This window comes from Klebsiella sp. K47 (genome assembly GCF_051858335.1).
GTDB lineage: Bacteria > Pseudomonadota > Gammaproteobacteria > Enterobacterales > Enterobacteriaceae > Klebsiella > Klebsiella pneumoniae.
This window is the reverse complement of sequence record NZ_JBPYUI010000006.1, coordinates 100675-156740: the sequence shown is the minus strand read 5'-3', so window position 1 is coordinate 156740 and position 56066 is coordinate 100675. Positions and strand designations below refer to the sequence as shown.

Below are 56066 nucleotides of genomic sequence, written 5' to 3'. Positions count from 1 at the left end.
GCATTGACTATAAAAGGAAACTGGAACGGGGCCAGGAACAGGTTCAGCATGCGGCCTCCCTGGCGCGGCGGCGGCTGGCCAGCAGGCCGTGCTTCGGCGCGAAGATAAAGGTGATGAGGAACAGCAGCGTTTGCGCGACCACGATAATGCCGCCGGTGGCGCCGTCGAGATAGTAGCTGAGCCAGGCGCCGAAGAAACTGGTCAGGCTGCCGATAGCCACGGCGATGGCCAGCAGGCGCGGGAAGCGATCGGTTAACAGCCACGCGGTGGCCCCGGGAGTCACAACCAGGCAGATGACCAGAAAGGCGCCGACGGTCTGCAGCGCCGCCACGGTGCAGGCGGCCAGCAGGGTAAAGAACAGCAGCTTCAGGCCGCGGGTGTTCAGGCCAATCGAGCGGGCGTGGTGTTCATCAAAGAAGGTCACCATCAGGTCTTTCCACTTCAGCAGCAGAATCGCCATTGAGATAAAGCCGATCGCTGCCAGCTGGATAATATCCTCCGGGGCGATGGCCAGAATATTGCCGAGGATGATGGTCTGGATATTCACCGACGTCGGATTCAGCGACACCATAAACAGCCCGATCCCGAAGAAGGAGGAGAAGATCAGCCCGATAATGGCATCCTCTTTTAGCCGCGAGCGCTGTTGCAAAAACAGCATGCTGCCCGCCGCCAGGCCGCCGGAGAGAAACGCGCCGAGCGCGAAGGGCAGGCCGAGCATATAGGCCCCGGCGACGCCGGGTACAATCGAGTGGGAGAGGGCGTCGCCAATCAGCGACCAGCCTTTGAGCATCAGGTAGCAGGAGAGAAACGCACAGACGCCGCCCACCAGCGCCGACACCCACATCGCATTGAGCATATAGTAATAGCCAAACGGCTCCAGCAGCCCGCTCATCGTGGGCCTCCCGCCGCGCGCCGGCTGATAAACGGCCGCTCGTCATCGGTGATAACCTGCGCTTCCCCGCCGGTGAGCGCGACGTGGCGCAGCACGCCACTGAAAGCCCGCTCCAGATTCTCGGCGGTGAAGGTGGTTTCTGTCGGGCCGCTGGCCAGCACGGTGCCTTTCACCATCACCGTATAATCACAAAATTCACTCACTGACCCGAGGTTGTGGGTGGAGACCAGCATGGTACAGCCCTCATCGCGGAGCTCGCGCAGCAGGCTGATGATCCGCGCTTCGGTCTGCACATCGACGCCGGTGAAAGGCTCATCCAGCAGGATCACCTGACCCTGCTGAGCGATGGCGCGGGCAAGAAAGACGCGCTTTTTCTGCCCGCCGGAGAGCTCGCCAATCTGCCGATGGCGGTACTCGCTCATGCCCACGCGGGCCAGCGCGGCATCGACAATTTCGCGATCGCGCGGCTTTGCCCGCCGCAGCCAGCCCATATGGCCGTAGCGGCCCATCATCACCACATCCTCCACCAGCACCGGGAAGGACCAGTCCACCTCTTCCGACTGCGGGACATAGGCGACCAGGTTCTGGCGCAGCGCGCGGTTGACCGGCTGGCCGAGTATGGCGATCTCGCCGTGACCAACGCGGACAAAGCCCATCAGCGCTTTAAACAGCGTGGATTTACCCGAGCCGTTAACCCCCACCAGCGCGGCAATGGAGCCGCGCGGCACGCTGAACGAGGCGTTGCGCAGGGCAGTGTGGCCGTTGCGCCAGGTGACGGTGAGCTGGTCGACATACAGTCCCGATTGCGCTGTATTCATGGCTGCTTCCTCATCCCGTCCTGGATACCGTTGACGATGGTTTCGGTGGTGACGCGCAGCAGGTCGAGCCAGGTCGGCACCGGGCCGTCGGCGGCGCTCAGCGAATCGACATACAGCACGCCGCCGTAGTGGGCCCCGGCTTCCCGCGCCACCTGACGCGCCGGTTTATCGGAGATGGTGCTTTCGCTGAAGATGGTCGGGATGCGTTCTTTCTTCATGGTGTCGATAACCTTGCGCACCTGTTGCGGGGTGCCCTGCTGATCGGCATTGATCGGCCACAGATACAGTTCGCGCAGGCCATAGTCGCGGGCCAGATAGGAGAAGGCTCCCTCGCTGGTGACCAGCCAGCGCTTATCCGCCGGCAGCTGCGCCAGTCTGGCCTGCAGCGGCGCCATCGTCTGACGGATCTTCTCTTTGTAGGCCTCGGCGTTACGGCGATAGGTGTCGGCGTGAGGCGGATCGTACTTCACCAGCGCATCGCGAATGTTATCGACATAGATCAGGGCGTTATCTGCCGACATCCAGGCATGGGGATTGGGCTTCCCGCTATAGGGGCCCGCGCTGATGCCCATCGGCTGGATCCCCTCGCTGACCACCACCTCCGGAACGCCTTTTAAGTGCTGATAAAAACGGGCAAACCACCGTTCGAGATTAAGCCCATTGCTGAGGATCAGCTGCGCCCCCTGCGCGCGTTTGATATCGCCGGGCGTGGGCTGGTAATCATGGATCTCCGCGCCCGGTTTAGTAATGGAGCTCACGTCGGCGGCGTCGCCGGCCACGTTCTGCGCCATATCGGCGATAACCGTGAAGGTGGTGATAACCCTGAATTTCTCCTGCGCCGAGGCCGGCGTCGCGGCCAGCAGAGCCAGCGCGCTGGCCAGCAGCAATGATTTCAGCGGTGTCAGGTGTAGCATAGGATCCCTCGCAATGGTGTGGTTAATTTCCCAGCGTTTATAGCCATTGCTATGTTATATAGCACAAGCTATTTATAAATGAAAATAATTCTTATTTGCATGCGTGGGTAATAATGAGCCCGGAAACGAAAGCGCGAAAAGGGGAGGTAAGTCTGGCCCGGCGCCAACCGGGCGAAGATCAAGAGATATCGGCGACCGACTGGCGCGGGATCAGGCGGCCAGCCAGCGAGCGGCCCTCGGCGGTGAAGGTTGGCCGGTCGTCAATCAGGCTGCGAATACGCTGAATACAGTTATCCAGCAGCGCCTCCAGTGGCCAGGAGATGCAGGTCAGCGGCGGGTAGAGCAGCGAGGCGAGCGGGGAATCCTCAAGGCTCAGCAGGGAGACCTCCTGCGGGACGGCGATGGTGAATTCGCGCAGCAGACGCATCGCCTCAGCCGCGTAGCGGTCGCGTTTAACGATAATGACTGAGTATTTACTGAAGCTGTTAATTAAGGTCAGCAGCGCCTGCTCGACGTCATCGTTGGCCGTCAGCACCAGCTGGCGGTTAAAAGGAATGGAGTAGTTCTGCAGGACGTTGCGGTAGCCTTCCAGCATCTGACGGCTGGCATCGTCGCTATCGCTGTCCACCAGCAGGGCGATGTTGCGGTGTCCCTTGCCAATCACATAGCGGCAGGCGCTTTCGGTGGCAAAGGCGAAGTCATAGCCCTGGCTGTTGCTCCCGGCGACGCCGAAGCGGTCAAAGGCGATAACGTTGCGCGGCGCGTCGGCGGCAACGGCGCCCAGCACCACCACCGCCACGCACTGGCGCTGCAGATCGTCGATTACCGCCGCCTGCTCTACCGGGTCGCTGACGTACTGGACCAGCAGGCTTTTATTCAGCCCTTTCAGCGCCTGAGAGAGCAGCGGCAGCAGACGTGCGCCGTGGCTTTCGTCCTGCGCGGAAATCACCAGACCAACGTGGCTGGATGTCTGACTGGCGAGGTTTTGCGCGGCAAAGCTCGGGCGATAGTTGAGTTCTTCAACGGCCCGCAGCACAGCTTCCCGGCTCTCTTCGCGCACGCCCCGGGTGCCGGTCAGCACGCGGGATACCGTCGCTCTTGAGACATTCGCTAATCTTGAAACATCATCAATCGTTGGCATGGCTTTTTCTGTCTGAACATTTTCGCCTAGCTTAACATACCTGCTGAAAAAAGTGTCTACCGCGGCCCTTGCGCGGCGCCGGGAAGCCGGGGCAGCCAGGCCGCGCCGCGCACGCCGCTGGCGTCGCCGAAACGGGCCGGTTTGATCTGCGTGCGGCAGGTGTCGGAGAAGATCCACGGCACGATGGCGGCAGGCAGATCGCGATAGATCTGGCTGACGTTGGACAGACCGCCGCCCAGCACAATCACCTGCGGGTCGAGAATATTGATCACCGACGCCAGGCTACGGGAAAAGGCATCGATAAAGTGTCGCCAGTGGGCCAGCGCGCGCGGATCGCCGTTTTGCGCCGCGGCGACAATGGCTTCCGCACGGGCTTGTTCCCCATAGCGGCGGGCGAAGCCGGTACCGGAGAGAAAGCTTTCGATGCAGTTCGTTTTGCCGCAGTAGCAGGGCTGCGGCGGGCCATCGCGCTCAGGAGTATAGCCCGGCAGCGGATTATGCCCCCACTCCCCGGCGATAGCGTTGGGGCCGCTGAGCAGCTGTTGATGAACGGCGATCCCGCCGCCGCAGCCGGTACCGATAATCACCCCGAAGACGGTGGTAGCTCCGGCGCCGGCGCCATCCACCGCCTCCGAAAGAGTGAAGCAGTCGGCATCGTTTGCCATCCACACCGGCTGGCCAAGCTGCTGCATGATATCCCGGCGCAGATCGTGACCGTTGAGCACCAGGCAGTTGCAGTTTTTAATGCGTCCGCTTTGCGGATCGATAGCCCCGGGCAGGCCGATCCCCAGGGTGAACGGCTGCGGGCTGACCGCGCGAATATCGGCAATCAGGGTCAGCAGCTGACGCATAAAGGCGTCATAGCTCTCTTTGTGGGTCGGCCGGCGCAGGCGCTGGACGCATTCGCCCGCCGGGTCCAGCAGTACGGCTTCCATTTTGGTGCCGCCAATATCTATTCCAAGATGTAACATAGTGACCTCGGGGAATCAGGCCCGGCCAGCGCGTCTGGCCGGGCAAGGCGCTAGGCGTGAAGCGGCTGCGCGCGGTAAATCGCAATCAGTTCGGCAATCAGCTCTTTCGCCAGAATGGATGTCATCAGGTGATCCTGAGCATGGACCATTACCAGCGTCATTTTGGTTTTTCCCTCGCCTTCGTCAGCTTCGATAAGCTGGGTCTGTACAAGGTGAGCTTCGCGGGAATAGTGCGCCGCTTCCTGCATTTTGGCGTCGGCGGTGGCGAAATCACCCGCTTTAGCGGCGTGCAGCGCTTCGTAGCACAGGCTACGTGACTGGCCGGCATTGATGATGATCCCCATCACCTGTTCTTCTAATTCCATGATTATCCTCTGAATCGTTAGCGTTAAGCGGTTTGCGCCGCGTTGTCAGCCTGGCCGACGGCGTTTTCACGTTCCTGGGCCAGCAGCTGTTTTTCGTAAGCTTTGAGAAATGGCAGGTACATCACCATGGCGGTGGCCATACAAATGAGGCACAGGATCACCGGGCTAAAGCTCCAGTTCGCCGCCCACGAGGCGCCGATAGGCGCCGGCGTTGTCCACGGCGTCATCGACACTACGCGGCTGACCAGGTCCAGCTTCAGCGCGAAGTACGCCAGGGTCGCGTTGACCATCGGCACCAGCACGAACGGCAGGAAAAACAGCGGGTTCATGATGATCGGCGCGCCAAACAGAATCGGTTCGTTGATGTTAAATACGCCCGGCACGACCCCCATCCGGCCGATCGTCCGCAGATGCACGGCCTTGCTGCGCAGCAGCATCAGCGCCAGCGGCAGGGTGGAGCCGACGCCGCCGATCAGCAGATAGTGATCCCAGAAGCCCTGGACATAGATGTGCGGGATAGCGGTGCCAGCGGCCATGGCCGCCTGATTGACCGACAGGTTGGCCATCCAGAACGGGTTCATGATCCCGGTGACGATCAGCGCGCCGTGGATCCCGGCGAACCACAGCACCTGACAGACCAGCACCGACAGCAGGATCGCCGGCAGCGTATCGGAAGCCGCGACCAGCGGCTTCACCAGCGACATGATCGCTTCCGGAATGATCATCCCCAGCTGGGCTTCGATAAACAGGTTCAGCGGATGCAGCGTCAGAATGATCGCCAGCACCGGGATCAGGATTTCAAACGAGCGCGCCACCCCGGCAGGCACTTCCGGCGGCAGGCGAATGGTGATGTTATGCCGTTTGAGGAAGGCGTACAGCTCGGTGGAATAGATGGCCACCAGAATGGCGGTAAAGATCCCCTGACCGGAGAAGTAGGCAGTAGAGATCTGGCCATCTTTCAGCGGCGCGGCTACCAGCAGAAACGACATCAGCGACAACATCCCGGCGGTCAGCGAGTCCAGATGATGGTGTTTGGCGAGGCTGGCGGCGATCCCGACGGCGATAAACAGGGTCATCACCCCCATGCTGAAGTTGAACGGCAGCATCAGCGCATCGCGATGATCGAGCGAAAATTGCAGCCAGGCGCGGGCAAACCCCCACGTCGTATCCGGAGAAAACGGCGGGAAGATAAACACCAGCAGGAACGAGCCGACGATCATAAAGGGCAGGGCAGTGATAAAGCCATCGCGGATCGAGGTGACATATTTTTGCTGGCCGATCGCGCCGGCCAGCGGCGTGATCTGCCGTTCGATCACGTCGATCAGTTTAGCGTACAGAGAGCTCATGATCTTTCCTTAGTTCTTGTTTTCGATAAGGGAAAGGGCGAAATCAAGGACCGCGGCGCCTTTTTGCATGCCGTAGTCCATCATATTGATGGGTTCGACGCGGATACCGTATTTATCCGCCTGTTTTTGCAGGTCCTGCTGCATGTATTTCACCTGCGGCCCCAGCAGCACCACCTGATAATGGCCAACCTGTTCGGCGAACTCCGCTACGCCATAGGCGTTGATCTCTACCGGCAGGCCCCGCTGTTCGGCTTCCGCAATCATTTTTTTCATCAGCAGGCTGGTGGACATGCCTGCCGAACAACACAACATAATTTTTTTCATAATTACCGCTCCTGATGAGGTTGGATGAGCGGACTATAGTCAAAATGGATGCATTACGGAAAGCGCTTTCCGTTTGTGGATTTATTAATTGTGACCATGATCACCTATGGCAGGCTTTCACTTTCCGGTGTTGTGGGCGATCATCCCGGCGAGACAACCATTCGCAAAGGTAGGAGTATGAACATTCAGTTAATGAATGTGGCCGTGGACATCATCGAGCAGCGGCTGGCGCCGCTGGCGAACGTTCTGACGCGCAACAACCACATTACGGCGATGCGCGATAGCTTTGCGCTGGCTATGCCCTTTGTGATCGTTGGCAGCCTGTTAGTTCCCATTTTGTTTCCGCCCGTTTCCATCGACGGCGCCTCGCGTTTCGGCCAGGTCTATTTGCTGCTGCGGCCTATCCTGCTGCCGACCTTTCAGCTAACTATTGGCCTGGTGGCGCTGATTGTCGCCTTCGGCGCCAGCGCCAGTCTCGCCAAGCAGTACCGTCTGCCGGAACGGCTCTGCGGTTTAACCGGGTGTCTGGCTTTTCTGCTGTTTATCGGCTTTCGCGAGACTGCGGTGAGCAATGTTTATCTCGGCGGTATGGGGATATTTACCGCCCTGATATCCAGCACCTATTCCATTGAGATAATTCGTTTTTTCTACAAAAAAGGCTGGTGCATTCGCTTGCCTGATGAAGTGCCGCTGATGACCCGCAATGGCTTTCAACTGCTGATCCCGCTGCTGGTGGTGATGCTGTCGATAAGCGTGATGAATGCCATACTGCTGCAGACCACCGGACGCATCGTACCGGAGTTGATCAGCGAAGCGGTGCGGCCGCTGGTGCTGGCGTCCGACACGCTGATGGCGGTACTTATCTCTTTATTTATCTGTAACTTACTCTGGTTTATCGGTATCCACGGCGCGCTGATCATCACCGGGATCATGAACCCCTTCTGGATGACCTATCTGTTTGAAAATCAGCAGGCGCTGGCGGCGGGTTCGCCAACGCTGCCGCATATTTATCTGCAGGGGTTCTGGGATTTTTACCTGCTGATCGGCGGTATTGGCTCCACTTTGCCGCTGGTGCTGATGGCGATGCGCAGCCGCTCGCGGCAGCTGAAAAGCGTGGCCAAGATTGGCCTGCTGCCGTCGCTGTTTAAAATCAACGAGCCAATACTGTTTGGTTTTCCGGTGATCATGAACCCGGTTTTTTTACTGCCGTTTCTCTTTGTTCCGCTGATAAATGCCTGTATCGCATGGTATTTAACTCAGCTGGGTATCCTCGACCGCGCGGTGGCGATGCTGCCATGGTCGATGCCTTCCCCGCTGGGGGCGGCATGGTCGGCGAACGGCAGCTGGAAAAATTTGTGCATGAGCCTGTTCGCGATGTTTAACGCCTGGATGCTCTATCGCCCCTTCTTCAAAGTGTACGAACGTCAGCTCGCGGAAACCGAACGCTGATCCTCTCGCCGTCGGCGGCTTATCCCCCGGCGGCACCTGCTCATCTGCTCCTCCTTCCGCTCCACTGCCGGCGCCCGGCGGCATTCTTGTCATTTTATGTGATCAGTCTCACGAATATATTCGCCGCAGAGCTAATTTTGTGAACCAGATAGGCAATTATGGAAAGCGCTTTCCGTAAGTGGATGTACATTTCCGTTTTTGATCCGTAAATTTCCCCTCCGTTATCGGTTCGTGTTAACAAACATAACGTGGGAAAAAAATAATGATAAAGCTGAAACACTCAATACCTCTGGCTCTCCTCTCGCTGGCAGGGGCCAGCAGCCCGGCCTGCGCCGATCCGAAGTATGATTTTGCGCTGCATGGCTATATCCGCTCCGGGATCCTGGCGAACTCCGATGGCAACCGCGCGGACTCCGTCGGCCTGATGCCGGACGGTAAGTGGCGACTGGGCAACGAAGAAGACACCAAGATCGAACTGATCCCCACCGTGACGCTGACGGCGGACAGCGGCGTGGTGGCGAAAGTGCAGGCCAACCTCACTCACCAGTCGAAATGCACCTCCGACTGGAACTGTCAGGATGACGATGGCCATGACGTACAGTTTCGTGAAGGGTTCGCCGAGCTGAGCAATCTGGATTTTGCGCCAGAGATGACCTTCTGGGCCGGTAAGCGCTATAGCAGCTCCAACACCTCCAGCCATCAGTTCGACTGGGAGTACATTCAGTACAACGGCACCGGCGGCGGCTTCGACAACATGGATCTCGGCTTCGCCCGCTTCGACGCCGGGGTGTACGCCTTTTCACCCACCGATGAAACCAAAGCCTACCCGGTGGATAAGGGAGATCAGGGCTACCCGGATGACTATTCCCTCAACCTGTGGCTGAAAAAGATCGCGGGGACAGGCTTCGATCTGGAGCTGATCGGCCACCACATGAACCGTAACGAAAACCATCCGACTTCCGCCGAGAAGGGCTATGGCGTGACCGGTATTTATAACTTTGACGGCTTCTATGGTCTGACCGGAGGATATTCCCGCCTCGCATTGCAGTACGGGAAAGGGCTGGCGGCGGGTGACTCGCTGGGTAAAAACGGCTGGGGCTGGGCCAATCTGGAAAACACCCAGTCCTGGCGAGTGGTGCTGGATAGCGTGGCCTCGATGGGCGACCTGGAGATCTCGACCTTCGCTTTCTGGCAGAAAGATAAAAACTACCGCTGGTGGACGGAAGATGAAAATGGCTGGGGACGCTCGATGTGGGTCGCTGGTATCCGCCCTTATCATCAGATCACCCGCAACTTTGCCATGCAGTACGAGCTGGGCTACGAATACCTGGATGACAAAAACTACAAAGGGGTAAACGGCAAAGGCAAAGGCGGCCTGACCAAAGTCACCGTTGCGCCAACCCTGACCTTTGACTCCGGTTTCTGGGCGCGTCCGCAGCTGCGCTTCTTCGTCACCTACGCGAAGTGGGATAAAGGTGTCTCCGATGCATTAGACGGTAACTACAACTGGGACACCAATACCATCACCGCCGGCGGGTATTCCCGCAGTGGCTCTACCGATACCGTTAACTTCGGCGTACAGGCCGAGGTCTGGTTCTAAGGAGAGAGAACGATGAAGCCGATGAAAAACCTGCTGCTGATGGGGCTGCTGTCCGCGCTGGGGGCCGGCGGGGCGCTGGCCGCCGAGCGCTCGCACTTTACGCACTTTATCACTCGCGACGGCGCCACCCTCAAGGACGGCGACAAGGTGTTTCGTTTCGCCGGGATCCACGCGCCGGAGCTACACCGCATTGAAGACGACGCCCGCGGCCCCTGCAGGGCAGACCCGCGCGGCTGGGGGCAATACTTTAAATGGCCAACGGCCCAGGAGCAGCAAAACTGGATCCAGGCGATGGTGCAAACCGGGGCGAAAGCCCAGCGCGTCTACGTGCTGTCGGTGCAGCAGGAATTTGATAAGGCCTGCGGGCGCGAGACCCATATTCTGGCGCCGGAAACGGCGGACGGCATGCCGCGGCTGAATGAGAAAGCCATGCGGGTGTATGACAACATGATTGCCGAAGCGGATAAACAGGGATTGCGTCTGATCCTGCCGTTTATCGACCACTGGTGGTGGTGGGGCGGGCGCGAGCAGCTGGCGGCGTTCTATCATGAAAAAGCGGAAGACTTTTATCGGACCGATAGCAAGACCTTCAAAGCCTATCTGGATGTGATCCGCCAGGTCATCACCCGGACAAATACCGTCACCGGCCGCGCCTATTATGATGAAAAGGCGATCATGGCCTGGGGAACCGGTAACGAGCTGGAGGATACCAACGCCGATTTCCTGCATCAGACCGCGGCGTGGATTAAAAAATGGGCCCCTCATCAGCTGGTGGTAGATGGCACCTATAAGAAAATCAATTCCTTTGCGCTGACCGACCCCAATGTGGATATCGTCAGCAATCACTATTACACCAATGCCGATAATAACCATCCCGGGCAGGTGACGCAGGATCTGCGCGCCGTCGGCGGACAAAAAGTCTATCTCGTCGGCGAGTTTGGCCTGCTGCCGGCGGATCAACTGAACGCCATTATGCAGTCGATTGTTCACAGCGACGTCAACGGGGCGCAAGCCGCCGGCGGGCTTATCTGGGGCTTCCGCGGCCATCGTCACGACGGCGGCTTCTACTGGCATAAGGAGTCGACCGGGCACTACAGCTACCACCTGCCGGGGTTTACCAAAGAAGGCGAAGCGAACCAGGAGCAGGCGGTGGTCGATCTGGTGCGCACCGCCGCGGCGCAGATGGCCGGGCAGCAGACGATGGCGCCGCTGCCGAAGCCGGACGCGCCTTTGCTGCGCGAAACCACCTCGCCCTTCGCGATCAACTGGATGGGCGCTGCGGTAGGACGCAGCTACGATGTCGAACGCGCCGCCTCACCGACCGGGCCGTGGACGGTGGTGGGCCGGGATATCTCCGATGGCGTTAACGAATGGAATCCGGAAACCATGGTTCTGTTCCGCGACGATTATCGTCAGCTTCAGCTCGGGCACACGTATTACTACCGGGTGACGGCGAAAAACGAGAGTGGTCGTTCGGCCCCTTCCAATGTGATTAGCGTGCAGCATAGCGAGGAGAATCAGCCGCCGGTTGTCACGCTGGAACCGGCCCTAACCACCACGCAGGACCAGGGCGTCGAGCTTACGGCCAGCTGGCAGGACGATGGCCTGCCGTCGCGAGAGGTTAAGGTGGGCTGGCAGCACGCCGGCGATGGCCAGGTGCATTTCTGCCATGCCGATCGGGCTCAAACCCGGGCCTGGTTTACGGCGCCAGGCACCTATGCGCTGACGTTCACGGCGGACGATGGGCTGTTGAAAAGCAGCAAAACCGTGACCGTGACGGTGGGCGAGGCGACGGGGAAAGCGCCAGCGGATTTCTGTCGTTATCACGGCGAAGTTTATGGCGTGGCTGAGGGGCGGCTGACGGTGATGAAGAGTGATAAAGACGCGCTGACAGTTGGCGAGGACGGCTTCCTCGGCCCATTTGCCAACGAGGGGGATAAGGTCAGCTGGCAGGTGCAGGCGCCGTGGAGCGGTCAGTTCCTGCTCAATGTAACCTTCAACGGCAAATGGGGCGGTAAGCAGAACTCATTTGTCGTCAACGGGGGCGCTCCGCAGACCGTGGCCTTCCCGCAGACGGATGAGCAGGGCCAGCAGCTGCGGATACCGGTGACGCTTAAAGCCGGGAGCAATCAGATTGACTTCGGCCGCTTCGCCGGCGACTGGGGCTATATGTTCATTAAATCGATCGAAGTGGTCGCTGAGTAGTACGTTCAGGCTGCGCCAGACGGGCGCAGCCTTTTTTCGAAGGAGAGGTTATGCAGCAGTATCAGTTTCCGCAAGGGTTCCTGTGGGGGGCGGCGGCGTCCGGCCCGCAAACGGAAGGGGTCACCAATAAGCGCCATCGTTCCATCTGGGACAGTTGGTTTGCCGAACAGCCGGAGCGATTTTATCAGCAGGTAGGGCCGCAGACCGTGTGTGATACTTATCATCAGTATCCGCAGGACGTGGCGCTGATGAAACAGACCGGCTTCAACTCATTTCGTACCTCGATACAGTGGTCACGACTGATCGCTGATTTGGAAACCGGCGCGCCGGACCCGGACGCGGTGCGTTTTTATCACGCCTATCTGGATGAGATGATCGCCAACGGCATTGAGCCGATGATCAATCTCTACCACTTTGATATGCCGGAAGCGCTGCAGAAACAGTACGGCGGCTTTGAATCGGCGCACGTAGCCGAGCTGTTTGCCCGCTTTGCCCGCACCGCCTTTAGCCTGTTTGGCCATAAGGTTAAATACTGGATAACCTTCAACGAGCCGATTGTGCCGGTTGAGGGAGGCCACCTGTACGACTTCCACTATCCATGTAAGAAAGATGGCCGGCTGGCGGCGCAGGTGGCGTTTAACATTATGCTGGCGCACGCCAAAGCGGTAACGGCTTATCGTGAACTGGCGCTGGCGGGCGAGATCGGCGTGGTGCTCAACCTGACCCCGAGCTATACCCTCACCGACAGCGACGCGGATAAAAAAGCCGCCGGGTATGCCGACCTGTTTTTTAACCGCAGCTTCCTTGACCCGCTGGTAAAACATGAATTCCCCAAAGCGCTGTGCGAGATCCTTGCCGCCCACGACAGCCTGCCGACGACCAGCAAAGACGACGCGGCGTTGATCCTCAGCGCGGATATCGATTTTCTTGGGGTAAACTATTATGTGCCGCGGCGGGTAAAAGCGCGTGAGAGCGAATATGACCTCGATTATTTCACCCCGGAATACTATTTCGAAAACGCGGTGAACCCGCAGGGCCGCTTTAATCCTTATCGTGATAACAACGAGATCCTGCCGCAGGCGATCTATGACATTGCCGCCAATATTCGCGATAACTACGGCAATATTAAGTGGTATCTCGCGGAAATCGGCATCGCGATGGATCGACAATCAGAGGGCGAGCCCGGGGCGGACGGGGTGATAGACGATACTTTCCGCATTCAGCTGATGGAGGAGCATCTGGTGCAGCTGCATCGGGCGATAGCCGACGGCGCGAACTGCTTTGGCGTGCACCAGTGGACGTTTATCGACAACTGGTCGTGGATCAATGCCTTCAAACGGCGCTACGGCTTCTGGCGACTGGATCTGGAGACCGGCGAGCGACAGATAAAACGCAATGCGCTGTGGTTTGCCGAACTGGCGACCAGCAACGGTTTTACCAGCGATAAATAGCGCGCTGCGCCAGCGCTCCCTCTCACCGGCGCGGAAAGGGGGAGCGCGCGAGGTTACACCAGTTCGTCTTTATTAATACCCAGCCGCTTCATGCGTGACAGGAGCGTGGTGCGCTTGAGCCCCAGCCGCTGGGCGGCGCCTTTCGGCCCGGCCACCACGCCGTTGCTCTCCTTCAGCACCCGGACGATCAGTTGATATTCATCCTCACCTTCCTCAGGCAGGACCGCCGGCGTCCGCGGGGCTTCCACGATATCCCGCTCCGGCAGGGAGAGCTGCAGTACGTTGCCGCGGGTGAGCAATACCGCCCGTTCGATAACGTTTTCCAGCTCGCGCACGTTGCCCGGCCACTCCATGCGCGTCAGAGTGCGCAGGGTTTCCGCCGGAATGCTGTCGATATTGCGCCCCATGCGGCGGGCGATTTTAAAGGTAAACGCCTTCACCAGCAGCGGGATATCGTCGGGACGTTCGCGCAGCGGCGGCAGGTGGATCGGGAACACGTTGAGCCGGTAGTAGAGATCGCTGCGGAATTCCCTGTCGATAACCATCTGCTTGAGATCGCGGTTGGTGGCGGCGATCAATCGAACGTCGGTCTGAATCAGCTTGTTGCTCCCCAGACGTTCGAACTCCTGCTCCTGGAGGACGCGCAGCAGTTTGGGCTGCAGTTCCAGCGGCATATCGCCCACTTCATCGAGGAACAGGGAGCTTTTGTCCGCCAGTTCGAAGCGGCCGATACGCTGGGCGCTGGCCCCGGTGAACGCGCCGCGTTCGTGGCCGAACAGATCGCTCTCCAGCAGCCCGGCGGGCATCGCCGCGCAGTTCATCTTCACCATCCGCCGACCGTTGCGTCCGCTGAGGTTGTGGATAGCGCGGGCGATAAGCTCTTTGCCGGTGCCGGTTTCGCCGAGGATCAGCACGGTGCTGTCGCTCTGCGCCACCATCTCTACCTGCTTGAGCACATTGTTCATCGCCTCGCTGCGGCCGATAATCTCCCCGAATTCGCTCTCGACATTATTGAGCTGCTCGGTGAGGGCGAGGTTCTCATCCACCAGCCGCTCTTTCAGGCGCTGAATTTCGCGGTAGGCGAGGGCGTTATCGATAGCGATCGACACCCGCTCGGCGATCTGCCGCAGCAGCTTGAGATTGGTGGTGGTGAAAACCTGTTCGTCGCACTGCGCCAGCTTAAGCACCCCGAGCAGGGTATTGCCGGACATCAGCGGCAGCAGGCACAGGGTCTGGATCTTATTGCCCCACATCTCGAAGAGCATTTTCTCATACGGCGCGAGGGTGTCATGTTCGTGCAGATTAAGCAGCAGCATCTCTTTGCTTTTGAACACGCGCTCGGTGAGGGTGCCGGCTTCATCCACCTCGCTCTGGTCGTGAACCGGGTGGCTGGCGTCAAGATAATGCGTGGAATAGATGTTGAGCTTCCCCTTGCGGTCGCTGCGCAGCACCACGCTGATGGCGTCGATCCGGAAGTAGCGATGGATCTCTTTCGCCACCTCGCTGACCAGCTCGTCGATATCCAGTCGCGAGAGCACCGCGTTAGTGATCGCCACCAGGATGCGAAAGTTGTCGCGCTCGTGGCACAGCAGATCGTAATCGACGTTATTGCTGACCCGGTTCTGAATCTGTTCGGTGACGACGGCGACGATCTGCGCGAAGGTATGCAGCCGCTGGAACTCTTTCTCGCTCCACGGCCGGTTGTCACGGCGGAGGAATTCGCAGCCGCCGAAGATCCGCCCGTCCGCCGCCAGCGGCAGCAGCGAATAGTATCCGAACGGACGATACAGTCCGCTGCGGATAAGCTGCGGCCAGGTGTCAGCAAAGGTTTCATGATCGCAATGCAGGGCATCCGGCCGGGAGAGTAAGCGACGCACCGGACCGTGGGCCAGGACGGTTTCATCCTCGTAGCTTACCGGATGGCCGGCCTCATCGCAGGCGTACCTGGCCGCGCGGTGATTACCCGCGTTCCACAGGATGATGGCCGCCTCATCGGCCAGCGCGGACTGTTGCACCAGACGGGTCAGTGTTTCGCTTAGCGCGGCCAGATCGGGCTGCTGTAATAAAAGCCGGGTGATATCGAACAGCCCCTGCTGGCCGAGATCGCTCATCGGTGTATACGACATTGCTTACGTCCAAAACGCGCCGACAACGCGGCGCATAAGAAAATGATGGTACAAATAATAGTATGTTAATAAAGCGGTTATTGCCGCTTTAACCCATCCATGGGCGCCCGCTGGTTTGGGCAAAATAATTACGCTGGCTTTTTCCCGGCTCGCGCTGCGCTTAGCCGGGCTACATGTGCGCGCAGTTTTGTAGCCCGGAAAAGGCGCCAGCCGCTATCCGGGACCCGACGCCGTCGTTAACAAATTCTCGGCAGCGGTTCGGCGTGGGGAAGATCGAGCGTCCGCTTCACGCCGTACAGCCCAACGGAACGTACGCCCGGGCGGACGACCACTTCGCCGATTATCGCCGCATCGCGTCCTAACGCGTGAGACCGCAAATGCGCCAGCACGTTTTCCGCCTCGTCGCGGGCGACGGCGAGCACCAGCTTGCCTTCATTGGCGAAGTTCAGGGCGTCCAGACCAAGCAGCTCGCAGACGCCGCGCACCGTGTCGTTGACCGGCAGCGTTGCCTCCTGCAGTTCGATGCCGCAGCCGCTGGCGGCGGCGAACTCATGGGCGACCGCGTTAACCCCGCCGCGGGTGGCGTCGCGCAGGGCTTTCACTCCGCTCAGCGGGCGCAGGGTCTGGATAAGCGGCGTCAGCACCGCGCAGTCGCTGGACAGCGCGCCGTCCAGCCCCATCTGCTCGCGCAGGTTAAGGATGGTGGCGCCATGATCCCCCAGCGTGCCGCTGACCAGCAGCACATCACCGGCGCTAATCTGCTGCGTCCCCCAGCGAATGTCCGCCGGGATGGCGCCGATGCCGGCGGTGTTAATAAACAGCTTATCCGCCGCGCCGCGCGGCACCACTTTAGTGTCGCCGGTGACGATGGCGATCCCTGCCGCCCGGGCGGTGTCGGCCATGCTGGCGACCACCGCTTCCAGGGTGGCCATCTCCAGCCCCTCTTCGAGAATAAAGCCGCAGGAAAGATAGCGCGGGATGGCGCCGCTGACCGCCACATCGTTGGCGGTACCGCAGACGGCAAGCTTGCCGATATTGCCGCCGGGAAAGAACAGCGGGTCAATCACGTAGCTGTCGGTGGAGAAGGCGAGGCGGTCCCCCTGGGCGGCGAGCGCCGCCAGATCGAGGCGCGCCTGATCCTCCTGCTCCGCCAGCCAGGGGTTGGCGAAGGCCTGCATAAACAGGTCGCCGATCAGCTGCTGCATTGCCTGTCCCCCGCTACCGTGGGCTAACTGGACGCTTTTCATACTTCATTTTCCTGACTGCGATATTGATACCAGGCGGCGCAGGCCCCTTCAGAGGAGACCATTAGCGCGCCAAAGGCGCTTTGCGGATTGCAGGTGCTGGCGAAGAGCGGGCACTGGTGCGGTTTACAGCGGCCGGTCAGCACCTCGCCGCAGCGGGCGCGCGGGTCGTCGCACACGCGCTGCGGCGCCGGGCGAAAATGCGCCTCGGCATCGAAGCGCTGATAGGCTGGCGTAAGCTGCACGCCGGAGTCGCTGATGACCCCCAGGCCGCGCCATTCGCTGTCGCCATCCAGGCGGAAGACGTCGGCCATCGCCGCCTGCGCCAGCGGGTTGCCCTCATCCGGCACCACGCGACGGTACTGATTTTCCACATCGCTGCGCTGCGCTATTGTCTGCTCAACCAGCATCACCGCGCCTTGCAGTAGATCAAGCGGTTCGAAACCGGCGACCACTAAAGGACGGTGATAGTCGCTGGCGATAAAGCCGTAGGCCTCGGTGCCGATCACCATACTGACGTGGCCCGGGGCGAGAAAGGCGTCGATACTGTTGTCCGGCTGGTCCAGCAGGCTGCGCAGGGTCGGCAGCAGGGTGATGTGCTGGCAGAAAAAGTAGAAGTTATCGACGTTGCGCTCTCGCGCCTGACGCAGGGTCAGGGCGGTAGCGGGCATGGTGGTTTCGAAACCAAGACCAAAAAAGACCACCTCGCGCTGCGGATTTTGCTGCGCCAGCCGCAGAGCGTCCATCGGCGAGTAAACGATGCGGACATCGGCGCCGCGGGCTTTCGCCTGCAGAAGCGAGCCGTTTTTACCCGGCACGCGCATGGCGTCGCCGAAGGTGCAGAAGATCACTCCCGGGCGGCTGGCAATCTCAATGCAGGCGTCGATGCGCCCCATCGGCAGGACGCACACCGGGCAGCCGGGACCATGAATAAATTCGATGTTCTCCGGCAACAGCTGGTCGAGCCCGAATTTAAAAATGGCATGGGTATGGCCGCCGCAGACCTCCATGATGCGCAGCGGTCGCGCGGCGGTGTGCGGCAGCAGACGAGCACGCTGCTGAAGATGGGCCACCAGCTGCATCACCTGTTCGGGGGCGCGGTATTCATCTACGTAACGCATTATCGCTCCTCGCCGTACAGCAGCGCGCCGACGTCCGGCTCCACATCAAACATATTTTGCAGCGCCTCGAGGGTGTCACGGGCTTCGGCTTCATTAATGACGCTCATGGCGAAGCCGACGTGCACCAGCACCCACTGGCCGAGCCGCGGCTGGCCCTGCTCATCAACGGCGCCGACCAGCGTCAGGTCGACGTCGCGCTGAATACCGCAAACTTCCACCTTCGCCAGCACGCCGTCGATGGCGCAAATTTGTCCCGGAATGCCTATGCACATCGCTGCGTCTCCAGCCAGGTGAGCCACTGCTCCATGCCTTCGCCGCTGGTGGCGGAGACAAGAATAATTTCAATATGCGGATTGACCTCGCGGGCGCAGGCCAGGCACCGCTCAACGTCGAAATTGAGATACGGCAGCAGGTCGACTTTGTTGAGCAGCATCAGGCTGGCGGCGGCGAACATATGCGGATACTTCAGCGGTTTGTCTTCGCCTTCGGTGACCGACAGCACCGCCACCTTATGGCGCTCGCCGAGATCAAAGCTGGCCGGGCAGACCAGGTTGCCGACGTTTTCGATAAACAGAATGCCGCGGTCAGCCAGCGGCAGGCGCGGGGCGGCATCGGCGATCATCTGGGCGTCGAGATGGCAGCCTTTCCCGGTATTGACCTGAATCGCCGGGGTGCCGGTGGCGCGAATGCGGGCGGCGTCATTGACCGTTTGCTGATCGCCTTCAATCACCGCGCAGTCGGCGCGTCCTTTCAGCCGGGTGAGGGTTTCGGTGAGCAGGGTGGTTTTGCCGGAGCCGGGGCTGGAAACCAGATTCAGCACCAGCTGCTGTTTTGCTGCGAAGCGTGCGCGGTTGCGTGCCGCCAGGCGGTTGTTTTTATCCAGCACGTCGATCTCCACTTCCAGCATCCGCCGCTGGCTCTGCCCCGGGGCGTGGGTACCCGCTTCGCCGTGGCCGTAATGCAGGTCGCCCTCTGGCGTGCGGGTGGGGGCGAAGTGGTCGATTTTGACACCGGTGATGGTCATCGTCTGGCGTGGGGCGGGCGCGAAGGGGGCGCTGCGGAACGCGGAATGCGGGTTTCGTTCGTCTCCTTCAATATAGAGGTTGCCTTCGCCACAGCCGCATGTTGTACACATAATTTACTCCAATTCTAAACGCTGAATCTGTAAGCCGTCATCCGCCACGATCTGCAGCTGGTCGTTATTGCAGTGCGGGCAGCGGCGAACGTGCTGCGAGACAAGATGGACGTACTGCTGACAGCGATCGCACCAGCATTCAGCCTGTTGTTCGGTGATATGCAATTCACACCCCTCCGCCAGCGTGCCGCGGCAGACCAGCTCAAAGCAGAAGGTCAGGGCGCTGGCTTCCACGCAGGAAAATGCGCCGACCTTAAGCCACACGCCGGTAACCCGCCGCGCGCCGGCCTGCTGCGCCTGTTGTTCAATAATTTCCAGCGCCCGCTGGCTGAGGGTGATTTCGTGCATAGTCGCCTCCGTATCGCGATGCGCCTTCTATGCAATAACGATGCCAGAATGAAATCGTCGTGGCAGTCAATGTCGATGTCGACGCCCCGGGGCTGTCATCGACATGTCGTATCGGCAGAGGTCGATATAAAAACATAGTTAAATCAATTAAATAAAATCTGGCATGAAAAATGCTTAGAGGGTGCATCTCATGCTACGGAGAAACCGATATGACTATTTGGGAAATAAGTGAAAAGGCGGATTACATCGCCGACCGTCACCGGCAGCAGCAGGAGCAGTGGCACATCTACTGTAACTCGCTGGTTCAGGGGATCACCTTGTCGAAGGCCCGCCTGCATCACGCGATGAGCTGCGCGCCGGACAAAGAGCTGTGCTTCGTGCTGTTCGGCCATTTTCAGGTGTTCGTCGCCCTCGCGGAAGGCTTCAACAGCCACACCATCGAGTACTACGTCGAAAACAAAAACGGCGGTGATAAGTATCTGATTGCTCAGGCCACCCTCGCAATGGATGGCACGGTGGACGGCCGCATTAGCAACCGCTCCCGCGACCAGGTGCTGGAGCACTATCTGGCGATTATCGCCACCGTCTATGACCGTCTGTATGACGCCATGGAACAAGACCAACCGGTGGATTTAAGCCATCTGGCGCTGACCCACTGATCGTAAGGTGTCGACACGTGTCGAAAATGACACCTGCGCAACCTGATTTCGTCAAAAATGACTTTCACCCGAGGATGACCCGGTGAACCGTTTTGTAATTGCTGACTCCACTGTCTGTATCGGCTGCCGCACCTGCGAAGCCGCCTGCTCTGAGACGCATCGCCAGCACGGCCTGCAGGCTATGCCGCGGCTGCAGGTGATGCGTAATGAAAAAGAATCGGCACCGCAGATGTGCCACCACTGTGAAGATGCTCCCTGCGCCACCGTCTGCCCGGTTAACGCCATCCAGCGCGTCGATGGCGCGGTCCAGCTCAACGAGAGCCTGTGCGTAAGCTGCAAACTGTGCGGCATTGCCTGCCCGTTCGGCGCCATTGAATTTTCCGGCAGCCGCCCGCTGGATATCCCGGCGAATGCCAATACCCGGCTGGCGCCCCCCGCGCCGCCGGCGCCGGCGCGCGTCAGCTCGCTGCTCGACTGGGTACCGGGCGTGCGCGCTATTGCCGTGAAATGCGACCTCTGTCACTTCGATGACCAGGGCCCGGCCTGCGTGCGGACCTGTCCGACCAACGCGCTGATGCTGGTGGATAGCCGTGATATCGCCCAGGCCAGCAAGCGTAAACGCCAGCTGACCTTTAATACCGACCTTGGCGACTTGTCGCTGTTCCAGGCGCAACAGGGGGAGAGGGAATGAGTGTAATTGGATTAGTGAATCAGGCGGTGGCGTGGTATGCCGCCAGCGCCGTACTGGCCTTTCTGTTTGCCATGCGCAAACCGCTCAGCGGCGCCATTGCCGGGATCGGCGGCGCGGTGGCCAGCGCTATGCTGGTGGTCGCCGGCGGCGCCGCGCTGCTGATGCCGGAGCGGATCCACGGCGGCATGCTGCAGTTTCTCCACCTGACGATACGGGTGGGGGGCGTCAACGCGCTGTGGCTGCTGGCCATCGGCCTGTCGGCGCTGCCGGTGTCGCTGTTTAATATTAGCTGGCATCGCCACCCGCAGGTGAAGGCCAACGGCCCGCTGGTCAACCTGCTGCTGGCCGCCGCGACCTGCGCGGTGGTGGTGACCAATATCGGTTCACTGGTGGTGATGGCGGAGATCATGGCGCTCTGCGCGGCGTTTCTCACCGGCTGCGCCGCCTCCGGTAAGCTGTGGTTTGCCCTGGGGCGTCTCGGTACTTTGCTGATGGCCTGGACCTGCTGGCTGGTGTGGTCAACCTACGGCACCCTCGAGCTGGCGCAGATCAACCTTCAGGCGGTGGATATGATGCAGAACCCGCTGCTCTGGCTGCCGGGTCTGGTGGGGTTCGCCCTGCTGGCCGGGGCGATCCCGCTGCACGGCTGGGCGCCGCAGGCTCACGCCGGGGCCAGCGCGCCGGCCGCCGCGCTGTTTTCCACGGTGGTAATGAAGGTTGGTCTGTACGGCATGCTGACCGTTTCGCTGGCCGGCGGCGTGCCGCCGCTGTGGTGGGGCGTGATGCTGCTGGCGCTGGGGATGATCACCGCCTTTATCGGCGGACTGTATGCGCTGATGGAGCATAACATTCAGCGCCTGCTGGCCTATCACACCCTGGAGAATATCGGCATTATCCTGCTGGGGCTGGGCGCCTTCGTCACCGGCGTGGCGACCCGCAACAGCACGCTGATGGTGCTGGGCTTTATCGGCGGCATGTATCACCTGATTAACCACAGCCTGTTCAAAACCACGCTGTTCCTCGGTGCCGGAGCGGTGTGGTTCCGCACCGGTCATCGCGATATCGAGAAGCTGGGCGGCATCGGTAAAAAAATGCCGCTGATCTCCCTCGCCATGCTGGTGGGGCTGATGGCAATGGCGGCCCTGCCGCCGCTGAACGGCTTCGCCGGCGAATGGGTTATCTATCAATCCTTCTTCAAAATGAGCACTGGCGACCTGTTTATCGGCCGTCTGCTGGGGCCGCTACTGGCCGTTGGCCTGGCGATCACTGGCGCACTGGCGGTGATGTGTATGGCGAAAGTCTACGGCGTGACCTTCCTCGGCGCACCGCGGACGAAAGAGGCGGAAAACGCTACCTGCGCCCCCTGGCTGATGACCCTGAGCGTGGTGCTGGCGGCGGTGTTCTGCCTCGTTGGCGGCATCGCCGCGCCGTGGCTGCTGCCGCTGGTGAGCGGCGCCTTCCCGGTGCAGGCTCAGGTATCGAGCGTGGTGTCGCAGCCGATGATCGCGCTGCTGCTTATTGCCTGCCCGCTGCTGCCGTTCCTGCTGATGATCTTCTTTAAAGGCGATCGCCTGGCGGCGCGCTCGCGCGGCGCGGCGTGGGTCTGCGGTTACGACCACGAGCAGTCGATGGTGGTAACGGCCCACGGCTTTGCCATGCCGGTGAAAGAGGCCTTTGCGCCGTTGCTGAAGCTGCGTCACTGGCTGAACCCGGTGCGTCTGGTGCCGGGCTGGCAATCGGCCTCGGCGCCGGCGCTGCTGCGCGGGATCGCGCTGGTTGAGCTGGCGGTGCTGGTGGTGATTGTCATTTCGCGAGGAGCCTGAGAATGAGTCTGTTAATTGCATTGCTACAGGCGCTGGTGCTGTTTGCCGTCGCGCCGCTGTTGTCCGGGATCGTTCGCGTCGCCCGCGCGCGGCTGCATAACCGCCGTGGACCGGGGGTACTGCAGGAGTATCGCGATATCCTGAAACTGCTGGGCCGCCAGAGCGTCGGTCCTGACGCCTCGGGCTGGGTGTTTCGCCTGACGCCGTACGTCATGGTGGGCGTGATGCTGACCATCGCCACCGCGCTGCCGGTGGTGACGGTAGACTCCCCGCTGCCGGTGCTGGGGGATCTCATCACCCTGATCTACCTGTTCGCCATCGCCCGTTTCTTCTTTGCCATTTCCGGTCTGGACACCGGCAGCCCGTTTACCGCGCTGGGCAGCAGTCGCGAAGCGATGCTCGGCGTGCTGGTGGAGCCGATCCTGCTGTTGGGCCTGTGGGTGGCGGCGCAGGTCGCCGGCTCGACCCATATCAGCGCCATCACCGATACCCTTTACCACTGGCCGGCGGCGCGCAGCATTCCACTGATTCTGGCGTTATGCGCCTGCGCCTTCGCCACCTTTATCGAGATGGGCAAACTGCCGTTCGATCTGGCGGAAGCGGAGCAGGAGCTGCAGGAAGGGCCGCTGTCGGAATACAGCGGTAGCGGCTTTGGCATCCTGAAGTGGGGCATCAGCCTCAAACAGCTGGTGGTGCTGCAGATGTTTGTCGGGGTCTTCTTCCCGTGGGGCCAGATGACCAGCTTCAGCGTCGGCGGCCTGCTGCTGGCGCTGGTGGTCGCCATCGTTAAGCTGGTGGTTGGGGTGCTAATTATCGCGCTGTTTGAAAACAGCATGGCGCGTCTGCGTTTTTGTGCCACCTCCCGCGTCACCTGGGCCGGGTTTGGTTTCGCCTTTTTAGCTTTCGTCTCCTTGCTGGTGGCGTGATTAAGAGAGTTTGAGCATGTCTGAAGAAAAAATCGGTCAACACTACCTTGCGGCGCTGCACCAGGCCTTTCCCGGCGTGGTGCTGGACGAAGCCTGGCAGACTAAAGACCAGTTAACCATCACCGTGAAGGTCAACTACCTGCCGGAAGTGGTGGAGTTTCTCTACTACCAGCAGGGCGGCTGGCTGTCGGTGCTGTTCGGCAACGATGAACGTAAGCTCAACGGCCACTACGCGGTCTATTACGTGCTGTCGATGGAGCAGGGCACCAAATGCTGGATCACCGTGCGCGTGGAAGTGGACGCCAACAAACCGGAATACCCGTCGGTGACGCCGCGCGTCCCGGCGGCGGTATGGGGCGAGCGCGAAGTGCGTGATATGTACGGCCTGGTGCCGGTCGGCCTGCCGGACGAACGCCGGCTGGTGCTGCCGGACGACTGGCCGGACGAACTCTATCCGCTGCGCAAAGACAGCATGGATTATCGCCAGCGTCCGGCGCCGACCACCGACGCCGAAACCTACGAGTTTATTAACGAGCTCGGCAGCAAGAAAAACAACGTGGTGCCGATTGGCCCGCTGCACGTCACCTCTGATGAACCTGGCCACTTCCGCCTGTTCGTTGACGGCGAGAACATTATCGACGCCGACTACCGCCTGTTCTACGTCCATCGCGGGATGGAAAAGCTGGCGGAAACCCGCATGGGTTATAACGAAGTGACCTTCCTGTCGGACCGGGTGTGCGGCATCTGCGGCTTCGCCCACAGCACCGCTTACACCACCTCGGTGGAGAACGCGATGGGCATCGTGGTGCCGGAGCGGGCGCAGATGATCCGCGCCATTCTGCTGGAGGTGGAACGCCTGCACTCGCACCTGCTGAACCTCGGTCTGGCCTGCCACTTTACCGGCTTTGACTCCGGCTTTATGCAGTTCTTCCGCGTGCGCGAAACCTCGATGAAGATGGCAGAGATCCTTACCGGCGCGCGTAAAACCTACGGCCTGAACCTGATCGGCGGGATCCGCCGCGACCTGCTGAAAGAGGACATGATCCAGACCCGTCAGCTGGCGCAGCAGATGCGTCGCGACGTGCAGGAGCTGGTGGATATGCTGCTCAGCACGCCGAATATGGAACAGCGTACCGTCGGTATTGGCCGTCTGGATCCGGAAATCGCCCGCGACTTCAGCAACGTCGGCCCGATGGTGCGCGCCAGCGGCCACGCCCGCGACACCCGCGCCGACCACCCGTTTGTCGGTTACGGCCTGCTGCCGATGGAAGTTCACAGCGAACAGGGCTGCGACGTGATATCTCGCCTCAAGGTGCGGATCAACGAGGTTTACACCGCGCTGAATATGATTGATTTCGGTCTCGATAACCTGCCGGGCGGCCCGCTGATGGTGGAGGGGTTCACCTATATTCCGCACCGCTTCGCGCTGGGCTTCTCCGAGGCGCCGCGCGGCGACGATATCCACTGGAGCATGACCGGCGACAACCAGAAACTGTACCGCTGGCGCTGCCGGGCGGCGACTTACGCCAACTGGCCGACCCTGCGCTATATGCTGCGCGGCAACACCGTTTCCGATGCGCCGCTGATCATCGGCAGCCTCGACCCGTGCTACTCCTGTACTGACCGCATGACCGTGGTCGATGTACGCAAGAAGAAGAGCAAAGTGGTGCCATACAAAGAGCTGGAGCGCTACAGCATCGAGCGTAAAAACTCGCCGCTGAAATAAGGAATCGCCATGTTTACCTTTATTAAAAAAGTTATTAAGACCGGCACCGCGACGCACGCCTACCCGCTGGAGCCGATGCCGGTAGACAAAAACTTTCGCGGCAAGCCGGAGCATACGCCACAGCAGTGTATCGGCTGCGCGGCCTGCGTGAACGCCTGCCCGTCGAACGCCCTGACGGTCGAGATCGATCTGGCCACTAACCAGCTGGCGTGGCAGTTTAACCTCGGGCGCTGCATCTTCTGCGGTCGCTGTGAAGAGGTGTGCCCGACGGCGGCGATTAAGCTGTCGCCGGAGTATGAGCTGGCGGTGTGGAAGAAAGAGGATTTCCTCCAGCAGTCGCGCTTCGCTATCTGCCACTGCCGGGAGTGCCAGCGTCCGTTCGCGGTGCAGAAGGAGATCGACTACGCCATCGCGCTGCTCAAGCATAACGGCGATACCCGCGCCGAGCTGCACCGCGAAAGCTTCGAAACCTGCCCGGAATGCAAGCGCCAGAAATGCCTGGTGCCGTCCGATCGTATTGAACTGACCCGCCATATGAGGGAGGCCAGCTGATGAGCACTTTACTTGGCCCGCGCGATGAAAACGGCATTCCCGTGCCGATGACGGTGGATGAATCCATCGCCAGCATGAAGGCCTCGCTACTGAAGAAGATTAAACGTTCGGCCTACGTCTACCGCGTCGACTGTGGCGGCTGCAACGGCTGCGAAATCGAAATTTTCGCCACCCTTTCGCCGCTGTTCGACGCTGAACGCTTCGGGATTAAGGTGGTGCCTTCGCCGCGCCATGCCGATATTCTGTTGTTTACCGGGGCAGTGACTCGCGCGATGCGCTCCCCGGCGCTGCGCGCCTGGCAGTCGGCGCCGGATCCGAAGATCTGTATCTCCTACGGCGCCTGCGGCAACAGCGGCGGCATCTTCCACGACCTGTACTGCGTCTGGGGCGGTACCGATAAAATCGTACCGGTCGACGTCTATATTCCGGGCTGCCCGCCGACGCCAGCCGCCACGCTGTACGGCTTCGCCATGGCGCTTGGCCTGCTGGAGCAGAAAATTCATGCCCGTCTGCCGGGTGAGCTCGACGAACAGCCGACCGAGCTGCTGCATGCCGATATGGTGCAGCCTCTGCGGGTGCGCATCGATCGCGAAGCGCGGCGTCTGGCGGGCTATCGCTATGGACGGCAGATTGCCGATGACTATATGCGTCTGCTTGGCCAGGGCGACAGCCAGGTGCTGCGCTGGCTGGAGGCGGAGAAAGATCCGCGTCTGACCGAGATCGTCACCCATCTCAACCAGGTGGTCGAGGGGGCGCGTATCCGATGAGCGAGACGGTGGTGTTCAGTCAGCTGAGCCGTAAATTTATTGATGAGAACGACGCCACGCCGGATCAGGCGCAGCAGGTGGTCTATTACAGCCTGGCGATTGGCCACCACCTCGGCGTCATCGACTGTCTGGAGGCGGCGCTGAGCTGCCCATGGGACGCGTATCTGGCATGGATCGCCACCCTTGAGGCCGGAAGCGCCGCGCGGCGCAAAATGGAGGGCGTGCCGAAGTATGGCGAAATCGTCATCGACAGCAGTCATGTGGCGATGCTGGCCAACGCCTTTGATAAAGCGCAGTCCGCGCAGACCCCGCAGCAGCAGGCGTGGAGCAAAACCCTGCTCAGCATGCTGCATGATATTCACCAGGAGAGCGCCATCTACCTGATGGTGAGGAGATTACGTGACTGACGTTTTACTCTGTGTCGGCAACAGCATGATGGGCGACGACGGCGCCGGCCCGCTGCTGGCGGAGATGTGCGCGGCGAACCCGGCCGGCCAGTGGGTGGTCATCGACGGCGGCAGCGCGCCGGAAAACGACATCGTGGCGATCCGCGAATTACGCCCCGAACGCCTGCTGATTGTCGATGCCACCGATATGGGCCTAAACCCCGGCGACATTCGCATCATCGATCCCGACGACATCGCCGAGATGTTTATGATGACCACCCATAACATGCCGCTCAACTATCTGGTCGATCAGCTGAAAGAAGACGTCGGCGAGGTGATTTTCCTCGGCATTCAGCCGGATATCGTCGGTTTTTATTATCCGATGACCCAGCCGGTGAAAGAGGCCGTTGCCCGGGTGTATCAGCAGCTGGCAGGCTGGCAGGGCAAGGGCGGCTTTACTCAGCTGGAGGCCGCGGACGACTAGCCCTGCGGCGAACCGGGCTCTCCGCCGGCGCACGACTGGCCGGAAGGGAGCCCCGTTCCCGGCGCTGCCAGCTCAAGATTCTCTATCACTAATTTACCGGGCGACACCGAGACTCTGACCTGCGTGCCGACCGGAAACCCCGCCTGCTCCAGCCAGTCGCCGTTTAAGCTTAATGCCGCGTGGCGGGTGTAGCGCCGCGTCTCCCGCGTTTTGCGGTCCTCATGGCGTTTTCTGACATATCCCACGGTTAACTGGCGAATGGCCCTGGCTATCCCTCTGGCTGCGGTAGGGTGCTGTGCGCTCATGATGTGCTCCTTGCTGAAGATACCCCGGTAAAAGTACTGGATAAAATACCAGTTATTGTAAACAGGTGGCAAACCAGAAACTGGAATCAGGCTCGAGAAAAAAGCATGTAATGGATGCAACAGATAGCCGACGTCCGTCCCCCGGTTATCGCGGGGAACGGGCGCGCGTGGGCGAGGGTGCTTAGTCGAGATCGGCGCCGTTACTGGCTATCACCTTCTGGTACCAGAAGAATGACTTTTTACGCTTACGCGCCAGGGAGCCGTTGCCGGCATCGTCGCGATCGACATAGACAAAGCCGTAGCGCTTGCTCATCTCGCCGGTGGACGCCGAGACCAGATCGATGCAGCCCCAGCTGGTGTAGCCCATTACCGGAATGCCGTCGCCGATAGCATCGCGCATTGCCCTGATGTGCTCGCGCAGGTAGCTGATGCGATAGTCGTCATTGATGTCCCCATTGGCATCGATCTCATCGCGGGCGCCAAGCCCGTTTTCCACCAGGAACAGCGGTTTCTGATAGCGGTCGTACATCATGTTCATGGTGATGCGCAGGCCCAGCGGGTCGATGCCCCAGCCCCATTCGCTGGCCGGAATGTGCGGGTTCTTCAGCGACTTGACGATGTTGGCGGCATTGGTGTTGCTGGCGTTCATCTCCGCCGAGGCGCAGCGCGACGCGTAGTAGCTAAAGGAGACGAAATCGACGGTGTTTTTTAGGATCTCGTCATCGCCCGGCTGTTTCGCAATCGTGACCCCTTTTTCCCGGAACACCCGCGCGGCCCACACCGGATAGGCGCCGCGGGCCTGGACATCGATAAAGAACAGGTTTTCGCGGTCCTTCTCCAGCGCCATCCATACATCTTCCGGCTTGCAGGAGTAAGGGTAGAAATTACCGCCGGCCAGCATACAGCCGACCTGATTTTGCGGGTTAATCTCATGGGCGATTTTCGTCGCCAGCGCGCTGGCCACCAGCTCGTGATGCGCGGCCTGATACTTCACCTGCTCCTGATTTTCTCCCTCCTCAAACACCAGACCGGCGCCGGAGTAGGGGCTGTGCAGCATGATGTTGATTTCATTGAAGGTGAGCCAGTATTTCACCAGGCCGTCAAAAGCTTCAAAGCAGGTGCGGGCGTAGTGGCTGAAAAAATCCACCATTTTGCGGTTGCGCCAGGAGCCGTACTCCATCACCAGATGCATCGGCACGTCAAAATGGCACAGGGTGACCAGCGGCTCGATACCGTGCTTTTTGCACTCCTCGAACAGTGAGCGATAGAAGGCGATGCCCTGCGGATTCGGCTGCTGTTCGTCGCCGCGTGGGAACAGGCGGCTCCAGGCGATGGAGGTGCGAAAGACGCTGAACCCCATCTCGGCCATCAGGGCGATATCTTCTTTATAGCGATGGTAAAAATCGATCGCCTGGTGGCTGGGGTAAAATTCGTCTTCACGCAGCGTAAAGCGCTTCTCCAGGCCTAATTTTACCGGCAGGCGATGGGCGCCGTGGGGAAGGGTATCCACGGTGGTCAGCCCCTTACCGCCTTCAAGATAAGCGCCTTCAGACTGGTTGGCGGCCAGTGCGCCGCCCCATAAAAATCCCTGTGGGAAACTCGCCATGCATTACCTCATTATCAATAGTGTATTCAGGCGTGGGATGCCTGGGCCCGGGCCTGGCGCGCTCTGGCGTCGGCAGCGGCCTGCTCAACGGGAATGTCCTCAAAGCCAAGGATCAGCGTCAGGGCAAACGACAGCACCACCGACAGCGCCATCACGCCAAACACCCAGACGATGGTCATTGGATTGGCCGGATCGAAAAACTGCACGCTGGTAAACAGCCCCGGCGCCGCCATCGAATGGCTGGCCAGTCCGGCAATGCCTGCCACCGCGCCGCAGATAAAGCCGCTGATTAAGCTGGCGATCAGCGGGCGCTTCAGGCGCACCGCCACGCCGTACAGCGCCGGTTCGGAAATCCCGGCCAGAATCGCCGATGCCGCGGCGGCCAGCGCCGTCTGGCGCAGCTCCGGGTTTTTGGTTTTCCACGCTACCGCCAGCGAAGAGCCGCCGAGCGACAGGTTGGCGCCGATCTCCGACGGCATCACCATACCCTCTTTGCCGGTTTCGGCGATGGTCTGAATGATGGTCGGCGTAAAGACGCGGTGCATACCGGTCATCACCAACAGCGGCCACAGCCCGCCCATGATCGCCACCGACAGCCAGCCGAGATAGCTGTGGATCGTATACACCAGCGCGGAAATGGCGCTGCCGATCCAGATGCCCAGCGGGCCAATCAGCAGGATCGCCAGCGGGGCGGCGATCAGCACGATCAGCATCGGCTTCAGAAAGTTTTTCGTCACCGCCGGGGTAATGCGATCCACCCAGCGCTCGATATACGACAGGCACCAGGTCATCACCAGCGCCGGGATCACCGTGTAGGTGTATTTCACCGCGGTAACCGGAATAAAGGCGAATTCAACGTGTTCTCCCTGGGCGGCTTTGGCCATCAATTCGATAAACCCAGGATGCACCAGCACCCCGGCGATGGCGATAGCCAGCGACATATTAGTTTTGAATTTCACCGCCGCGGAGGCGGCCACCATCAGCGGCAGGAAGAAAAATGCGCCGTCGCCGATAAGCGCCAGCAGGGTCAGCGTCGGCGAGCCTTTCGGCAACGCGCCGCTCATCTCGAGGATCATCGCCAGCAGCTTGACCATCGATCCGCCGATAATCGCCGGGATCAGCGGTGACATGGTGCCGATCAGCGCGTCGAGGATCCCGGCGCCGATGCGTTTCAGGGTCAGCGGCGCTTTGCCCTGCGGCTCAGCCGGGCGCAGGTCGCCAGGCAGCAGATTCACCACCTCGCGGTAGGCCTGGGAGACAGTGTTGCCGATGATCACCTGGCACTGGTTATCGCTGCGCACGACGCCGAGCACCCCGGCCAGGCCTTTCAGGGTAGAGCTATCGACCTGTTCGTCGTCTTTAACCACGAAGCGCAGACGGGTCATACAGTGGGTAACGGCGGCGACGTTGTCGACCCCGCCGATTGCCGCGACTATCTGTTGCGCCAGGGCTGCATAATTTTTCGACATCGGATTTTATCCTGTTTATCAATAGGGTACTGATCTGCCACCGCCCCGCATCGCCGGGCGATACCATGTTTTTATAGGAAACCGGTTCCACAAAATCATGGTGAGTTTCATTTAATTGCACAAGAAATAAAAAAATATGATCTCAATTTTGTGATTTTGATCGCTAAGCGTCGCCGTGAGCCGGATCGCGGTGATGAACAGGGGAGTGCTGTAAAAGCGGGAAACGTGCAGTACACTGCCTGCAACTTTTGCAACAGGAAGAATCACATGGCAACGATGCTGGAGGTCGCAAAGCGCGCGGGGGTATCGAAGGCGACCGTTTCGCGGGTGCTGTCGGGCAACGGCTATGTCAGCCAGGAGACCAAAGACCGGGTGTTTAAGGCGGTGGCGGAGAGCGGCTACCGGCCTAATCTGCTGGCGCGCAACCTGGCGACCAAAACCACGCAAACCCTCGGCCTGGTGGTGACCAATACCCTGTACCACGGCGTCTATTTTAGCGAACTGCTGTATCACGTGGCGCGGATGACGGAGGATAAAGGGCGGCAGCTGATCCTGGCCGACGGCAAGCACAGCGCGCAAGAGGAACGGGAGGCGATCCAGTACCTGCTGGATCTGCGCTGCGATGCGATCATCATCTACCCGCGCTTTCTCACCGTTGATGAGATGGACGAGATCGTTGAGAACCACTCGCAGCCGATCATGGTGCTTAATCGCCGCCTGCGCCGCCACGCCAGCCACTGCGTCTGGTCCGATCAAAAAGCCTCGGCGATGCGGGTAGTGGAGCGGCTGATTGCGCTTGGCCATCGCGATATCGCCTTTATTACCGGCTCCCTTGACTCTCCCACCGGCGTCGAACGCCTCGCCGGCTACAAAGACGCGCTGGCTGGCCACGGCATCGCCCTGAACGAGGCGCTTATCGCCGAAGGGCGCTGGACGCCGGAAACCGGGGCGGCGGGGGTGGAGAGCCTGCGTCAGCGCGGGGTTACCTACAGCGCGCTGGTGGCGAGCAATGACGATATGGCCATCGGGGCGATGAAGCAGCTTCACCAGCTGGGCGTTAAGGTGCCAGAACAGGTCTCGGTGGTGGGGTTTGACGATATTGCTCTTGCGCCGTATATGGTGCCGTCGCTCGCCAGCGTCCGGGTGCCGGTGACGGAGATGATTAAAGAGAGCATCAATCGGCTGATCTTTATGCTGGATGGCGGGGAATTCAACTTTCAGCAAAGCTTTCCCGGAGCGCTGATTGAACGCGAGTCGCTGGTGGCGGGCCCCTGTGCCTGACGTCGTCAGCTGTCATCGTCACTACTGACGATGACAGCAAAGCCCAGCTATAATAGTCTTTATAATCAATATATTAAAAACTTGGAACGTATTATGCATACTCCGGCGCGTAACCTTCTTACTGCTGGAGAAATGGATGAACCGTTTCATTATCGCCGATGCGAGCAAATGTATCGGCTGTCGCACTTGCGAAGTGGCCTGCGTGGTATCCCATCAGGAACATCAGGACTGCGCCTCCCTGACGCCTCACACCTTTCAGCCGCGTATTCACGTGATCAAAGGGGTCAATGTTTCCACGGCGACCGCCTGCCGTCAGTGTGAAGACGCCCCCTGCGCCAATGTCTGCCCGAACGGCGCCATCAGCCGCGATAAAGGCTTTGTCCATGTGATGCAGGAGCGTTGCATCGGCTGCAAAACCTGCGTCGTCGCCTGCCCGTACGGGGCGATGGAGGTGGTGGTGCGCCCGGTGATCCGCCATAGCGGCGCCGGACTGAACGTCGTGGCGGAAAAAGCCGAAGCCAACAAGTGCGATCTCTGCTTCCACCGCGAGAGCGGCCCGGCCTGCATGGAAGTGTGCCCGACGCACGCCCTCGTGTGCGTTGACCGCAACAAACTTGAGCAGATGAATATCGAGAAACGTCGCCGTACGGCGCTGGCCTGGTAAGTCAAGGCATGAACGGGGTGCAAATCCGCATTCGCGGTAAAGTGCAGGGGGTGGGGTTCCGCCCCTTTGTCTGGCAGCTGGCCCGGGCGCAGGCCCGCTGCGGCGATGTCTGTAACGACGGCGACGGCGTACTGGTGCGGCTGGTCGGGGGCGACGACGGTTTTACTGCCGCTCTGGCTGACCACTGCCCGCCGCTGGCGCGGATCGACAGTACCGCCTGCATTCCCTATCGCTGGGCGGCCACGCCGCAGGATTTCACCATCCGCGAGAGTGGGGCGGGACGGATGCGGACTCAGATTGTGCCCGATGCCGCGACCTGCCCGGCGTGCCTCGCGGAGATGAACGATCCCCGGGCACGCCGCTACCGCTACCCCTTTATCAACTGCACCCACTGCGGCCCGCGGTTAACCATTATTCGCGCCATGCCCTACGACCGGCCCTTCACCGCAATGGCGCCGTTCCCGCTCTGTTCCCCTTGTGAAGCGGAATTCCGCGATCCTGCCGATCGCCGTTTTCACGCCCAGCCGGTGGCCTGCCCCGACTGCGGGCCGCGACTGGAATGGCGGGCAGAGGGGGAAACGCTGGACGGCGAGGCGGCGCTGCAGGCGGCTATCGCCCGGCTGGCGGCGGGCGACATCGTGGCGATAAAAGGCATCGGCGGCTTTCATCTGGCCTGCGATGCCGGTAACCCCGCAGCCGTTGCCACGCTGCGGGCGCGAAAACACCGCCCGGCGAAACCGCTGGCGGTAATGCTGCCGACGGCAACGGGCTTACCCGCCGCCGCTGCGGCGCTGATGGGCTCCCCGGCGGCGCCCATCGTACTGATTGCCAAAGCGCAGGTCTCCGGCCTGTGCGACGAAATAGCGCCAGGGCTTGCGGAAGTTGGGGTGATGCTGCCGTCTAATCCGCTGCAGCATTTGCTTCTGCAGGGCCTGGCGCGCCCCATCGTAATGACCTCCGGCAACCTTAGCGGCCGTCCGCCGGCGTTAAGTAATGCTCAGGCGCTCAATGAGTTAGCCGACATTGCCGACGGCTTTCTCTTGCATAATCGCGACATCGTACAGCGGATGGATGATTCACTGGTGCGCTCAAGCGGTGAAATGCTGCGCCGCGCCCGGGGCTACGTCCCGGACGCGCTGCCGCTGCCGCCGGGGCTAGGAGACATCCCGCCGCTGCTGGCTCTCGGCGCGGATATGAAAAATACCTTCTGCCTGGCGCGCGGCAGCGAAGCGGTGCTGAGCCAGCACTTTGGCGATCTTGGCGAGGAAGGTGTTGAACAGCAGTGGCGCAGCGCCCTGCAGCTGATGCAGAGCATTTACGCGTTTGTGCCGCAGCGGGTGGTGGTTGATGCCCATCCCGGCTATCGCTCAACGCAGTGGGCGGCCTCCCTGCCCCTGCCGCTGGAGACAGTGCTGCATCACCATGCCCACGCCGCGGCATGCCTGGCGGAGCACCGCTGGCCGCTTGACGGCGGGGACGTTATCGCCCTGACACTCGACGGTATTGGTATGGGGGAGAACGGCGCGCTGTGGGGCGGGGAGTGCCTGCGGGTCAACTATCGCGAATGCGAACATCTTGGCGGGCTGCCGGCCGTCGCGCTGCCAGGGGGGGACCTGGCGGCACGCCAGCCGTGGCGAAATTTGCTGGCCCACTGTCTGGCCTTTGTCCCTGACTGGCAGGATTATCCGCAGGCCGCCACCCTGCGCCAGCGCAACTGGCCGCTGCTGGCGCAGGCCATCGAGCGCGGGATTAACGCGCCGCGCGCTTCATCCTGCGGACGGCTGTTTGATGCCGTTGCCTGCGCCCTGGATTGCGCGCCGGAGAGCCTGAGCTATGAAGGCGAAGCGGCCTGTCGGCTGGAGGCGCTGGCCGCCAGCTGCCCCGGCGTCAGCCACCCGGTTACGCTGCCGTGGCGCGACGACGCGCTGGATTTAGCGACCTTCTGGCGGCAATGGCTGAGCTGGCAGGCGACTCCGGCGCAGAAAGCCTGGGCATTCCACGACGCCCTGGCCTGTGGACTGGCGGCGATGGCCCGCGACTGCGCCACCGTCCGCGGCATCGACACGATGGTCTGCAGCGGCGGGGTGCTGCATAACCGCCTGCTGGCGGCGCGATTGACCTTTTATCTGGCGGATTTTACTCTGCTGTTTGCACAGCAGTTGCCGGCCGGCGACGGCGCAATCGCCTATGGTCAGGCGGTGATCGCCGCCGCCCGCTGGCAGGCTCAAGGAATACAACCATGATAATGACAGTTTTACGCCAGCAGCCGCGCGCCGCGGGTTTGGTGCTGGGGTTGATCGCGGCGAATTTTCTGGCCTGGTGCTGGGCGCTGCAGGCCTTTGGCGACAGCGGCGCGCTGATGGCCGCCAGCCTGCTGGCCTGGGGCTACGGCCTGCGCCACGCGGTGGACGCCGACCATATTGCGGCGATTGATAACGTGACCCGCAAGATGATGCAGCAGGGGCGGCGGCCTTTCGCCGTCGGGGCGTGGTTTTCGCTGGGCCACTCATCGATTGTGGTGCTGGCCTCGGCGGCGATTGCCGCGACCGCCACCGCCTTCAGCACGCAGATGAGCTGGCTGCATGATACCGGCAGCGTTATCGGCACCGCCGTGTCGGCCCTGTTTTTACTGGCGATGGCCTTTATCAACCTGGTGATTTTACGCAGCGTGTGGCGCAGCTTTCGGGCATGGAAGCGCGGAGAGCCGGTGAGCGACGAAATCGTCAGCGGCGGCGGGGTGATGAGCTGGCTGTTTGGCAAGACCTTCCGTCTGATAAGCCGCAGCTGGCAGATGTACCTGGTCGGTTTCCTGTTTGGCCTCGGTTTTGATACCGCCACCGAAATCGGCGTACTGGGTATCTCCGCCGCCGGTGCGTCGAGCGGGATTTCCGTCTGGTCGATTATGGTCTTCCCGGCGCTGTTCGCCAGTGGTATGGCGCTGGTGGATACCCTCGATAATGTGCTGATGGTCGGCGCCTACGGCTGGGCGTTCAGCAAACCGCAGCGCAAGCTCTATTACAACATGACCATCACCGGCACCTCGGTGGTGGTGGCGCTGTTTATCGGCGGCCTGGAAGCGCTGGGTTTGCTGATGGATAAGTTTGCGCTCAGCGGCGGAATATGGCGCTGGGTAGGGGCGTTAAACGACAACCTCGGCGACGCCGGATTTGTGGTGGTCGGGTTGTTTGTCGCCTGTTGGGCGCTATCGGTGCTTAACTATCGCTGGCGCGGCTACGACAATCTGGCGCGCTAGGCTGGATATGTTCCCGGCTTGCGCTGCGCTTAGCCGGGCTACCAGGACAATACCGTAGCCCGGCTAAGGCGTTTACGCCGCAAGCCGGGAAAACCATCAACTTACCAGTTGTTTGAGCAGCGCAAAGGCTTCCTTCATTTTGTCTTCGCTGACCACAAAGGCGCGCAGCTGGTTTTCGGCATCCACGCCTTTCGCCACCAGCCCCTCTTTGGCGGCTACGATGTTCCACGTCAGATCGTCGCGGCGGGTGTCGCCGGCCAGATGCAGCGGCAGATCCGGGGTTTTCACCTTCACCAGCATTGGCGGCAGCTTGAGTTCTCCCGCCTGCGCCAGCAGATTTTTACTCAGGCACATGGCGCTGAGTAAAATCGGCTGCAGGAACGGCAGTACCACGCCGTTGATTTCCGCACAGTCGCCGAGCGCATAAATCGCCGGGTCGCTGGTTTGCAGCTGGCTATTGACCACAATACCGCGGTTAATCTGCAGTCCGGCGTGGCGCGCCAGCGACGTTTCCGGGCGCAGGCCGGCGGCGGCCACCACCGCATCGACGGTTATCGCGCGCTGGCGATCGAGACTGACGCGAATGCCGTCGGCGGTTTGCTCCAGCCCCTCCAGCTGCGTTTTCAGCATCAGATGTACGCCCATCTCGGTGAGCCGATGCTGCAGGCGGCTGCTGGCCTCCGGCGGCATCAGCGCCGCCAGCACGCTGGCGGAGTTATCGACTACCGTTACCGTTTTACCGGCGCGGCAGAAATCCATCGCCAGTTCGCAGCCAATCAGGCCGCCGCCGACGATCAGCACGCGCTTCGCGTCGTGCAGCTGGCTCTGCGCCGCGCCATATTCGCGCTGGCTATTGAGCGTTAGCATCAGCTCGCGCCCCGGCACCGACGGGATAAACGGCGTCGCGCCGGTGGCCAGCACCAGTTTGTCGTAGCGCCACTGGTTATCGTGGCTCTTCACTAACCGGTTTTCGGCGTCGATATCGCTTACCCAGGTATGGGGAAACAGACGCAGAGTGTACTGCTCGGCGAACTCGCCGGCACTTTGCAGGGTCAGATCGTCGGCCTTCTGTCCGCGGCTGATGACATGGCTGAGGTCCGGTTTGTTGTATTCATCCATGCTATCGGCGGCGATGAGGGTCAGCGGGATTTGCGCATCCTGCTTACGAATATTTTTCACCAGCTGGCGGGCCGCGAAGCCCGAGCCGATGATGACGATGCCATCACTCATTTTGCCTCCGTCGCCAGTACGTCAAAGACATCTTTGCCAAGAGAACACTCAGGGCAGAGGAAATTGTCCGGCACTTCACTCCACGGCGTACCCGGCTGTACATCCTGGTTAGGTTCGCCTTTCGCCGGGTCATAGACCCACTGGCACACGCTGCACTGCATCATGGGACCGAGATCGGCGGCCGCGGCGGCGGCACAGGCGCAGTCCTGTGGTTCCGGCGTTGTCGCTGCTTCAGCAACCGGCAGCGGCGAGAGGGCCCACTGGCGAGCGATGTCGCGACCGTGTTGGCGGCACAGCTCCAGCGCGTCGATATCCGGGCGCCATTTGGCTTTCAGGCTCAGCGACATCTCAAAGCCGGCATCCTGCAGGCGGGTGGACAGGCGGTCTACCGCGCCGCCGCTCCAGCCGTGCGAGCCAAAGGCGCTGGCGCGTTTATTGCGAAAACGCAGCCCGGTCATCTCTTCCACCAGCCCGGCGATTTTCGGCATCATCACGTTGTTCATGGTGGACGTGCCGACAAGTACGCCTTTCGAGCGGAAAACATTGGTGAGGATGTCGTTTTTGTCGCTGCGGGCGACGTTAAAGATTTTCACCGCTACCCGTGGGTCAACCTCGGTGATCCCCTGGGCAATGGCGTCCGCCATCATGCGGGTATTATTGGACATGGTGTCGTAGAAGATGGTGATGCGATCTTCCTGATAATCCGCCGCCCACTCGAGGTATTTCTCGACGATTTGCGTCGGGTTATCGCGCCAGACCACGCCGTGGGAGGTGGCAATCATCTCCACCGGCAGGTTGAAGCCGAGGATTTCAGTAATTTTCGGCGTCACCAGGCGGCTAAAGGGCGTCAGAATGTTGGCGTAGTAACGCTGGCACTGTTCGTACAGTTCAGTCTGGTCCACTTCGTCGTTGAACAGGTGTTCGTCGCAATAGTGCTGGCCGAAGGCGTCGTTGCTGAACAGCACCGCGTCGCCGGACAGGTAGGTCATCATGCTGTCCGGCCAGTGCAGCATCGGCGTTTCCACGAAGATCAGCTGTTTACCGTTACCGATATCGAGAGTATCGCCGGTTTTCACCACGTGGAAGTTCCACTCCGGATGATGATGGTGGCCGTTGATCGAGTCGATGGCGTTGGCAGTGCAGTAGATCGGCGTATCCGGGATCTGCATCATTAGTTCGGTCAGCGCGCCGGCATGGTCCTCTTCGGCGTGGTTAATGACGATATAGTCGAGGTCGGCGAGGTCGATTTCGCGGCGCAGGTTCTGTACGAACTCGCGGCTGAATTTATGATCGACGGTATCGATCAGCACGTTTTTCTCTTCGCGGATGAGATAGCTGTTGTAGCTGCTGCCGCGCAGCGTTTTATATTCGGTGCCGTGGAAATCACGCACTTCCCAGTCACGTTGGCCAACCCAAAGAATGTTATTTTTCACCACAATAGACATAGCAACCTCAATCAATACAGTGTGTTTAAACTCAGTTGACTGGCTTATATCAAGTTGCGTGCCAACTTTTTAATTCATTGATAATTATCTATTTTTAATTTTTTCTGATTTTGGTTGTTGTCAAAATGACAATGGTTAAAATAGTCGATATGACAATGCGTATTGTCAAAATGACAATGGAGCGGCAATGAGTTTTTCCGTCGACGAGCTGGCGAGAATCGCCATAGATTTACAAAGCGATATTGGTCACACCGACCGCTTTTCGCGCCTGATTACTACCCTGCGGCAAATTCTTGGCTGCGATGCCTCGGCGCTGCTGCGCTATGAGGCGCATCAGTTTGTGCCGCTGGCGATCGATGGCCTGGCGCAGGATGTGCTCGGTCGGCGCTTTGCCCTGGAAGGACACCCGCGGCTGGAGGCGATTGCGCGCGCCGGCGATGTGGTGCGCTTCCCGGCGGATAGCGACCTGCCCGACCCCTATGATGGGCTGATCCCCGGTCATGAGAGCCTCAAAGTCCATGCCTGCGTGGGACTGCCGCTGTTTGCCGGGCAGACGCTGATTGGCGCGCTGACCCTGGACGGCATGGATGCCGATCGTTTCGATAGCTTCAGCGATGAAGAGCTGCGGCTGATTGCCGCGCTGGTGGCCGGGGCGCTGAATAATGCGCTGCTTATCGCCCGCCTTGAAGCGCAAAACGTCCTGCCGGCGCAGGCGGTGAATTACCCGCTGCCGGAGCGCCAGGAGATCATCGGCCTGTCGGGGCCCATGCTGCAGCTGAAAAAAGAGATCGATATCGTCGCCGCCTCGGATTTAAACGTGCTGATCAGCGGCGAAACCGGCACCGGCAAAGAGCTGGTGGCGAAGGCGGTGCATCAGGGGTCGCCGCGAGCCGCCAACCCGCTGGTGTACCTCAACTGCGCGGCGCTGCCGGAAAGCGTAGCGGAGAGCGAGCTGTTCGGCCATGTGAAAGGGGCATTTACCGGGGCTATCAGCAACCGCAGCGGTAAATTTGAGATGGCGGATAACGGCACCCTGTTTCTTGACGAAATCGGCGAACTGTCGCTGGCGCTGCAGGCCAAACTGCTGCGCGTGCTGCAGTATGGCGATATTCAGCGCGTCGGCGATGACCGCAGCCTGCGGGTCGATGTGCGGGTGCTGGCGGCGACGAACCGCGATCTGCGCCAGGAGGTGGTGGAAGGGCGCTTTCGCGCCGATCTGTACCATCGGCTGAGCGTCTTCCCGCTGTCGGTTCCGCCGCTACGCGAGCGGGAAAGTGACGTGGTGCTGCTGGCGGGCTATTTCTGCGAGCAGTGCCGCCTGCGGATGGGGCTGGCGCGGGTCATTTTGGCTGAGGCGGCGCGAAACCGGCTGCAGCAGTGGTCCTGGCCGGGCAACGTGCGCGAACTGGAGCATGCTATCCATCGGGCGGTGGTGCTGGCGCGGGCCACCCAGGCCGGTGATGAAGTGGTCCTGGAGCCGCAGCATTTCCAGTTTGCGGTGGCGGCGCCGATGTTGCCGACTGAGACGGCGGCAGCGGCGCCCGCGACGGGAAACATCAATCTGCGCGAGGCGACCGACTCTTTTCAGCGAGAAGCCATTAGCCGCGCGCTGGAGGCGAACCAGGGCAACTGGGCGGCGACCGCCCGAGCGCTGGAACTGGACGTCGCCAACCTGCATCGGCTGGCGAAACGTCTGGGGCTTAAAGGATCCCCGCCTGGTAAAAGTTCTGCAGGTTAATGGCGCCGACCAGTTGGCCGTTCTCATCCACTACCGGCGCGGCGCTAATTTTGTGTTTCATCAGCCGCTCTTTGGCTTCCACCGCGCGGCTATCCGCCTGCAGCGTTACGCCGTTGCGGGTCATCGCCCGAGTGACGCCATCGTTGAGCGTACCGCCAGCAACCAGCCAGCGGCGCAGGTCGCCGTCGGTGAAAACGCCCTGCACGCGGTTGGCTTCATCGCAGACCGCCACCAGGCCGAGTCCGGTTCGGCTTAGTTCGAGCATGGCGTCCATGACGTTAGCCTCGGTATTGACCCGCGGCACTTCTTCATCACGACGCATCAGGTGATGCACTTTGTTCAGCAGCCGCGCGCCGAGGGCGCCCGCCGGGTGGGAACGGGCGAAATCCTCTTCATTGAAACCGCGCGCCTGCATCACCGCCATCGCCAACGCGTCGCCCAGCATCAGCGTGTTGACGGTGCTGGAGGTTGGCGCCAGATGCATCGGGCAGGCCTCGCGCTCCACGGCGATATCCAGCACCGCTTTCGCCGCCAGCGCCAGCGGCGAGGTGGATTTGCCGGTCATCGCCAGCAGCGGAATGCCTTTTTCTTCCAGCCGCGGCACGATGAGATCCAGCTCTTTCGCGCTACCGGAGTAGGAGATAAACAGCATCACGTCGCGGCTATCGAGCATGCCGAGATCGCCGTGCAGGGCTTCCGCCGGATGGACGAAAAAGGCCGGGGTGCCGGTGCTGGCGAAGGTTGCCGCCAGCTTTTTACCGATGTGGCCGGATTTACCGATACCGGAGACAATCAGTTTGCCCTCGCAGTGGATAATGGTTTCCGCCGCGCGGATGAAGTCGTCGCCCAGGCGCTCCGGCAGGCGGCTCGCCTCCTGCAGCTCAAGCATCAGGGTCTGGCGTCCGGCCTCTAACAAAAAGTTACTCATGATGTTCTCCAGTAATAATGACTTCAATGCCTTTGGCTTCCAGCGCCCGCTGGAATTCCGGGTCAATATCGGCATCGGTAATCAATTTATCCACGCGTTCAAGGCCGCAGACAATATTGGGGCTTTTACGACCAAACTTGGATGAGTCGGCCATGAGGATCACTTCGCGGGCGGCGTTGCACATCGCTTTGCTGACGGTATAGACCTCATTAAAGGTAGTGACTCCGGCGTTCAGATCGATACCGTCGGTGCCCATAAACAGCTTGTCGAAGCTGAACTGTTCGAAGGCGTTTTCCGCCAGCTGGCCGTGAAAAGAGGCCGATTTTTTACGGAAGGTGCCGCCCGGCATCAGGATGGTCTGCTCGTTATCGAACTCTGATAGCGCGTTGACGATATGCAGGCTGTTGGTCATCACCGTGATGTTATTAAAGTGACTCAGCAATGGCACCATCTGCAGCACGGTGCTGCCGGCGTCGAGGATAATTGAATCGCCATCGTGGATGTATCGCACGGCGGCCTCGGCAATCTGCGCTTTTTTATGGGTGTTGATCAGCGTCTTATGGTCAATCGGCGGATCGGCTTCATCCTTGTTGAGTACCACGCCACCGTAGGTGCGAATGACGGTGCCGGCGTTTTCCAGCGTGACCAGATCCTTGCGGATGGTGGTGCCAGTGGTATCGAAGTGTTGCGCCAGCTCTTCGACCGAGCATTTTCCCTGCGACTGCAGGAACTCGAGAATGGCTGCCTGGCGCTGACGTGGTTTCATAGGCGTCTATCCTGCGTTTAAGTTTCGAAGTGATAATTTCGCAAGATATTTACTTTTACAACGAAATTATCCATGTTTCGGATTAAGCGCTAATGATAGTGCATTCTGACAGCGCGGATCATGGGGAAAGATCACATCAGGCTGCAATTCCGCAATATGTTTGCCTGCCAGAGCCGGGATCTTTTGCGGACTGGCGAAAATGGTGAAGCCTTTCATCAGCAGCGTGTCGCTAATGCGGTCGTTATCATCGACGGCGATGGCGACGATGGCGCGCGGTTGAAAGCGCCCGGCGGAGCGGCCGACGCCCACCCGCCCCTGCTGGCACAGGCTATCAAAGGCGCGATTGAAGCGGCGGATCTGCCAGCCGCCAAAGGCCAGCTGGGTAAGCCAGGCGATGGCGGCGACGATGATTAATGCAGTAACCATAGGTCTCTCCTTAAGGGGGGCGGGAACAGCCCAGGTCACGGCGCGAGCGCCTAACCCGAGCGACCCGCGGTGCCGTTTTTTTGTCGGGTGGCGGCTAACGCCTTACCCGACCTACAGTTTTGTAGCCCGGATAAGCGCAGCGCCATCCGGGAACCTGTTAAAACATCACCTGGCCGCCGGTGACGTTGATCGACTGCCCGGTGCAGTACGACGCCTGTGGGCTAGCGTAAAACATCAATACGTTCAGCACATCCTGATATTCGCAGCCGCGCTTCAGCGGCACCTTGTCGATGTAGTACTGCTCGACTTCGCTCTCATCGATACCGAGCTTGGTGGCATACTGCGGCAGCAGCGACTGGAACATCGGCGACTTCAGCAGATTGCCGAGCATCAGCGAATGCACGGTAATGCCATATTCCGCCAGATCCAGCGCCAGCGACTGGGTCAGCCCGACGCCGCCGAACTTCGCCGCGCTGTAGCCGGAGTTGTGCTTACTGCCGACTTTGCCGGATTTCGAGTTGATCTGAATGATCCGCCCCTTAATGCCGTCGCGGATCATCAACCGCGAGAACTCGCGGGCGCAGAGAAAATAGCCCACCAGATTGACCTGCAGCGAGCGGTCGAAATCCCCCAGCGCGAAGTCGCTAATAAACGCCGCCTTGGCGATCCCGGCGCTGTACACCAGCAGGTCGACGCGCGAAAAAATCTCATCCACCCCGTGGGCCAGGGCGGTGACGCTGGCCTCGCTGGTGGCGTCGGCGCCGAAGCCGTACGCCATACCTTCGCCATACTCAGCGTTAATCTCCTGGGCGACGCGGCTGGCTTTTTCGCTCTGAATATCGACCACCGCCACGCGGTAGCCCTCGGCGGCCAGCCCGCGGCACAGAAACTCTCCTAAGGTTTGTCCACCGCCAATGACAACAGCAACCTGATTCATCTCTCTCTCCTTTTAAGCAACAAACTTCAGTACGCAGCCGGGCGCGATGGCGTCCGGCACCGGGCCCGCCACATGGACGGTACCTGGGAACTCCGCTTCACGATGGCCGTCAAAGCGCAGGGTGATGTGGCCCAGCTCGCGCAGGTTTTGTTCAGCGACCTCGCCGACGGCGGTCACCGGGTAGCGCTGTTCGCCAAGCTGCAGCTCTGCCCCCGGCTGCAGCGTGCCAGCAAGCTCGCCGTGGTTGTGAATAAAGCAGTACTCTTCGATATCCGCCGGGGCGCCCTCGCGGAAGGTGATCAGCATTTGCTCTTCCAGCGCCATCGTCGCGCAGGCGCCGATGTGCGTAATGGTGGTCTGGTAAATCACAGTCATCTGCAGGAACCTCTTACTGGTAAATAAATCCGGAAACGAACCACGCGATCAGCACCGTTGGTGCGCCGGTCAGAAAGCGGCTGACCAGCACCGACGGCACGCCGACGCGCACGGTATCCTGGCGGGCTTCGGCTAGCGACAGGCCTACCGGAATAAAATCGCAGGCGGCCTGGGCGTTAATGGCGAATAGGGCGGGCAGGGCGAGGTGCGGCGGAATGTTGCCGAGGCCGATTTGAACGCCGATCAGCACGCCGATCACCTGAGCTATCACCGCGCCGGGGCCGAGAAACGGCGACAGTAGCGGGAAGGAGCAGATCAGCGCCAGGGTCACCAGCCCCAGCGGATGGCTGGCAAGCGGCGCCAGGCCGTGGGCAATCCAGTCGCCGATGCCGGAGGCCATGATGATGCCGATCAGCGCTGAGACGAAGGCCATAAACGGCAGAATGGTTTTCAGCACCGTATCAATGGTGTCGCGCCCGGCCTGGAACAGCACCGCCACCACCGAACCCATGCCCATCCCGACCTTCGCCAGCAGGCCATCGCTCTGTTCAGTAATCTTCTTGCTGGTGTCGTAATCGCGACCCGCGCTCTTGTTTTCCGCCGGCGGCTCGGAAACCCCTGCGCTGTCGGGAGCGATGCACTGGATGTTGTCCTCTTTGACGCCGGAGACATAAATATCTTCCGTGATGTACTGGGCCAGCGGCCCTGATTTGCCGGTGGCATGGATATTCACCGTCGGGATGCGGCGCTTAGGATAGAGCCCGCAGCGCAGGGTGCCCCCGCAGTCGATAATTGCCACGCCTATGTCGCTTTCCGCTGGTTCCCCCTCTTTAAACCCGTCCACCGGCTGCCAGCCGGTCAGGCTGGCGATGCGGTCAACAATCGCCGGGCGGGTGCCGGCGGTGATATAGACGATCTTTTTGCCTTCGACGGCGTCGAGCTCAAGCGGGCCGCCCCAGCCGCCGGTGCCTTTCTCTATACGAATACGGGTCATGATGTCGCTCCTGACAGATGCACTTTCTGGGAAAGCTGAATCGCCATTTTTCTCTCGAAAATCGAGGTGGTCAGGTCGGTGACCCAGCCGCGGAAGAAGTTAGTCACCAGGCCAACCAGCAGGTAGCTCACCGCCAGCGGACCGAGCGGTAGGCCGAGGGTAGTGAGGCCGTTGGCGATGCCGAGATAGACGAACAGCTCGCCGGGATTGATATGTGGAAACAGCCCGTTCATTGAGTGGCAGCTATACGACGCCGCCGCGTAATAGCTGGGCTTGTACTTCTCTGGCATAAACCGGCCGAGGCTTAACGTCATTGGGTTACAAAACACGAAGGTGCCGATGCAGGGTAGCAGCAGGTAGCGGGAGATTGGGTTTCCTGCGCAGCGCTGCGCCAGCTTCTCGATCCGCTGCTGGCCGATAAAGTTGATCAGCGCGTTCATGATCACCAGCAGGCTGATCAGCAAGGGGAGGATCCCGGTCACCATGCCGGTAAATACCTCGCCGCCTTTCTGAAACAGGCCGATAAACCACTCCGCGCCGTGGGTCACGACGTCAATCATTGTTCTCTCCTTCAGCATGTTATTTTTCTTGCTAATCGCAGGCTGATTTTAATCATTTTGAAAGGTTTAAAAGTGTTAAATGGATCTCAAAATGAAAGATAAATATTTTATTTTGAAAGATGATGCGGGCGAGATGAAATGTTGCAGGGCATGAAAGCACGCAGGGGAGGAGCAGTTGAAGGACTATTTTGTCTACAAACAGATTGTCGCTTTCTTGTTGGTCGTCGCATGCTTTACCATAATTATCCCTTGCTGAATTTGTTAAACGGAATTCCCATGTTGAAGCGTCGCTATCTGGCTTTACTTCCCCTTTGTGTGCTCCTCGCTGCCTGCAGCAGCAAACCCAAGACCCCCGCGGAAACGGAGATGGCGAGTGGAACCGGCGGCTTTTTGCTGGAACCGCAGCATAACGTGATGCAGATGGGCGGCGACTTCGCCAACAACCCGGCGGCGGCGCAGTTTATCGATAAGATGGTGGCGAAGCACGGCTTCGACAGGCAGCAGCTGCAGGAGATCCTGTCGCAGGCAAAGCGCCTGGATTACGTCCTGCGGCTGATGGATCGTCAGGCGCCGACCGGCCTGCCGCCAACCGGGCCGACCGGCGCCTGGCTGCGCTACAAGAAACAGTTCATTACCCCGGATAATGTGCAGAACGGCGTGGTGTTCTGGAATCAGTATCAGGACGCGCTTAACCGCGCTTATCAGGTTTACGGCGTGCCGCCGGAAATCATCGTCGGCATTATCGGCGTGGAGACTCGCTGGGGCCGGGTGATGGGCAAAACCCGGATCCTCGACGCGCTGGCGACGCTGTCGTTTAGCTACCCGCGCCGCGCCGAATACTTCTCGTCGGAGCTGGAAACTTTCCTGCTAATGGCGCGCAGCGAAAGCGACGACCCGCTGGATCTGAAAGGCTCTTTCGCCGGGGCGATGGGCTACGGTCAGTTTATGCCGTCCTCCTATAAGCAGTATGCGGTCGATTTTAACGGTGACGGACATATCAACCTGTGGGACCCGGTGGATGCTATCGGCAGCGTGGCCAACTACTTCAAACAGCATGGCTGGGTGAGCGGCGATCTGGTGGCGGTGCAGGCGCTGGGGCAGGCCCCGGGGCTGGAGAATGGTTTCAAGACTAAATACAGCGTTTCGCAGCTGGCGGCCGCAGGGCTGACCCCGACCCAGCCGCTGGGTAACCATCAGCAGGCCAGCCTGCTGCGGCTGGACGTCGGCACCGGCTATGAGTACTGGTACGGGCTGCCGAACTTCTACACCATCACCCGCTACAACCACAGCACCCACTACGCGATGGCCGTCTGGCAGCTGGGCCTGGCGGTTGCGCAGGCCCGCGGCGGTTATTAATCCTTTCATCCGGCTGACAATTTCCCCAGCCTCCCCGGATAGCGGCGCGTAGCGCCTTATCCGGGCTACGGTCTGGTATCCGGTTGCTAGCCCCGGGAAGCGCAGCGCGACCGGGGGATGACGCCGGGGAGGCCGCGCTTATCCCCCCGTTTTTTCCCGTCTCCATGCCTCTTGTTGACCTTTGTTACATTTCCGCTGACTGACGCTGATTTACATTCTTTCTTCGCTTCGTTATTGTTATGTTATAACATTAAATTGAGGCGGGGATATGTTCACATCGATTTTTATGGCATCCGCCGCGGCGCGCGCGGCTATCGCAGGCGTGCTGCTGGCGGCGCTATGGTTAGCAACCTGGTGGGCGGTGACGCTGCCATGATTGAACTGGAGCAGTTGGTCGCCGGCTATGACGGGGTAGCGATCACCCCTCCGCTGAGCGGGATGATATGCCCCGGCAGCCTGACGGCAATTGTTGGCCTCAATGGCTGCGGAAAATCAACGCTGCTGAAAACCCTCGCCGGGTTTCTTCCGCCGGTCAGTGGCCGCCTGCGCTGGCAGGGAAAACGGCCGGTGATCGGCTGGCTGGCGCAGCGCCATGCCCTCGAGTCGCAGTTTCCTCTCAACGTGCAGGATGTGGTAAGCCAGGGCGCATGGCCCGGCGTGTCGCTGCTGCGCGGTCTGGGGGGCGGCACCCGGCGACGCATCGGCGCGGTGCTGGAGCGGGTCGGGCTGGCGGGCCTGGCGAAAACGCCGATCGAAGCGCTCTCCGGCGGCCAGTTTCAGCGCATGCTATTTGCCCGGGTGATGGTGCAGCAGGCGCCGCTGGTGATGCTCGACGAGCCCTTCACCGGTATCGACGAAGCGACCAGTCGCGAACTAATGGATTTGATCCTCGAGATGCACCGGCAGGGACAGACCATCCTGGCGGTGCTGCATGATAACCAGCGGGTGGCCGACTTTTTCCCCGAGACGCTGCTGCTGACTCCCCAGCGCGCCTGCTGGGGCGCTACCCGGGCGGTGCTCCCGGCCTTCAGTCATGTGAGGTCGGCATGATCTGGCACACCTTCTTTCAGCCTTTCATTGAATTCGGCTTTATGCGTCGGGCCCTCGTGGTGTGTCTGGCGCTGTCGCTGAGCACCACCATGCTGGGCGTCTTCCTGCTGCTGCGGCGCATGAGCCTGATGGGCGATGCGCTGTCGCACGCCATTCTCCCCGGCGTGGCGGTGGGGTATCTGCTGAGCGGCATGTCGCTGCTGGCCATGACCCTCGGCGGCTTCATCGCCGGCATCGTGGTTGCCCTGGTGGCCGGGTGGGTGAGCCGGCGGACACCGTTAAAAGAGGACGCCAGTTTTGCCGGATTTTATCTGGGCTCGCTGGCCCTGGGCGTCACCCTGGTGTCGCTGCGCGGCTCCAGCGTGGACCTCCTGCATCTGCTGTTTGGCTCCATTCTGGCGGTCGACCGCGATGCGGCGCTGTTTGTCAGCGGCGTCGCCAGCCTGACGCTATTGTGCATTGCGCTGTGCTACCGCGGTCTGGTCAGCGAGGCGTTCGACAGCGCCTGGCTGCAGGTGAATCACCGGCGGCTGCCTGCGCTGCTGCATGGGCTTTTTCTGGCGCTGCTGGTGCTTAATCTGGTGGCCGGGTTTCAGGTGCTCGGCACGCTGATGGCGGTAGGGGTAATGATGCTCCCGGCGGTCGCCGCGCGCTGCTGGGCGCGCACGCTGCCGGGCATTCTGCTGCTGGCGGCGGGAATGGGCGCGCTCTGCGCCTGGCTGGGATTAAGCCTCTCCTGGGCGATTAGTCTTCCCGCCGGGCCCGCTATTGTGCTGACCGCCAGCGCACTGTTTTTTGTTTCGCTATTTTTTGGCACGCGCAGCCGGCTGCTGGTCGGTTGGCGCACATTGATGGGGTAAGGAAATGATGAAACGTAGTGCAATAGTGGTCGCGCTGGCCCTCGGCCTGATGGCGCAGGGGGCCATGGCGAAAACGCTGAATGTGGTAAGCAGTTTTTCGGTGTTGGGTGATATAGCGCAGCAGGTCGGCGGGGAGCATGTCCATGTGGATACCCTGGTCGGCCCGGACGGCGATCCGCACACCTTCGAACCGTCTCCGAAGGATAGCGCGCTGCTCAGCAAGGCCGACGTGGTGGTGGTTAACGGCCTGGGGCTGGAAGGGTGGCTGGATCGCCTGATTAAGGCCTCTGGTTTTAAGGGCGAGCTGGTGGTGGCATCGAAAGGCGTCAAGACCCATGCCCTTGATGAAGAGGGTAAAACGGTGACCGATCCCCACGCCTGGAACAGCGCAGCGAACGGCGCATTGTATGCGCAGAATATCCTCGATGGTCTGGTGAAAGCCGACCCGGAAGATAAAGCGGCGTTGACCAGCAGCGGCAAGCGCTATATCGACCAGCTGACGTCTCTCGACGGCTGGGCGAAAGCGCAATTCAGCGCCATTCCGCTGGCCAAGCGCAAGGTCCTGACCAGCCATGACGCTTTCGGCTATTTTGGCCGGGCTTATCACGTGACCTTCCTCGCGCCACAGGGGCTCTCTTCAGAGAGCGAGGCCAGCGCGGCGCAGGTGGCGGCGCTGATTAAGCAAATCAAAGCGGATGGCGTCCATACCTGGTTTATGGAGAACCAGCTTGACCCGCGGCTGGTGAAGCAGATTGCCAGCGCCACCGGCGCGCAGCCGGGGGGCGAACTCTATCCGGAAGCGCTATCTAAGCCGGGCGGCGTCGCCGATAGTTACGTCAAAATGATGCGTCACAACGTTGAGCTTATCGCTAACAGCATGAAGTAACAGGTTGTCTGGTCGTCCTGGTTATCACAGGACGACCCATTTCTGGATCCCCCCTCGTAAAATCGCCGCTTCATCCCCATATCTCTGTCGAAAGTGCTATCTTTGATGGCCTCTTTATCCAGAGCAAAGCGGGGCGATAATGACCGATTCAGAATTAATGCAGCTAAGCGAGAAGATTGGCCGGGCGCTGAAGGCGCGTGGGGCGACGGTGACCACGGCGGAATCCTGTACCGGCGGCTGGATTGCGAAAGCGATCACCGATATTGCCGGCAGCTCGGCGTGGTTTGAACGCGGCTTTGTCACCTACAGCAACGAAGCTAAATCGCAAATGATCGGCGTCAGCGAAGCGACGCTGCGCGACAACGGCGCGGTAAGCGAACCGGTGGTGGTGGAGATGGCGATTGGCGCGCTGCGCGCGGCGCGTGCGGATTATGCCATCTCCGTTAGCGGCGTCGCCGGGCCGGATGGCGGCAGCGTCGAAAAGCCGGTCGGCACGGTATGGTTCGGCGTCGCCAGCGTGAGCGGGCAAGGGGTGACGCGGCGGGAATGCTTTGCCGGAGACCGCGAAGCGGTGCGTCGTCAGGCGACGGCCTATGCGCTAAATCTGCTCTGGCAACAATTTCTACAAAACACTTGATACTGTATGACCATACAGTATAATTGCCTCAACTGAACAAATATTAACGGCGAAGCGAACACGCTTTACCCTGCATGATTAGGAGTAACAATGGCGATCGACGAAAACAAACAGAAAGCGTTGGCGGCTGCACTGGGCCAGATCGAAAAGCAATTCGGTAAAGGCTCCATCATGCGCCTGGGTGAAGACCGCACCATGGATGTGGAAACCATCTCCACCGGCTCGCTTTCTCTGGATATCGCGCTGGGCGCCGGCGGTCTGCCAATGGGCCGTATCGTCGAGATCTACGGTCCGGAATCCTCCGGTAAAACCACCCTGACGCTACAGGTTATCGCCGCAGCGCAGCGTGAAGGTAAAACCTGTGCGTTCATCGATGCTGAACATGCGCTGGATCCTGTCTATGCACGCAAACTGGGCGTCGATATCGACAACCTGCTGTGTTCTCAGCCGGACACCGGCGAGCAGGCGCTGGAGATCTGTGACGCGCTGGCGCGCTCTGGTGCGGTTGATGTTATCGTCGTCGACTCCGTCGCGGCGTTGACGCCGAAAGCGGAAATCGAAGGCGAAATCGGCGACTCTCACATGGGCCTTGCGGCGCGTATGATGAGCCAGGCGATGCGTAAGCTGGCGGGTAACCTGAAGCAGTCCAACACGCTGCTGATCTTTATCAACCAGATCCGTATGAAAATTGGCGTGATGTTCGGTAACCCGGAAACCACTACCGGTGGTAACGCGCTGAAGTTCTACGCCTCTGTGCGTCTGGACATTCGCCGCATCGGCGCGGTGAAAGAGGGCGACAACGTCGTCGGCAGCGAAACCCGCGTCAAAGTGGTGAAAAACAAGATCGCCGCGCCGTTTAAACAGGCCGAATTCCAGATCCTCTACGGCGAAGGCATCAACTTCTACGGCGAGCTGGTAGACCTCGGCGTGAAAGAGAAGCTGATTGAGAAAGCGGGTGCCTGGTATAGCTACAACGGCGACAAAATCGGTCAGGGTAAAGCGAACGCGATCACCTGGCTGAAAGAGAACCCGGCGGCGGCGAAAGAGATTGAGAAGAAAGTGCGCGAACTGCTGCTCAACAATCAGGATGCGAAGCCAGACTTCGTTGTTGACGGCAACGACGCAGAAGAAACCGAACAGGATTTCTGATATCGTCTGCAAGACTGACAGGGCTGCTTAGGCAGCCCTTTTGCTTTGTGAGATTATCGAGGTGCCTGTGACTGAACCTTCATCACGCCGCTCCGGCTACGCCCGCCTGCTGGACCGTGCTATCCGCATTCTGGCGATGCGCGACCACAGCGAGCAGGAGCTGCGACGCAAGCTGGTCGCTCCGGTGATGAGCAAAAACGGTCCTGAGGCGCTGGACGCCACCCCCGACGAGCTGGAGCAGGTTGTCGCCTGGTGTATCGAAAACCGCTACCTTGACGACAACCGCTTCGTCGGCCAGTTCATCGCCAGCCGGAGCCGCAAAGGCTATGGTCCGGCGCGCATTCGCCAGGAGCTCAGCCAGAAAGGCATTGCGCGCCAGGTCGTTGACCAGGCGATGCGCGAATGCGATATCGACTGGGTGAGCCTTGCCAGGGAGCAGGCACAGCGTAAATACGGCGAACCGTTACCTTCCGCCTTTACTGAAAAAGTGAAAGTTCAGCGATTCCTGCTTTACCGCGGCTACCTGATGGAAGATATCCAGGAAATCTGGCGAAATTTTGCAGATTGACCCATCCGGGATTTTACTTCGCCGTAAAGAAAACTTATCTTATTCCCACTTTATTCCGTCGGGCCGCTGGTTGTGACTGTGCAGGCAGCGGCCTGGGCGATTATTCCTTTACACAAAATCATTCAAGCTGCATCAGGGCGGCAAGAGAGACTCTCTTTCGCAACGTACGTCAGTTCGGTGCCGGAAGAGCAAGCGCAGCCAGGACAGAGGCGACTTGAAGGATGACGTGTAGCTTGATTTCAGGATAATTATGAGCAAGAGCACCGCTGAGATCCGTCAGGCGTTTCTCGACTTTTTCCATAGCAAGGGACATCAGGTAGTTGCCAGCAGCTCCCTGGTGCCGCACAACGATCCGACCCTGCTGTTTACCAATGCAGGGATGAACCAGTTCAAGGATGTCTTCCTTGGTCTCGACAAACGTAATTATTCGCGTGCGACCACCGCACAGCGTTGCGTGCGTGCGGGTGGTAAACACAACGATCTGGAAAACGTCGGTTACACCGCGCGTCACCACACCTTCTTTGAAATGCTGGGCAACTTCAGCTTTGGCGATTACTTCAAGCAGGATGCCATCAAATACGCGTGGGAACTGCTGACCGGTGAGAACTGGTTCGCGCTGCCGAAAGAAAAACTGTGGGTTACCGTTTACGAGACCGATGACGAAGCTTTCGACATCTGGGCCAATGAAGTAGGCGTTCCGCGCGAGCGTATTATCCGCATCGGCGACAACAAAGGCGCGCCGTTTGCTTCTGACAACTTCTGGCAGATGGGCGACACCGGTCCGTGCGGCCCGTGCACCGAAATCTTCTTTGACCACGGCGATCACATCTGGGGCGGCCCTCCGGGAAGCCCGGAAGAAGATGGCGACCGTTACATTGAGATTTGGAACATCGTCTTCATGCAGTTCAACCGTCAGGCTGACGGTACCATGGAGCCGCTGCCGAAGCCGTCCGTCGACACCGGTATGGGTCTGGAGCGTATTGCCGCGGTGCTGCAGCACGTTAACTCCAACTATGACATCGACCTGTTCCGCGATCTGATCGCCAGCGTGGCGAAAGTCACCGGCGCGACCGATCTGACGAACAAGTCGCTGCGCGTTATCGCCGACCACATTCGCTCCTGCGCCTTCCTGGTTGCCGACGGCGTGATCCCGTCGAATGAAAACCGCGGCTACGTGCTGCGTCGTATCATTCGCCGCGCGATCCGTCACGGCAACATGCTGGGCGCGAAGGACACCTTCTTCTGGAAACTGGTTGCCCCGCTGATCGATGTGATGGGCTCCGCCGGCGACGAGCTGAAGCAGCAGCAGGCTCAGGTTGAGCAGGTGCTGAAAACCGAAGAAGAGCAGTTTGCCCGCACCCTCGAGCGCGGCCTGGCGCTGCTGGATGAGGAGCTGTCGAAGCTGAAAGGCGACACCCTGGACGGCGAAACCGCCTTCCGTCTGTACGACACCTACGGCTTCCCGGTCGACCTGACCGCCGATGTGTGCCGCGAGCGCAACATCAAGGTTGACGAAGCTGGTTTTGAAGCCGCGATGGAAGAGCAGCGCCGCCGCGCGCGCGAGTCCAGCGGTTTCGGCGCCGACTATAATGCGATGATCCGCGTTGACGGCGCCTCTGAATTTAAAGGCTACGATCATCTGGAGCTGAACGGCAAGGTTACCGCCCTGTTTATCGACGGCAAAGCGGTGGATAGCGTTAGCGCTGGCCAGGAAGCGGTGGTGATCCTTGACCAGACCCCGTTCTATGCGGAGTCCGGCGGCCAGGTGGGCGATAAAGGCGAATTAAAAGGCGCGGGCTTCTCCTTCGCAGTCAGCGACACGCAGAAGTACGGCCAGGCTATTGGTCATATCGGTAAAGTCGCCAGCGGCTCACTGAAAGTGGGTGACGCGGTGCAGGCCGACGTAGATGAGGCTCGCCGTCAGCGTATCCGTCTCAACCACTCCGCGACGCACCTGATGCACGCGGCGCTGCGCCAGGTGCTCGGCACCCATGTGGCGCAGAAAGGTTCGCTGGTCAATGATAAAGCGCTGCGCTTTGACTTCTCGCATTTTGAAGCGATGAAGCCGGAAGAAATTCGTGCGGTGGAAGACCTGGTCAACGCGCAGATCCGTCGTAACCTGGCTATCGAAACCAACATTATGGATATCGATGCCGCGCGCGCATCCGGCGCCATGGCGCTGTTTGGCGAGAAATACGACGATCGCGTGCGCGTTCTGCGGATGGGCGACTTCTCCACGGAGCTGTGCGGCGGGACTCACGCGGCGCGTACCGGCGATATCGGCCTGTTCCGCATCACGTCAGAGTCCGGCACCGCTGCTGGCGTGCGCCGTATCGAAGCGGTGACTGGCGAAGGCGCGATGGCCATCCTGCATGCGCAGAGCGATCAGCTCAATGATATCGCTCAGCTGCTGAAGGGTGACAGCCACAATCTCGGCGAGAAGGTTCGCGCCGCGCTGGAGCGTACCCGTCAGCTGGAAAAAGAGCTGCAGCAGCTGAAAGAGCAGGCTGCGGCGCAGGAGAGCGCAAACCTCTCCAGCAAAGCGGAAGAGATTAACGGCGTTAAGCTGCTGGTCAGCGAACTGACCGGCGTTGAGCCGAAAATGCTGCGTACCATGGTTGACGATCTGAAGAACCAGCTCGGTTCGACGATCGTTGTATTAGCTACGGTAGCGGATGGTAAGGTTTCTCTGATTGCAGGTGTGTCTAAGGATGTGACAGACCGCGTGAAAGCAGGGGAGCTGGTTGGTATGGTCGCTCAGCAGGTGGGCGGTAAAGGGGGCGGTCGTCCGGATATGGCGCAGGCCGGTGGTACCGATGCGTCTGCTCTCCCTGCAGCGTTAGCCAGTGTGAAAGGCTGGGTCAGCGCAAAACTGTAATAACTATAAACGCATTTACCCTAAATAATTCGAGTTGCAGGAAGGCGGCGACGCAGCGAATCCCCAGGAGCTTACTCAAGTAAGTGACTGGGGTGAGCGAGGAAAGCCAACACACATGCAACTTGAAGTATGACGGGTATAGGTGCCATAACCAGAGGGTTGCGGCACCTTGCGTCAGAAACACTGATAACGATAAAGTCGGGTTGAAATTGTGTATATCGGCTAAACTTAGGTTTAACAGAATGTGATGCCATGACTGCTTATACCCTAAGGTATTTGTCATCGCTTACTTTTTGGCGTTATATGATGGATAATGCCGGGATACGAGAGACCCGACTCTTTTAATCTTTCAAGGAGCAAAGAATGCTGATTCTGACTCGTCGAGTTGGTGAGACCCTCATGATTGGAGATGAGGTCACTGTGACAGTTTTAGGGGTGAAGGGTAACCAGGTTCGTATTGGCGTAAACGCCCCTAAAGAAGTGTCTGTTCACCGTGAAGAGATCTACCAGCGTATTCAGGCTGAAAAATCCCAGCAGTCCAGTTACTAAGGTTTCCGCGCCTCGCTGTGCAGTGAGGCGCATCACTTACCGCCGCTTTTTCCCTTTTTCTGTTTTTTCCCCCTGCGCCATACCGCTTTTCATTACCCTTTGCCGCTTTGGTCGTTTGGCGTTATGCCAGCGTCAGGGCTGATTTCCTGTTGATAAATTGCCCTTTTTGCCGTTTTTGCACGCGAATTGCGTGCGAAGTGTGCAAACGAAAAAAGGTCTCGAAAAAGTGTTTGACTTATAAGTACCAGAAAGTAATATGTGCGCCATCGCAGCGACGAAGAGCAGAAACAAGTTCTTCGAAGCACTCGAAAGAGGCGTGTGTGGTGAGGTGGCCGAGAGGCTGAAGGCGCTCCCCTGCTAAGGGAGTATGCGGTCAAAAGCTGCATCCGGGGTTCGAATCCCCGCCTCACCGCCATTTTGCATCCGTAGCTCAGCTGGATAGAGTACTCGGCTACGAACCGAGCGGTCGGAGGTTCGAATCCTCCCGGATGCACCATCTTCTTTCTGAATTAAGAGAGAAGAGCGCTGTGAAAGCAGCGGCCCGCAGTGCGAGGCATAATCGAGTCACTCTACCGATTAGGCCATCATACTCAGTGTGGCATGTGTTAGTTGTGACACTGACGCGTAGTAAAGCAAGTTTCCCGATGCATCCGTAGCTCAGCTGGATAGAGTACTCGGCTACGAACCGAGCG

The 56066-nt window shown here is 60.1% G+C and carries 54 protein-coding genes and 2 tRNA genes (1 of these 56 running past the window's edge); 29 read left to right on the top strand and 27 right to left on the bottom strand.

Going from position 1 to position 56066, the window contains the following annotated elements:
- From RRF55_RS07935 to RRF55_RS07895, 9 genes are all read right to left on the bottom strand, one after another.
- A protein-coding gene (locus RRF55_RS07935; protein WP_064153082.1) for a metal ABC transporter permease crosses the window boundary here: on the bottom strand, positions 1-50 show its start. 805 nt of this gene lie to the left of the window's left edge; only the first 50 of its 855 coding nucleotides appear in the window; its start codon is at positions 48-50; its stop codon lies off the left edge, out of view.
- Entirely contained in the window at positions 44-892 is an 849-nt protein-coding gene (sitC, locus tag RRF55_RS07930) for an iron/manganese ABC transporter permease subunit SitC (protein ID WP_064153083.1), read from the bottom strand. Before sitC ends, RRF55_RS07935 begins: the two co-directional genes overlap by 7 nt.
- The gene (locus tag RRF55_RS07925) at positions 889-1710 is read right to left on the bottom strand and encodes a manganese/iron ABC transporter ATP-binding protein (RefSeq protein ID WP_064153084.1); all 822 of its coding nucleotides are present in this window, start codon (positions 1708-1710) and stop codon (positions 889-891) included. Before RRF55_RS07925 ends, sitC begins: the two co-directional genes overlap by 4 nt.
- The gene (locus RRF55_RS07920; protein ID WP_004174672.1) at positions 1707-2624 is read right to left on the bottom strand and encodes a metal ABC transporter substrate-binding protein; all 918 of its coding nucleotides are present in this window, start codon (positions 2622-2624) and stop codon (positions 1707-1709) included. The genes RRF55_RS07925 and RRF55_RS07920 overlap by 4 nt, the downstream gene beginning before the upstream one ends.
- Before the next feature lie 178 nt (positions 2625-2802).
- Positions 2803-3765 (bottom strand): LacI family DNA-binding transcriptional regulator, encoded by a 963-nt coding sequence (locus RRF55_RS07915; protein ID WP_002915031.1) that lies wholly within the window; start codon positions 3763-3765, stop codon positions 2803-2805.
- A 56-nt stretch (positions 3766-3821) separates the two neighbouring features.
- Positions 3822-4736 carry an ROK family protein gene (locus RRF55_RS07910; RefSeq protein WP_023285492.1) on the bottom strand — a complete coding sequence of 305 codons (915 nt, stop codon included), beginning with the start codon at positions 4734-4736 and terminating at the stop codon, positions 3822-3824.
- A 50-nt stretch (positions 4737-4786) separates the two neighbouring features.
- Entirely contained in the window at positions 4787-5101 is a 315-nt protein-coding gene (locus RRF55_RS07905; RefSeq protein ID WP_002914983.1) for a PTS lactose/cellobiose transporter subunit IIA, read from the bottom strand.
- A gap of 23 nt (positions 5102-5124) precedes the next feature.
- Positions 5125-6447 carry a PTS cellobiose transporter subunit IIC gene (locus tag RRF55_RS07900; protein WP_004145789.1) on the bottom strand — a complete coding sequence of 441 codons (1323 nt, stop codon included), beginning with the start codon at positions 6445-6447 and terminating at the stop codon, positions 5125-5127.
- A gap of 9 nt (positions 6448-6456) precedes the next feature.
- Complete coding sequence (locus RRF55_RS07895; RefSeq protein WP_002914979.1) at positions 6457-6771, bottom strand: PTS sugar transporter subunit IIB; 315 nt, start codon at positions 6769-6771, stop codon at positions 6457-6459.
- A 177-nt stretch (positions 6772-6948) separates the two neighbouring features.
- Here RRF55_RS07895 and RRF55_RS07890 point away from each other — a divergent pair, with 177 nt between their 5' ends.
- The 4 genes from RRF55_RS07890 (at position 6949) to RRF55_RS07875 (ending at position 13476) form a co-directional block, all read left to right on the top strand.
- Positions 6949-8220 (top strand): PTS sugar transporter subunit IIC, encoded by a 1272-nt coding sequence (locus RRF55_RS07890; RefSeq protein ID WP_130953132.1) that lies wholly within the window; start codon positions 6949-6951, stop codon positions 8218-8220.
- Positions 8221-8482: 262 nt separating this feature from the next.
- Positions 8483-9820 carry a maltoporin gene (locus tag RRF55_RS07885; RefSeq protein WP_002914972.1) on the top strand — a complete coding sequence of 446 codons (1338 nt, stop codon included), beginning with the start codon at positions 8483-8485 and terminating at the stop codon, positions 9818-9820.
- Between the two features lie 12 nt (positions 9821-9832).
- Positions 9833-12025 (top strand): CBM35 domain-containing protein, encoded by a 2193-nt coding sequence (locus RRF55_RS07880; RefSeq protein ID WP_130953131.1) that lies wholly within the window; start codon positions 9833-9835, stop codon positions 12023-12025.
- 50 nt (positions 12026-12075) lie between these two features.
- Entirely contained in the window at positions 12076-13476 is a 1401-nt protein-coding gene (locus RRF55_RS07875) for a glycoside hydrolase family 1 protein (protein ID WP_439419114.1), read from the top strand.
- A gap of 53 nt (positions 13477-13529) precedes the next feature.
- Here the strand turns inward: RRF55_RS07875 and flhA are convergent, their stop codons facing one another.
- The 6 genes from flhA to hypA all read right to left on the bottom strand — a co-directional run bounded on the left by flhA (position 13530) and on the right by hypA (position 19450).
- A complete protein-coding gene (gene flhA, locus RRF55_RS07870) occupies positions 13530-15602 on the bottom strand; it encodes a formate hydrogenlyase transcriptional activator FlhA (RefSeq protein ID WP_004185384.1) in 2073 nt (690 codons plus the stop codon).
- A gap of 236 nt (positions 15603-15838) precedes the next feature.
- On the bottom strand, positions 15839-16849 hold the full coding sequence (gene hypE, locus RRF55_RS07865; protein WP_004149493.1) for a hydrogenase expression/formation protein HypE: 1011 nt from the start codon (positions 16847-16849) through the stop codon (positions 15839-15841).
- On the bottom strand, positions 16846-17967 hold the full coding sequence (gene hypD, locus RRF55_RS07860) for a hydrogenase formation protein HypD (protein WP_023286815.1): 1122 nt from the start codon (positions 17965-17967) through the stop codon (positions 16846-16848). The genes hypE and hypD overlap by 4 nt, the downstream gene beginning before the upstream one ends.
- Positions 17967-18239, bottom strand: a complete 273-nt coding sequence (locus tag RRF55_RS07855; protein ID WP_002914934.1) for a HypC/HybG/HupF family hydrogenase formation chaperone — start codon at positions 18237-18239, stop codon at positions 17967-17969. Before RRF55_RS07855 ends, hypD begins: the two co-directional genes overlap by 1 nt.
- The gene (gene hypB, locus RRF55_RS07850; protein WP_004890205.1) at positions 18230-19102 is read right to left on the bottom strand and encodes a hydrogenase nickel incorporation protein HypB; all 873 of its coding nucleotides are present in this window, start codon (positions 19100-19102) and stop codon (positions 18230-18232) included. Before hypB ends, RRF55_RS07855 begins: the two co-directional genes overlap by 10 nt.
- Before the next feature lie 3 nt (positions 19103-19105).
- The gene (gene hypA, locus RRF55_RS07845; RefSeq protein WP_004145778.1) at positions 19106-19450 is read right to left on the bottom strand and encodes a hydrogenase maturation nickel metallochaperone HypA; all 345 of its coding nucleotides are present in this window, start codon (positions 19448-19450) and stop codon (positions 19106-19108) included.
- Positions 19451-19659: 209 nt separating this feature from the next.
- Between hypA and hycA the strand changes: the two genes are divergently transcribed.
- The 9 genes from hycA to hycI all read left to right on the top strand — a co-directional run bounded on the left by hycA (position 19660) and on the right by hycI (position 27464).
- A complete protein-coding gene (gene hycA, locus RRF55_RS07840) occupies positions 19660-20109 on the top strand; it encodes a formate hydrogenlyase regulator HycA (RefSeq protein ID WP_002914925.1) in 450 nt (149 codons plus the stop codon).
- 82 nt (positions 20110-20191) lie between these two features.
- Complete coding sequence (locus RRF55_RS07835) at positions 20192-20800, top strand: 4Fe-4S dicluster domain-containing protein (protein WP_004151047.1); 609 nt, start codon at positions 20192-20194, stop codon at positions 20798-20800.
- On the top strand, positions 20797-22623 hold the full coding sequence (gene hycC, locus RRF55_RS07830; RefSeq protein WP_004890213.1) for a formate hydrogenlyase subunit 3: 1827 nt from the start codon (positions 20797-20799) through the stop codon (positions 22621-22623). Before RRF55_RS07835 ends, hycC begins: the two co-directional genes overlap by 4 nt.
- 2 nt (positions 22624-22625) lie before the next feature.
- Positions 22626-23549: a respiratory chain complex I subunit 1 family protein gene (locus RRF55_RS07825; protein WP_004149485.1), complete on the top strand. Its 924-nt coding sequence runs from the start codon at positions 22626-22628 to the stop codon at positions 23547-23549.
- Positions 23550-23565: 16 nt separating this feature from the next.
- Entirely contained in the window at positions 23566-25275 is a 1710-nt protein-coding gene (gene hycE, locus RRF55_RS07820; RefSeq protein ID WP_004151044.1) for a formate hydrogenlyase subunit HycE, read from the top strand.
- A 9-nt stretch (positions 25276-25284) separates the two neighbouring features.
- A complete protein-coding gene (locus tag RRF55_RS07815) occupies positions 25285-25827 on the top strand; it encodes a formate hydrogenlyase complex iron-sulfur subunit (protein ID WP_002914893.1) in 543 nt (180 codons plus the stop codon).
- On the top strand, positions 25827-26594 hold the full coding sequence (locus RRF55_RS07810) for an NADH-quinone oxidoreductase subunit B family protein (RefSeq protein WP_002914891.1): 768 nt from the start codon (positions 25827-25829) through the stop codon (positions 26592-26594). The genes RRF55_RS07815 and RRF55_RS07810 overlap by 1 nt, the downstream gene beginning before the upstream one ends.
- Complete coding sequence (locus tag RRF55_RS07805) at positions 26591-27001, top strand: formate hydrogenlyase maturation HycH family protein (protein ID WP_002914887.1); 411 nt, start codon at positions 26591-26593, stop codon at positions 26999-27001. The genes RRF55_RS07810 and RRF55_RS07805 overlap by 4 nt, the downstream gene beginning before the upstream one ends.
- Entirely contained in the window at positions 26994-27464 is a 471-nt protein-coding gene (hycI, locus tag RRF55_RS07800) for a hydrogenase maturation peptidase HycI (protein WP_004174683.1), read from the top strand. Before RRF55_RS07805 ends, hycI begins: the two co-directional genes overlap by 8 nt.
- Here hycI and RRF55_RS07795 read toward each other — a convergent pair.
- From RRF55_RS07795 to ascF, 3 genes are all read right to left on the bottom strand, one after another.
- Positions 27461-27769 (bottom strand): SymE family type I addiction module toxin, encoded by a 309-nt coding sequence (locus tag RRF55_RS07795; protein WP_002914883.1) that lies wholly within the window; start codon positions 27767-27769, stop codon positions 27461-27463. The two genes, hycI and RRF55_RS07795, sit on opposite strands and share 4 nt — an antisense overlap.
- Before the next feature lie 181 nt (positions 27770-27950).
- A complete protein-coding gene (locus RRF55_RS07790; RefSeq protein ID WP_023286813.1) occupies positions 27951-29375 on the bottom strand; it encodes a 6-phospho-beta-glucosidase in 1425 nt (474 codons plus the stop codon).
- Positions 29376-29401: 26 nt separating this feature from the next.
- Entirely contained in the window at positions 29402-30844 is a 1443-nt protein-coding gene (ascF, locus tag RRF55_RS07785; protein ID WP_002914879.1) for a PTS cellobiose/arbutin/salicin transporter subunit IIBC, read from the bottom strand.
- A gap of 267 nt (positions 30845-31111) precedes the next feature.
- Here ascF and RRF55_RS07780 point away from each other — a divergent pair, with 267 nt between their 5' ends.
- The 4 genes from RRF55_RS07780 (at position 31112) to RRF55_RS07765 (ending at position 36042) form a co-directional block, all read left to right on the top strand.
- A complete protein-coding gene (locus RRF55_RS07780; protein ID WP_004174685.1) occupies positions 31112-32125 on the top strand; it encodes a LacI family DNA-binding transcriptional regulator in 1014 nt (337 codons plus the stop codon).
- A 136-nt stretch (positions 32126-32261) separates the two neighbouring features.
- On the top strand, positions 32262-32789 hold the full coding sequence (gene hydN, locus RRF55_RS07775) for an electron transport protein HydN (protein WP_002914875.1): 528 nt from the start codon (positions 32262-32264) through the stop codon (positions 32787-32789).
- Positions 32790-32797: 8 nt separating this feature from the next.
- Positions 32798-35032: a carbamoyltransferase HypF gene (gene hypF / locus RRF55_RS07770; RefSeq protein WP_064164048.1), complete on the top strand. Its 2235-nt coding sequence runs from the start codon at positions 32798-32800 to the stop codon at positions 35030-35032.
- Positions 35029-36042 (top strand): HoxN/HupN/NixA family nickel/cobalt transporter, encoded by a 1014-nt coding sequence (locus RRF55_RS07765; protein WP_004181028.1) that lies wholly within the window; start codon positions 35029-35031, stop codon positions 36040-36042. The genes hypF and RRF55_RS07765 overlap by 4 nt, the downstream gene beginning before the upstream one ends.
- 96 nt (positions 36043-36138) lie before the next feature.
- On the opposite strand, the gene norW is transcribed toward RRF55_RS07765, so the two are convergent.
- Positions 36139-37272, bottom strand: a complete 1134-nt coding sequence (gene norW, locus RRF55_RS07760) for an NADH:flavorubredoxin reductase NorW (protein WP_221013631.1) — start codon at positions 37270-37272, stop codon at positions 36139-36141.
- On the bottom strand, positions 37269-38717 hold the full coding sequence (gene norV / locus RRF55_RS07755; RefSeq protein ID WP_004211582.1) for an anaerobic nitric oxide reductase flavorubredoxin: 1449 nt from the start codon (positions 38715-38717) through the stop codon (positions 37269-37271). The genes norW and norV overlap by 4 nt, the downstream gene beginning before the upstream one ends.
- A 187-nt stretch (positions 38718-38904) precedes the next feature.
- On the opposite strand from norV, the gene norR reads away from it, so the two are divergent.
- Positions 38905-40455, top strand: coding sequence for a nitric oxide reductase transcriptional regulator NorR (gene norR, locus RRF55_RS07750; protein ID WP_004890240.1), 1551 nt, complete (start codon positions 38905-38907; stop codon positions 40453-40455).
- Here norR and gutQ read toward each other — a convergent pair.
- The 7 genes from gutQ to srlA all read right to left on the bottom strand — a co-directional run bounded on the left by gutQ (position 40418) and on the right by srlA (position 45441).
- Positions 40418-41383 (bottom strand): arabinose-5-phosphate isomerase GutQ, encoded by a 966-nt coding sequence (gene gutQ, locus RRF55_RS07745; RefSeq protein ID WP_004174691.1) that lies wholly within the window; start codon positions 41381-41383, stop codon positions 40418-40420. The two genes, norR and gutQ, sit on opposite strands and share 38 nt — an antisense overlap.
- Positions 41376-42149, bottom strand: coding sequence for a glucitol operon DNA-binding transcriptional repressor SrlR (gene srlR, locus RRF55_RS07740; RefSeq protein WP_002914817.1), 774 nt, complete (start codon positions 42147-42149; stop codon positions 41376-41378). Before srlR ends, gutQ begins: the two co-directional genes overlap by 8 nt.
- 66 nt (positions 42150-42215) lie before the next feature.
- Positions 42216-42575, bottom strand: coding sequence for a transcriptional regulator GutM (gutM, locus tag RRF55_RS07735; protein ID WP_004145754.1), 360 nt, complete (start codon positions 42573-42575; stop codon positions 42216-42218).
- 157 nt (positions 42576-42732) lie between these two features.
- Positions 42733-43512: a sorbitol-6-phosphate dehydrogenase gene (gene srlD / locus RRF55_RS07730; protein ID WP_002914815.1), complete on the bottom strand. Its 780-nt coding sequence runs from the start codon at positions 43510-43512 to the stop codon at positions 42733-42735.
- A gap of 12 nt (positions 43513-43524) precedes the next feature.
- Complete coding sequence (gene srlB, locus RRF55_RS07725; protein WP_004174693.1) at positions 43525-43887, bottom strand: PTS glucitol/sorbitol transporter subunit IIA; 363 nt, start codon at positions 43885-43887, stop codon at positions 43525-43527.
- A gap of 13 nt (positions 43888-43900) precedes the next feature.
- Positions 43901-44881, bottom strand: coding sequence for a PTS glucitol/sorbitol transporter subunit IIB (srlE, locus tag RRF55_RS07720; RefSeq protein ID WP_004149462.1), 981 nt, complete (start codon positions 44879-44881; stop codon positions 43901-43903).
- Positions 44878-45441: a PTS glucitol/sorbitol transporter subunit IIC gene (srlA, locus tag RRF55_RS07715; RefSeq protein ID WP_002914812.1), complete on the bottom strand. Its 564-nt coding sequence runs from the start codon at positions 45439-45441 to the stop codon at positions 44878-44880. The genes srlE and srlA overlap by 4 nt, the downstream gene beginning before the upstream one ends.
- A 276-nt stretch (positions 45442-45717) precedes the next feature.
- Between srlA and mltB the strand changes: the two genes are divergently transcribed.
- The 11 genes from mltB to RRF55_RS07660 all read left to right on the top strand — a co-directional run bounded on the left by mltB (position 45718) and on the right by RRF55_RS07660 (position 55870).
- On the top strand, positions 45718-46797 hold the full coding sequence (mltB, locus tag RRF55_RS07710; RefSeq protein WP_004174694.1) for a lytic murein transglycosylase B: 1080 nt from the start codon (positions 45718-45720) through the stop codon (positions 46795-46797).
- A 339-nt stretch (positions 46798-47136) separates the two neighbouring features.
- A complete protein-coding gene (locus RRF55_RS07705) occupies positions 47137-47847 on the top strand; it encodes a metal ABC transporter ATP-binding protein (RefSeq protein WP_015958867.1) in 711 nt (236 codons plus the stop codon).
- Positions 47844-48707, top strand: coding sequence for a metal ABC transporter permease (locus RRF55_RS07700; protein WP_004149458.1), 864 nt, complete (start codon positions 47844-47846; stop codon positions 48705-48707). The genes RRF55_RS07705 and RRF55_RS07700 overlap by 4 nt, the downstream gene beginning before the upstream one ends.
- A gap of 7 nt (positions 48708-48714) precedes the next feature.
- A complete protein-coding gene (locus RRF55_RS07695; RefSeq protein ID WP_023286807.1) occupies positions 48715-49593 on the top strand; it encodes a metal ABC transporter substrate-binding protein in 879 nt (292 codons plus the stop codon).
- Positions 49594-49732: 139 nt separating this feature from the next.
- Positions 49733-50230 carry a nicotinamide-nucleotide amidase gene (pncC, locus tag RRF55_RS07690; RefSeq protein WP_002914771.1) on the top strand — a complete coding sequence of 166 codons (498 nt, stop codon included), beginning with the start codon at positions 49733-49735 and terminating at the stop codon, positions 50228-50230.
- Between the two features lie 90 nt (positions 50231-50320).
- Complete coding sequence (gene recA / locus RRF55_RS07685; protein ID WP_002914769.1) at positions 50321-51379, top strand: recombinase RecA; 1059 nt, start codon at positions 50321-50323, stop codon at positions 51377-51379.
- A gap of 67 nt (positions 51380-51446) precedes the next feature.
- On the top strand, positions 51447-51947 hold the full coding sequence (gene recX / locus RRF55_RS07680) for a recombination regulator RecX (protein ID WP_002914767.1): 501 nt from the start codon (positions 51447-51449) through the stop codon (positions 51945-51947).
- Between the two features lie 250 nt (positions 51948-52197).
- Positions 52198-54825 (top strand): alanine--tRNA ligase, encoded by a 2628-nt coding sequence (gene alaS / locus RRF55_RS07675; protein ID WP_004174700.1) that lies wholly within the window; start codon positions 52198-52200, stop codon positions 54823-54825.
- Positions 54826-55188: 363 nt separating this feature from the next.
- Positions 55189-55374: a carbon storage regulator CsrA gene (gene csrA / locus RRF55_RS07670; RefSeq protein WP_000906486.1), complete on the top strand. Its 186-nt coding sequence runs from the start codon at positions 55189-55191 to the stop codon at positions 55372-55374.
- A gap of 322 nt (positions 55375-55696) precedes the next feature.
- A tRNA-Ser gene (locus tag RRF55_RS07665) sits at positions 55697-55789 on the top strand.
- A 4-nt stretch (positions 55790-55793) separates the two neighbouring features.
- Positions 55794-55870: transfer RNA gene (locus RRF55_RS07660), tRNA-Arg, on the top strand.
- Positions 55871-56066 lie beyond the last annotated feature (196 nt).

What these genes read in the sequence shown, in the direction of transcription:
- sitC (WP_064153083.1), bottom strand. Translation starts at nt 892, where the DNA reads ATGAGCGGGCTGCTGGAGCCGTTTGGCTATTACTATATGCTCAATGCG.
- RRF55_RS07925 (WP_064153084.1), bottom strand. Translation starts at nt 1,710, where the DNA reads ATGAATACAGCGCAATCGGGACTGTATGTCGACCAGCTCACCGTCACC.
- RRF55_RS07920 (WP_004174672.1), bottom strand. Translation starts at nt 2,624, where the DNA reads ATGCTACACCTGACACCGCTGAAATCATTGCTGCTGGCCAGCGCGCTG.
- RRF55_RS07915 (WP_002915031.1), bottom strand. Translation starts at nt 3,765, where the DNA reads ATGCCAACGATTGATGATGTTTCAAGATTAGCGAATGTCTCAAGAGCG.
- RRF55_RS07910 (WP_023285492.1), bottom strand. Translation starts at nt 4,736, where the DNA reads ATGTTACATCTTGGAATAGATATTGGCGGCACCAAAATGGAAGCCGTA.
- RRF55_RS07905 (WP_002914983.1), bottom strand. Translation starts at nt 5,101, where the DNA reads ATGGAATTAGAAGAACAGGTGATGGGGATCATCATCAATGCCGGCCAG.
- RRF55_RS07900 (WP_004145789.1), bottom strand. Translation starts at nt 6,447, where the DNA reads ATGAGCTCTCTGTACGCTAAACTGATCGACGTGATCGAACGGCAGATC.
- RRF55_RS07895 (WP_002914979.1), bottom strand. Translation starts at nt 6,771, where the DNA reads ATGAAAAAAATTATGTTGTGTTGTTCGGCAGGCATGTCCACCAGCCTG.
- RRF55_RS07890 (WP_130953132.1), top strand. Translation starts at nt 6,949, where the DNA reads ATGAACATTCAGTTAATGAATGTGGCCGTGGACATCATCGAGCAGCGG.
- RRF55_RS07885 (WP_002914972.1), top strand. Translation starts at nt 8,483, where the DNA reads ATGATAAAGCTGAAACACTCAATACCTCTGGCTCTCCTCTCGCTGGCA.
- RRF55_RS07880 (WP_130953131.1), top strand. Translation starts at nt 9,833, where the DNA reads ATGAAGCCGATGAAAAACCTGCTGCTGATGGGGCTGCTGTCCGCGCTG.
- RRF55_RS07875 (WP_439419114.1), top strand. Translation starts at nt 12,076, where the DNA reads ATGCAGCAGTATCAGTTTCCGCAAGGGTTCCTGTGGGGGGCGGCGGCG.
- flhA (WP_004185384.1), bottom strand. Translation starts at nt 15,602, where the DNA reads ATGTCGTATACACCGATGAGCGATCTCGGCCAGCAGGGGCTGTTCGAT.
- hypE (WP_004149493.1), bottom strand. Translation starts at nt 16,849, where the DNA reads ATGAAAAGCGTCCAGTTAGCCCACGGTAGCGGGGGACAGGCAATGCAG.
- hypD (WP_023286815.1), bottom strand. Translation starts at nt 17,967, where the DNA reads ATGCGTTACGTAGATGAATACCGCGCCCCCGAACAGGTGATGCAGCTG.
- RRF55_RS07855 (WP_002914934.1), bottom strand. Translation starts at nt 18,239, where the DNA reads ATGTGCATAGGCATTCCGGGACAAATTTGCGCCATCGACGGCGTGCTG.
- hypB (WP_004890205.1), bottom strand. Translation starts at nt 19,102, where the DNA reads ATGTGTACAACATGCGGCTGTGGCGAAGGCAACCTCTATATTGAAGGA.
- hypA (WP_004145778.1), bottom strand. Translation starts at nt 19,450, where the DNA reads ATGCACGAAATCACCCTCAGCCAGCGGGCGCTGGAAATTATTGAACAA.
- hycA (WP_002914925.1), top strand. Translation starts at nt 19,660, where the DNA reads ATGACTATTTGGGAAATAAGTGAAAAGGCGGATTACATCGCCGACCGT.
- hycC (WP_004890213.1), top strand. Translation starts at nt 20,797, where the DNA reads ATGAGTGTAATTGGATTAGTGAATCAGGCGGTGGCGTGGTATGCCGCC.
- RRF55_RS07825 (WP_004149485.1), top strand. Translation starts at nt 22,626, where the DNA reads ATGAGTCTGTTAATTGCATTGCTACAGGCGCTGGTGCTGTTTGCCGTC.
- hycE (WP_004151044.1), top strand. Translation starts at nt 23,566, where the DNA reads ATGTCTGAAGAAAAAATCGGTCAACACTACCTTGCGGCGCTGCACCAG.
- RRF55_RS07815 (WP_002914893.1), top strand. Translation starts at nt 25,285, where the DNA reads ATGTTTACCTTTATTAAAAAAGTTATTAAGACCGGCACCGCGACGCAC.
- RRF55_RS07810 (WP_002914891.1), top strand. Translation starts at nt 25,827, where the DNA reads ATGAGCACTTTACTTGGCCCGCGCGATGAAAACGGCATTCCCGTGCCG.
- RRF55_RS07805 (WP_002914887.1), top strand. Translation starts at nt 26,591, where the DNA reads ATGAGCGAGACGGTGGTGTTCAGTCAGCTGAGCCGTAAATTTATTGAT.
- RRF55_RS07795 (WP_002914883.1), bottom strand. Translation starts at nt 27,769, where the DNA reads ATGAGCGCACAGCACCCTACCGCAGCCAGAGGGATAGCCAGGGCCATT.
- RRF55_RS07790 (WP_023286813.1), bottom strand. Translation starts at nt 29,375, where the DNA reads ATGGCGAGTTTCCCACAGGGATTTTTATGGGGCGGCGCACTGGCCGCC.
- ascF (WP_002914879.1), bottom strand. Translation starts at nt 30,844, where the DNA reads ATGTCGAAAAATTATGCAGCCCTGGCGCAACAGATAGTCGCGGCAATC.
- RRF55_RS07780 (WP_004174685.1), top strand. Translation starts at nt 31,112, where the DNA reads ATGGCAACGATGCTGGAGGTCGCAAAGCGCGCGGGGGTATCGAAGGCG.
- hydN (WP_002914875.1), top strand. Translation starts at nt 32,262, where the DNA reads ATGAACCGTTTCATTATCGCCGATGCGAGCAAATGTATCGGCTGTCGC.
- hypF (WP_064164048.1), top strand. Translation starts at nt 32,798, where the DNA reads ATGAACGGGGTGCAAATCCGCATTCGCGGTAAAGTGCAGGGGGTGGGG.
- RRF55_RS07765 (WP_004181028.1), top strand. Translation starts at nt 35,029, where the DNA reads ATGATAATGACAGTTTTACGCCAGCAGCCGCGCGCCGCGGGTTTGGTG.
- norW (WP_221013631.1), bottom strand. Translation starts at nt 37,272, where the DNA reads ATGAGTGATGGCATCGTCATCATCGGCTCGGGCTTCGCGGCCCGCCAG.
- norV (WP_004211582.1), bottom strand. Translation starts at nt 38,717, where the DNA reads ATGTCTATTGTGGTGAAAAATAACATTCTTTGGGTTGGCCAACGTGAC.
- norR (WP_004890240.1), top strand. Translation starts at nt 38,905, where the DNA reads ATGAGTTTTTCCGTCGACGAGCTGGCGAGAATCGCCATAGATTTACAA.
- gutQ (WP_004174691.1), bottom strand. Translation starts at nt 41,383, where the DNA reads ATGAGTAACTTTTTGTTAGAGGCCGGACGCCAGACCCTGATGCTTGAG.
- srlR (WP_002914817.1), bottom strand. Translation starts at nt 42,149, where the DNA reads ATGAAACCACGTCAGCGCCAGGCAGCCATTCTCGAGTTCCTGCAGTCG.
- gutM (WP_004145754.1), bottom strand. Translation starts at nt 42,575, where the DNA reads ATGGTTACTGCATTAATCATCGTCGCCGCCATCGCCTGGCTTACCCAG.
- srlD (WP_002914815.1), bottom strand. Translation starts at nt 43,512, where the DNA reads ATGAATCAGGTTGCTGTTGTCATTGGCGGTGGACAAACCTTAGGAGAG.
- srlB (WP_004174693.1), bottom strand. Translation starts at nt 43,887, where the DNA reads ATGACTGTGATTTACCAGACCACCATTACGCACATCGGCGCCTGCGCG.
- srlE (WP_004149462.1), bottom strand. Translation starts at nt 44,881, where the DNA reads ATGACCCGTATTCGTATAGAGAAAGGCACCGGCGGCTGGGGCGGCCCG.
- srlA (WP_002914812.1), bottom strand. Translation starts at nt 45,441, where the DNA reads ATGATTGACGTCGTGACCCACGGCGCGGAGTGGTTTATCGGCCTGTTT.
- mltB (WP_004174694.1), top strand. Translation starts at nt 45,718, where the DNA reads ATGTTGAAGCGTCGCTATCTGGCTTTACTTCCCCTTTGTGTGCTCCTC.
- RRF55_RS07705 (WP_015958867.1), top strand. Translation starts at nt 47,137, where the DNA reads ATGGTTAGCAACCTGGTGGGCGGTGACGCTGCCATGATTGAACTGGAG.
- RRF55_RS07700 (WP_004149458.1), top strand. Translation starts at nt 47,844, where the DNA reads ATGATCTGGCACACCTTCTTTCAGCCTTTCATTGAATTCGGCTTTATG.
- RRF55_RS07695 (WP_023286807.1), top strand. Translation starts at nt 48,715, where the DNA reads ATGAAACGTAGTGCAATAGTGGTCGCGCTGGCCCTCGGCCTGATGGCG.
- pncC (WP_002914771.1), top strand. Translation starts at nt 49,733, where the DNA reads ATGACCGATTCAGAATTAATGCAGCTAAGCGAGAAGATTGGCCGGGCG.
- recA (WP_002914769.1), top strand. Translation starts at nt 50,321, where the DNA reads ATGGCGATCGACGAAAACAAACAGAAAGCGTTGGCGGCTGCACTGGGC.
- alaS (WP_004174700.1), top strand. Translation starts at nt 52,198, where the DNA reads ATGAGCAAGAGCACCGCTGAGATCCGTCAGGCGTTTCTCGACTTTTTC.
- csrA (WP_000906486.1), top strand. Translation starts at nt 55,189, where the DNA reads ATGCTGATTCTGACTCGTCGAGTTGGTGAGACCCTCATGATTGGAGAT.